The organism is Candidatus Tisiphia endosymbiont of Nedyus quadrimaculatus (assembly GCF_964059235.1).
In the GTDB taxonomy this organism is placed as follows: Bacteria; Pseudomonadota; Alphaproteobacteria; order Rickettsiales; family Rickettsiaceae; genus Tisiphia.
Genome location: NZ_OZ060452.1, coordinates 749730 through 807400, shown reverse-complemented (window position 1 = coordinate 807400; position 57671 = coordinate 749730). Strand labels below are relative to the sequence as shown.

41 protein-coding genes, 1 tRNA gene, 2 rRNA genes and 2 pseudogenes (2 of these 46 cut by a window edge) are annotated in these 57671 nt (G+C 34.2%); 29 read left to right on the top strand and 17 right to left on the bottom strand.

The genetic code is table 11. The annotated features are described in order from the left end of the window. The 5 genes from AB3211_RS03835 to AB3211_RS03815 all read left to right on the top strand — a co-directional run. Window positions 1-1048 carry the 3' portion of an ABC transporter permease gene (locus AB3211_RS03835; protein ID WP_367364761.1) on the top strand. It extends 683 nt beyond the left edge of the window, so 1048 of the gene's 1731 nt are visible here — the last part of the coding sequence; its start codon lies beyond the left edge, outside the window; it ends in the stop codon at window positions 1046-1048. Between the two features lie 356 nt (window positions 1049-1404). Next, window positions 1405-2502, top strand: a complete 1098-nt coding sequence (mnmA, locus tag AB3211_RS03830) for a tRNA 2-thiouridine(34) synthase MnmA (RefSeq protein ID WP_367364760.1) — start codon at window positions 1405-1407, stop codon at window positions 2500-2502. Window positions 2503-3053: 551 nt separating this feature from the next. Next, window positions 3054-4448, top strand: a complete 1395-nt coding sequence (locus AB3211_RS03825) for an amino acid permease (protein WP_367364759.1) — start codon at window positions 3054-3056, stop codon at window positions 4446-4448. Between the two features lie 5 nt (window positions 4449-4453). After that, window positions 4454-5707 carry a histidine--tRNA ligase gene (hisS, locus tag AB3211_RS03820; RefSeq protein ID WP_367364758.1) on the top strand — a complete coding sequence of 418 codons (1254 nt, stop codon included), beginning with the start codon at window positions 4454-4456 and terminating at the stop codon, window positions 5705-5707. A gap of 106 nt (window positions 5708-5813) precedes the next feature. Beyond that, window positions 5814-7037: an IS256 family transposase gene (locus AB3211_RS03815; protein ID WP_367364757.1), complete on the top strand. Its 1224-nt coding sequence runs from the start codon at window positions 5814-5816 to the stop codon at window positions 7035-7037. Between the two features lie 83 nt (window positions 7038-7120). Here AB3211_RS03815 and AB3211_RS03810 read toward each other — a convergent pair whose 3' ends face one another. From AB3211_RS03810 to AB3211_RS03800, 3 genes are all read right to left on the bottom strand, one after another. Further along, a complete protein-coding gene (locus AB3211_RS03810) occupies window positions 7121-7588 on the bottom strand; it encodes a carboxymuconolactone decarboxylase family protein (RefSeq protein ID WP_367364756.1) in 468 nt (155 codons plus the stop codon). A gap of 483 nt (window positions 7589-8071) precedes the next feature. Further along, a complete protein-coding gene (locus AB3211_RS03805) occupies window positions 8072-10315 on the bottom strand; it encodes a tetratricopeptide repeat protein (protein ID WP_367364755.1) in 2244 nt (747 codons plus the stop codon). A gap of 132 nt (window positions 10316-10447) precedes the next feature. After that, complete coding sequence (locus AB3211_RS03800; RefSeq protein ID WP_367364754.1) at window positions 10448-11497, bottom strand: hypothetical protein; 1050 nt, start codon at window positions 11495-11497, stop codon at window positions 10448-10450. 278 nt (window positions 11498-11775) lie between these two features. Here AB3211_RS03800 and recA point away from each other — a divergent pair, with 278 nt between their 5' ends. Next, window positions 11776-12816 (top strand): recombinase RecA, encoded by a 1041-nt coding sequence (gene recA / locus AB3211_RS03795; RefSeq protein WP_367364753.1) that lies wholly within the window; start codon window positions 11776-11778, stop codon window positions 12814-12816. A 2-nt stretch (window positions 12817-12818) separates the two neighbouring features. Further along, a complete protein-coding gene (gene fabG, locus AB3211_RS03790) occupies window positions 12819-13544 on the top strand; it encodes a 3-oxoacyl-ACP reductase FabG (protein ID WP_367364752.1) in 726 nt (241 codons plus the stop codon). Window positions 13545-13822: 278 nt separating this feature from the next. Here fabG and AB3211_RS03785 read toward each other — a convergent pair whose 3' ends face one another. Next, window positions 13823-14641 (bottom strand): YihY/virulence factor BrkB family protein, encoded by an 819-nt coding sequence (locus AB3211_RS03785; protein WP_341754441.1) that lies wholly within the window; start codon window positions 14639-14641, stop codon window positions 13823-13825. Window positions 14642-15093: 452 nt separating this feature from the next. Between AB3211_RS03785 and AB3211_RS03780 the strand changes: the two genes are divergently transcribed. The 14 genes from AB3211_RS03780 to rpoC all read left to right on the top strand — a co-directional run bounded on the left by AB3211_RS03780 (window position 15094) and on the right by rpoC (window position 33390). Continuing rightward, the gene (locus tag AB3211_RS03780; protein ID WP_341758592.1) at window positions 15094-15468 is read left to right on the top strand and encodes a helix-turn-helix domain-containing protein; all 375 of its coding nucleotides are present in this window, start codon (window positions 15094-15096) and stop codon (window positions 15466-15468) included. Between the two features lie 139 nt (window positions 15469-15607). Beyond that, on the top strand, window positions 15608-16297 hold the full coding sequence (locus AB3211_RS03775) for an RNA methyltransferase (protein WP_341758591.1): 690 nt from the start codon (window positions 15608-15610) through the stop codon (window positions 16295-16297). 167 nt (window positions 16298-16464) lie between these two features. Then, complete coding sequence (gene rpsL / locus AB3211_RS03770) at window positions 16465-16848, top strand: 30S ribosomal protein S12 (protein WP_341747241.1); 384 nt, start codon at window positions 16465-16467, stop codon at window positions 16846-16848. Window positions 16849-16867: 19 nt separating this feature from the next. Next, entirely contained in the window at window positions 16868-17356 is a 489-nt protein-coding gene (rpsG, locus tag AB3211_RS03765; protein WP_341747240.1) for a 30S ribosomal protein S7, read from the top strand. Window positions 17357-17365: 9 nt separating this feature from the next. Then, window positions 17366-19441, top strand: a complete 2076-nt coding sequence (gene fusA, locus AB3211_RS03760; protein WP_410521176.1) for an elongation factor G — start codon at window positions 17366-17368, stop codon at window positions 19439-19441. Between the two features lie 311 nt (window positions 19442-19752). Further along, window positions 19753-19828 (top strand) — tRNA-Trp (locus tag AB3211_RS03755). A gap of 21 nt (window positions 19829-19849) precedes the next feature. After that, window positions 19850-20050: a preprotein translocase subunit SecE gene (gene secE / locus AB3211_RS03750; RefSeq protein WP_341748453.1), complete on the top strand. Its 201-nt coding sequence runs from the start codon at window positions 19850-19852 to the stop codon at window positions 20048-20050. A 19-nt stretch (window positions 20051-20069) separates the two neighbouring features. Continuing rightward, window positions 20070-20603 carry a transcription termination/antitermination protein NusG gene (nusG, locus tag AB3211_RS03745; RefSeq protein WP_367364814.1) on the top strand — a complete coding sequence of 178 codons (534 nt, stop codon included), beginning with the start codon at window positions 20070-20072 and terminating at the stop codon, window positions 20601-20603. A gap of 301 nt (window positions 20604-20904) precedes the next feature. Further along, complete coding sequence (gene rplK, locus AB3211_RS03740) at window positions 20905-21339, top strand: 50S ribosomal protein L11 (RefSeq protein WP_367364751.1); 435 nt, start codon at window positions 20905-20907, stop codon at window positions 21337-21339. 3 nt (window positions 21340-21342) lie between these two features. Next, window positions 21343-22050 carry a 50S ribosomal protein L1 gene (gene rplA / locus AB3211_RS03735; RefSeq protein WP_367364750.1) on the top strand — a complete coding sequence of 236 codons (708 nt, stop codon included), beginning with the start codon at window positions 21343-21345 and terminating at the stop codon, window positions 22048-22050. Window positions 22051-22071: 21 nt separating this feature from the next. Beyond that, complete coding sequence (gene rplJ / locus AB3211_RS03730) at window positions 22072-22581, top strand: 50S ribosomal protein L10 (protein WP_341758588.1); 510 nt, start codon at window positions 22072-22074, stop codon at window positions 22579-22581. A 32-nt stretch (window positions 22582-22613) separates the two neighbouring features. Further along, on the top strand, window positions 22614-22982 hold the full coding sequence (gene rplL / locus AB3211_RS03725) for a 50S ribosomal protein L7/L12 (protein WP_367364749.1): 369 nt from the start codon (window positions 22614-22616) through the stop codon (window positions 22980-22982). A 2077-nt stretch (window positions 22983-25059) separates the two neighbouring features. Next, entirely contained in the window at window positions 25060-29166 is a 4107-nt protein-coding gene (gene rpoB / locus AB3211_RS03720; RefSeq protein WP_367364748.1) for a DNA-directed RNA polymerase subunit beta, read from the top strand. Window positions 29167-29247: 81 nt separating this feature from the next. Beyond that, entirely contained in the window at window positions 29248-33390 is a 4143-nt protein-coding gene (rpoC, locus tag AB3211_RS03715; RefSeq protein ID WP_410521609.1) for a DNA-directed RNA polymerase subunit beta', read from the top strand. A gap of 817 nt (window positions 33391-34207) precedes the next feature. On the opposite strand, the gene AB3211_RS03710 is transcribed toward rpoC, so the two are convergent. The 3 genes and pseudogenes from AB3211_RS03710 to AB3211_RS03700 form a co-directional block, all read right to left on the bottom strand. Beyond that, window positions 34208-35104, bottom strand: coding sequence for a hypothetical protein (locus tag AB3211_RS03710; protein ID WP_367364747.1), 897 nt, complete (start codon window positions 35102-35104; stop codon window positions 34208-34210). 14 nt (window positions 35105-35118) lie between these two features. Next, window positions 35119-36675: pseudogene (locus AB3211_RS03705) on the bottom strand (methyltransferase regulatory domain-containing protein); the annotation flags it as partial. Between the two features lie 145 nt (window positions 36676-36820). Further along, window positions 36821-37552 (bottom strand): outer membrane protein, encoded by a 732-nt coding sequence (locus AB3211_RS03700; protein WP_367364746.1) that lies wholly within the window; start codon window positions 37550-37552, stop codon window positions 36821-36823. Window positions 37553-37765: 213 nt separating this feature from the next. Here AB3211_RS03700 and AB3211_RS03695 point away from each other — a divergent pair, with 213 nt between their 5' ends. From AB3211_RS03695 to AB3211_RS03685, 3 genes are read left to right on the top strand one after another with little or no spacing between them, the layout of a single operon-like run. Further along, window positions 37766-38119 carry an HD domain-containing protein gene (locus AB3211_RS03695; protein ID WP_367364745.1) on the top strand — a complete coding sequence of 118 codons (354 nt, stop codon included), beginning with the start codon at window positions 37766-37768 and terminating at the stop codon, window positions 38117-38119. 27 nt (window positions 38120-38146) lie between these two features. Continuing rightward, on the top strand, window positions 38147-39187 hold the full coding sequence (locus AB3211_RS03690; protein ID WP_367364247.1) for an IS630 family transposase: 1041 nt from the start codon (window positions 38147-38149) through the stop codon (window positions 39185-39187). A 23-nt stretch (window positions 39188-39210) separates the two neighbouring features. Next, window positions 39211-39498 carry a hypothetical protein gene (locus tag AB3211_RS03685; RefSeq protein WP_367364744.1) on the top strand — a complete coding sequence of 96 codons (288 nt, stop codon included), beginning with the start codon at window positions 39211-39213 and terminating at the stop codon, window positions 39496-39498. On the opposite strand, the gene AB3211_RS03680 is transcribed toward AB3211_RS03685, so the two are convergent. Genes AB3211_RS03680 through AB3211_RS03660 form a run of 5 tightly spaced genes read right to left on the bottom strand, consistent with a single transcriptional unit; the run spans window position 39488 to window position 43894 of the window. Continuing rightward, the gene (locus tag AB3211_RS03680; RefSeq protein ID WP_367364743.1) at window positions 39488-40861 is read right to left on the bottom strand and encodes an MFS transporter; all 1374 of its coding nucleotides are present in this window, start codon (window positions 40859-40861) and stop codon (window positions 39488-39490) included. The two genes, AB3211_RS03685 and AB3211_RS03680, sit on opposite strands and share 11 nt — an antisense overlap. A 52-nt stretch (window positions 40862-40913) precedes the next feature. Continuing rightward, window positions 40914-41609, bottom strand: coding sequence for a DNA polymerase III subunit epsilon (gene dnaQ, locus AB3211_RS03675; RefSeq protein WP_341754448.1), 696 nt, complete (start codon window positions 41607-41609; stop codon window positions 40914-40916). Further along, window positions 41597-42172: a dephospho-CoA kinase gene (coaE, locus tag AB3211_RS03670; protein ID WP_367364742.1), complete on the bottom strand. Its 576-nt coding sequence runs from the start codon at window positions 42170-42172 to the stop codon at window positions 41597-41599. The genes dnaQ and coaE overlap by 13 nt, the downstream gene beginning before the upstream one ends. A gap of 58 nt (window positions 42173-42230) precedes the next feature. After that, window positions 42231-42953: a hypothetical protein gene (locus tag AB3211_RS03665; protein WP_367364741.1), complete on the bottom strand. Its 723-nt coding sequence runs from the start codon at window positions 42951-42953 to the stop codon at window positions 42231-42233. Between the two features lie 2 nt (window positions 42954-42955). Then, window positions 42956-43894 carry a DNA cytosine methyltransferase gene (locus AB3211_RS03660; RefSeq protein ID WP_367364740.1) on the bottom strand — a complete coding sequence of 313 codons (939 nt, stop codon included), beginning with the start codon at window positions 43892-43894 and terminating at the stop codon, window positions 42956-42958. Window positions 43895-44458: 564 nt separating this feature from the next. On the opposite strand from AB3211_RS03660, the pseudogene AB3211_RS03655 reads away from it, so the two are divergent. The 5 genes and pseudogenes from AB3211_RS03655 to AB3211_RS03635 form a co-directional block, all read left to right on the top strand. Then, window positions 44459-45502, top strand: a pseudogene (locus tag AB3211_RS03655) (IS4 family transposase); the annotation flags it as partial. Between the two features lie 84 nt (window positions 45503-45586). Further along, on the top strand, window positions 45587-45940 hold the full coding sequence (locus tag AB3211_RS03650; protein WP_367364667.1) for a transposase: 354 nt from the start codon (window positions 45587-45589) through the stop codon (window positions 45938-45940). Then, the gene (gene tnpB / locus AB3211_RS03645; protein WP_367364668.1) at window positions 45934-46284 is read left to right on the top strand and encodes an IS66 family insertion sequence element accessory protein TnpB; all 351 of its coding nucleotides are present in this window, start codon (window positions 45934-45936) and stop codon (window positions 46282-46284) included. The genes AB3211_RS03650 and tnpB overlap by 7 nt, the downstream gene beginning before the upstream one ends. Before the next feature lie 37 nt (window positions 46285-46321). Then, window positions 46322-47917, top strand: a complete 1596-nt coding sequence (gene tnpC / locus AB3211_RS03640) for an IS66 family transposase (RefSeq protein ID WP_367364739.1) — start codon at window positions 46322-46324, stop codon at window positions 47915-47917. Next, window positions 47896-48108: an IS4 family transposase gene (locus AB3211_RS03635; protein ID WP_410521608.1), complete on the top strand. Its 213-nt coding sequence runs from the start codon at window positions 47896-47898 to the stop codon at window positions 48106-48108. Before tnpC ends, AB3211_RS03635 begins: the two co-directional genes overlap by 22 nt. Before the next feature lie 216 nt (window positions 48109-48324). Here AB3211_RS03635 and AB3211_RS03630 read toward each other — a convergent pair whose 3' ends face one another. The 5 genes from AB3211_RS03630 to odhB form a co-directional block, all read right to left on the bottom strand. Beyond that, entirely contained in the window at window positions 48325-48897 is a 573-nt protein-coding gene (locus AB3211_RS03630; protein WP_367364738.1) for a VUT family protein, read from the bottom strand. Between the two features lie 303 nt (window positions 48898-49200). Continuing rightward, window positions 49201-49315 (bottom strand): 5S ribosomal RNA (gene rrf / locus AB3211_RS03625). A gap of 152 nt (window positions 49316-49467) precedes the next feature. Next, window positions 49468-52245, bottom strand: a 23S ribosomal RNA gene (locus AB3211_RS03620). Between the two features lie 198 nt (window positions 52246-52443). Beyond that, window positions 52444-56880: a pentapeptide repeat-containing protein gene (locus tag AB3211_RS03615; RefSeq protein ID WP_367364737.1), complete on the bottom strand. Its 4437-nt coding sequence runs from the start codon at window positions 56878-56880 to the stop codon at window positions 52444-52446. 158 nt (window positions 56881-57038) lie between these two features. Then, a protein-coding gene (gene odhB, locus AB3211_RS03610; RefSeq protein ID WP_367364736.1) for a 2-oxoglutarate dehydrogenase complex dihydrolipoyllysine-residue succinyltransferase crosses the window boundary here: on the bottom strand, window positions 57039-57671 show its 3' portion. 555 nt of this gene lie beyond the right edge of the window; the window shows 633 of its 1188 coding nt (coding positions 556-1188); its start codon lies beyond the right edge, outside the window; its stop codon occupies window positions 57039-57041.

The following is a 57671-nucleotide window of genomic DNA, read 5'->3' as shown; positions in this document are numbered from 1 at the left end:
AGCAATTATGCAGAAAAATCTTTATGCAATTAGCTTAGCAATTATGTCAATGTCACTGGTGATTATATCATATGATCAATTGCTACTTAGACCTCTAGTGGCATGGTCTGATAGATTTCGTTATGAAATGAATGCAGGTAACAATGCACCACATTCTTGGGCATTAAATTTATTTCAAAGAAGTTTGATTATTCAAAAATTATTCTCCCCTATTGCTTATATTGCAAAACTTATACTTTATCTCCCCATACTTAATCGTTATAACGAAATAAATTCAAGTTCGTCAAATAATTTTTCCAATAATCCTTCGTGGAGCGATTATTTATGGTATACTATGCTGGGCGGCATAGCATGTTTTTCAGCCTATTACATATATCATTTTTTGCATTACGATATTGGTTGGTCTGAGCTATTGAATGTATTTGTTTTAGCATCAATTACTATGTTACGTGTGGTAGTACTTATTATTCTTGCAGCAATTATATGGGTACCGATTGGTATATATGTTGGACTAAATCCTAGAGTAACAGCTATTGTACAACCACTAGCACAATTTTTTGCAGCTTTTCCAGCAAACTTATTATTTCCAATTGTCTTTATAATTATTACTCGTTACGATTTAAACCCTAATATTTGGCTTAGTCCTCTGATGATTATGGGAGCTCAATGGTATATATTATTTAATGTTATAGTAGGAGCATCTACTATTCCCAATGATCTTAAAGATGCCACAAAAATTTTTAGAGTCAGTGGTTGGAATTGGTGGTTCAAAGTAATGTTACCGGCAATTACCCCATATTTTATAACAGGAGCAATAACTGCATCAGGTGGGTCATGGAATGCTAGTATCGTGGCAGAAATTATTAATTTTGGTGATCAGAAAATAGCAGCAAGCGGTATTGGAAGTTATATAGCTGAAATGACAATAAAGGCTGACTTTAATAAAATAGTCTTAGGTATGGGCATTATGGCTCTATTTGTAGTATTGCTTAATCGTTTATTTTGGCAACCGTTAAATGAGTATTCTATTAAAAGATTTCAGCTATAATTCTATGAATCTAGAATATCCGAAAATTCTCAAAAAAGCCTATTGCATTTAACTGTAAAGTTATTATAATATAATGTTTCGTTTAGCTAACCTCAATTCGATATAAGAATTGTTAATTCTTATATCGAATTGGCTTGTTATAAGGAAAAATGCATTCTTGAAGCGGTTCTACGAATGCATTTTAATCTATTACCGCTAATAATCTTATTTTTATATTGTATAAAAATAAGATTATTAGCAAATTAATATTTAACAATCAGGTGAAGAACCGCTTCAAACCTGATTGTTTCTATATGTATCCCTGAATTCGATGTAACAAGTTACATCGAATTCAGGTTAGCTAGGCTAGCAATACAATGAATAATAGAATAAACAATCCATCTACGATAGTAGTTGCAATGTCTGGTGGGGTTGATAGCTCAGTAGTGGCTGCTATGCTCCATGAACAAGGTCATAAAGTCATTGGTATAACTTTACAATTATATGATCACGGTATAGCTACCAAGAAAAAAAATGCCTGTTGTGCTGGACAGGACATTTACGATGCAAGAATGGTAGCAGATAAATTGAACATTCCGCATTATATCTTAGACTATGAGTCTAAATTTAAAGAATCAGTAATTGATGACTTTGCTGATAGTTATATTAAAGGCGAAACGCCCCTGCCCTGCATAAAATGCAATCAGTCAGTTAAATTTAAAGATCTGCTAAAAGTAGCAAAAGATTTAGGGGCTGACTGTCTTGCTACTGGTCATTACGTTCGAAAAATCGAAGGTATAGGTGGGGCAGAATTACATACTGGTATTGATGCTGGAAAAGACCAAAGTTATTTTTTGTTTGCAACTACTTTGGAACAACTAAATTATCTATCTTTTCCTTTGGGCGGATTGAGCAAAGAGCAAACAAGAGATTTTGCTAGTAAATTTAATCTAAGCGTTGCCGATAAACCTGATAGTCAAGATATTTGTTTTGTACCGGATGGTGACTATAGGAAAGTAATTAGTGGTATACGAAACAATGCTAATGAGCAAGGTAAAATAATTCATGTAGATGGCTTTGAACTTGGCACACATAATGGTATAATAAATTATACTGTAGGTCAACGTCGTGGGCTTGGCATAGCCTTTCAAACACCACTTTATGTAGTAAGAATTGATCCTACTACAAAAATTATATATGTTGGTCCAGATTCAGCATTAGATTCAACCGAATTTACTATTAAAGATGTTAATTGGCTTGGTAAAAAAATGACCGAGCAAGAAGAAATTGATGTAAAAGTTAAGATTCGTTCGACTCGACCTGCTACCTTTGCCAAGATTAGTAAAATAAGTCATACAGAAATTAGAGTAAAGTTAATGTCTGCAGAAAAATCTGTAACTCCTGGTCAAGCTTGTGTCATATATGATAATGATCGAGTCCTTGGGGGGGGATGGATTACTAGAGAGATTGTATAAATCCAATTTCAAAAAAGTCTATTTTTATAAAATAAGTAATCTTAGCACTATAGTTGTAGTTATTCACAATGTTGTCATCCCTATGAGGCATTGCCCGCGTGAATCACTAGTATGTCATTCTCAGCAATGGCGGGAATCTATAATATCTAATAGCCTTTGCAGGTTATTTTTAGACCCCTGCCTACGCAGGGGTGACATCGTTTCTACTACTGATAGTCTAGTGATACGAACAATGTTGTCATCCCTGCGAAGGTAGCGGGATATAAGAAAGTGTCCTTTTAAGCTATTTATACTTTTTTAGACCGCTGCCTACGCAGGGGTAACATCGTTTTTACTACTGATAGTCTAGTGATACAAACAATGTTGTCATCCCTGCGAAGGCAGGGATCTAAGAAAGTGTCCTTTTAAGCTATTTAGACTTTCTTAGACCCCTGTCTACGCAGGGATGACATAGTTTTCACTACTGATAGTCTAGTGATACGATACTACAACTGTAGTATTAGATTGATACACCCTTCTAGGGTTTTCTACTATTAAAATCGGAGGAATTAATGAGCTTTTTAACAAAAAAAAGTTTTGAATCAATAAAAGAGCTAGGTAATACTAGTGGCCTTAGTAAAACTTTAGGAGCATTTGATCTAATATTATTAGGACTTGGTGCTATAATAGGCACAGGTGTATTTGTAATAACCGGTATAGTCGCTGCCACATATTCCGGTCCTGCCGTCATGCTATCATATGCTATTGCCGGTGTAACATGCATCTTCGTTGCCCTTGCATATACAGAGCTTGCCACAATGTTACCTACTTCTGGTAGTGTGTATACTTACTCTTATGTAGCTTTTGGGGAAATATTTGCTTGGTTAATTGGTAGCGTCATTGTATTAGAACTTGGTTTTGCTGCTGGTGTTGTTGCAGCCGGTTGGTCCGGATATGTTCAGGCAATATTGTCAGCAGGCGGAATATATTTACCTAAGGCTTTAACTGCTGTACCCGCGAATGGTGGGATGATAAATTTACCAGCTTTTCTTATTGTAGTATTTATCTCTTTTATTTTATATTTAGGAACAAAAGATAGTAAAAGACTAAATGCTATATTGGTATTTATAAAAATGGCAGCTATCTTTGCTTTTATTGTATCAGCTGCTCCACATTTTAATGCTACAAATTGGCAGAATTTTTTACCTTTCGGCTTTAATAATATGCTAGTTGGTGCATCTATCCTATTTATTGCTATGACAGGTTTTGGTACGATAGCCGCTACAGCTGAAGAATGTAAAAACCCCAACCGTGATTTAATGATTGGCATTATTGGGTCATTAGTAATTTCAACAATAGTATATGTTATAATAGCTGGTTTGGCCACTGGTATAGCACCTTTTGATCAACTTAATAATGATCAACCACTTGCTTATGCACTTAGTCTGAATAGCAGTAATGTTGGTTCGGCAATTGTTGCTACTGGTGCTGTCGCTGGTATGACTACAGTACTAATGATGAATATTTATGGTACGTCTCGTATCTTTTATGCAATTGCCCGAGACGGGTTACTGCCAAAAAGTTTTGCAAAACTTCATCCTAAATATGATAGTCCGTATATTACTATTTTAATATTCTCTGCACTTGCTGCATTATTAGGGGGATTTTGTCCAACTGCAATTCTTATTCAGCTATCATCTATGGGAGCTCTAGTAGATTACATGGCAGTTGCTATAATAGTTATGTTGTTTAGAATAAAAATGCCGGGTGCAACAAGACCGTTTAAATGTCCTGCTGCATTTATCATTATCCCATTTGTTTTAGTAGCTTGTCTATACTTACTAGTTATACAAATAGTTGATGGTGAGTTTAATTTAATGACTGCGGGGAAAGCACTAATATACTGGTTTGTAGCAATGTTTATTCTGTATGTCATTAGATCATTTTTTATAAAACGAGAGGTTTAATTTGTATGAGTGATAAATTACAATCTTTACGTGGTACGAAAGACCTACTACCTGAGGATTATCTAATTCACGATTACATAATAAACACAGCCAAACATATAGGTGAGCTTTATGGTTATCAAGCCATAAGTACACCTATCATTGAATATACTAAAGTCTTTGATCGTACACTTGGAGAAACTTCTGATGTAATAAGTAAGGAAATATATAGTTTTCTTGATAAAAGCGGTAATCATATCTCTCTTAGACCGGAATTTACGGCTGGCATTATCAGGGCTTTTATATCTAATAATCTGCAACAAACATTACCTATTAAATTTTTCTCAAGCGGCCCAGTGTTTCGTTATGACCGACCACAAGCTGGAAGACAAAGGCAGTTCCATCAAATAAATTTTGAGTATATTGGTGGAGAAGGACCTAGCACCGATGCTGAAACAATCAAGCTTGCATTAGATATTCTTCGGACTTTAGAAATAGATCAAGATACAACTTTAGAAATAAACTCACTGGGTTGTACTGCAACTCGTGCTGTTTACCAACAAAAGTTGGTAGAATATTTCAATGATTATAAGTCAGAATTATCAGAAGATAGCCAAAAGCGGCTTATCAAGAATCCAATGCGTATATTAGATTCAAAAGATGAGAACGATAAAAAAATAGTTGTCAATAGCCCCCTCATGTCCCAATATTATAGCAGTGATGCTGCAAAATATTTTGACAATTTACTAAAATACTTAGATTTACTCAATGTAAAATATATCATTAATCCAAGATTAGTAAGGGGACTTGACTATTATTGTCATACAGCTTTTGAGTTTACTACTAGCAAACTTGGTAGTCAATCGACAGTTCTTGCTGGTGGCCGCTATGATGGGCTGAGCAAACTTATGGGAGGTCCTGAAGTAAAAGCCATTGGCTTTGCTGCTGGAATTGAACGCCTTAGCCTAATGAGAGAGTACCACATATCTAAACCAAGACCAGTATTTGTCTTTCCCATCAGCGACAATAATTTAGAATATTGCTTAATTTTAACAAATCAATTGCGTCAAAAAAATATTCCTGTTACCTTAGATACTAACGGCAAAATAGCTAAAAGAATGGTACGAGCTAACCTACAAAAGGCTAAATATGCTATTTTTGTTGGCGATAATGAACAAATGAGCAATAATTTAAAATTAAAAGATCTTGATAAACAACAAGAATATCTATTGCAATTTGAACAAATTATGGAATTATTAGTTAATGTAAACAAATTATAATTATATATGAGCAAATTTGTACGAGCAGATGGTAGGGCTCTGTCCAAAAAACTGTGTAAATTTCGAAATAGGTTATATATAAAAGTATAACAAAAAAGGAAATTACATGAATAAAAAAACTAATGAATCAATAAAGCAAGCAGTAGATTTATTAATAGATAATGATACAGATGTAAGTACAATACTGAAAGAAGGAGGTTTATTAAAAGAATTGACCAAACGTTTAATAGAGAAGGCACTGCAGTCAGAAATGAATAATCATCTAGGCTATGATAAATACAGTCGTGCAGATAATGATAATGCTCGTAATGGTATAACTAGCAAAAAACTGATCTCCGAACATGGAGCTGTAGAAATAGAAGTACCAAGGGATAGGCATAATACCTTTGAACCCGCAATACTACCAAAACGCCAGAAACGTTTTGATGGTTTTGACGATAAAGTACTATCATTATATGCTAAAGACATGAGTATATCTGATATTAAGATTCAGTTACAGGAGTTATACAGTGTTGAAATAAGTGAAGGCTTAATCAGCCAAATTACTGATGATGTAATGGATGAGGTTAAAGCTTGGCAGAGTCGACCATTAGAAGAGATATATCCGATAGTATTTTTTGATTGTTTAGTAGTAAAAGTCAGGCAAGATAAAAGGATAATCAATAAGGCAGTATATGTTGCATTAGGAATTGATTTATCTGGTAAAAAAGATATATTGGGATTATGGATCAGTGAAAATGAAGGGGCAAAATTTTGGCTCGGTAATTTTACCGAAATGAAAAATAGAGGGCTAAAAGATATACTGATTGCCTGTAGCGATAATCTTACTGGTATGTCTGAGGCAATAGAAGCAGTTTATCCAAAAACAGAACATCAATTGTGTATTGTACATCAGATTAGAAATAGTTTAAAATATGTGTCGTATAAAGATAGGAAGCAACTGTCTAGCGATTTAAAGCCGATATATACTGCAGTAACGGAAGAACAAGCCCATTTAGCTTTAGTATCTTTTGAAGAAAAATGGAATAAACAATATCCACAAATTGCCAAATCATGGTATAATAATTGGGACAATCTAATGATTTTTCTAGGGTATCCTGAGTCAATTAGAAAGGTAATTTATACAACTAATTCAGTTGAATCTGTCAATAGTCAATTGCGTAAAGTAACAAATAATAAGCGGGTTTTTCCTAATGATAATGCTGTTTTTAAAAGTTTATATTTGACAATTGACTATATGACCAAAAAATGGACTATGCCCATTCCAAACTGGAATGAAGCTATGGCTCATTTGATGATTAAATTTGAGGATAGGCTTAACAAAATTTAATGACCTATTTTTTCGAATTTACACAGTTTTTTGGACAGAGCCGAAAATTCTATCTGAATTTTAACCAAAATTAACTAATTTTTTTATGTGGTTAGGGGGGGCAATAGTTTATTACAATAGGGGGGCAATAGCTGATTACAATTTACAGTTATAGCTATTCTATTTAAGGCGTTCATAATTGAAATACAGCTCGTAATATCCACAATTTCCCTCTCAGAAAAACGCTGTAATAGTTCATCTTTCATTTCGTCAACCTTTTCGAAAGAGCCACGCGTTATGGCTTCACACCACCTGAGAGCTATAACTTCTTTTTCACTAAAAGCCTCTTTACTAGAAAACCAAATTGGTAATAAATCTAGTTTCTCTTGGGAAACATTATTCTTTCTAGCATCGATAAGATGTAAATTGCAACAATAAAAGCAGCCATTTATTTGCGATACTCTTAGTTCAATTAAGGCTCTGAGTCCTTTGTCAATTGGAGACTCATTAAGACTTTCATAAGCTTTATATATGCATAAAATTGTGTGTTTAGAGATTTCGGCATAATTCATTTTTTTTCCTTTAAATTAGTTATTTAGAAAATTATTATCGCTGCATTGAGCAATGGGAATCTCTGAACCATGTCGTCTATTAAGTAAATATCTAACAAATTTACTAGGGCTTAAATCTTTAAATTTATCAACATTTTTAAACCATAACATCGAGTTATGAGCCACATTACACAAACCGTTAATTTCTCTTTTCCGTATATTTTGGTAAGCAACTAGAGCAGTGTAGTATGAGTATTTATATTTTTAACGCGAGTTGCCAATTAATTATACAGGTAAACCATTATTTAAAGCGGTTTACAAGTAGGAGTCGTAGTTAAAATGTTCGTTATAATTAGCTATATTTTAAAATATAGCTAAATTTGAGCCTTTTAATGCTATAAGTTACCTTCAAAGGCTTGATGAAATTCAGCTTTGTGCTTAGCAATTAATTGGCAACTTGCGTTGATAAGAAATTTATTAAATGGATACTGAAACAAAAATAACTCATCGTTGAGATTCAGGATAACATATCGAATCCATCTTTAGTATCTCAACACTTCTAGGATGATCTGCACCAAATTTGCTAATATGCTGATCATGAAATTTAATATACCAAGCTTTTTCTGCTAAATGACAAGTAGCTTTTGCTGCTGCTAAGTACATCAGACTTACTTCATCGACATTTTTCATATTATCTTTATAATTATTCCAATATAACATCTCTGCTGTTAAATAAGACTGAACTGCTTTCTCGTTTTGACCAAGAGCTGCTAATGTATCCCCTTCAGCAACAAACGCCTTAGCTAAATCTATATCTGGTGAGGTGGTAAGGTTTTTATTAGGTCTGCTTGGATCATTAATGAATATGGTTGTAGCTTTTTGAGCACGTTCTAGAGCTTTGTTAGCATTTCCTAACCCAAGTTCAGCTCTTGACATTTGGGTAAAGATTCGACCAAATACTTCATGATCTTCTTTCTTTACTGACTTATGCATATCATATAATTGCTGTGATTGTTCATAGGCTTCATTATATTTACCTAAGGAGTTTAGTATTTCAGATCTTGACATATAAGGTCCTACAAGATATATATCATTAGCTTGTACTCCACCTTCAATATGTTTTTTTATAGTATTATTAACTTGCTCTAGTGCTTCTTTATATTTTCCTTGCATAAAAAATAAACTTGTTTTGGCATAATACAAATTTACTATATCTGGACTATTTACCAACTCCTTATTAAACATATTTTCTACTACTTGAATATTTTCCTCTGCTTTTTGAGTTCTTCCTAGTGAAATATAGGCTTTAGCTAAGAAATATACTACATTACATTTATAAGCTTCATAACCTTTTACTTTGTCAAAGATTTCTTTTGCTTTGGTGTAATATTCAATCGCAGTATTATAATTAACCTTACCTCTGTAATAGATACCTATTAATTCTAGATAAGCTGCATACATGGCTTTCTCATCATTATTCATTAACCATAATTTAAAATTTCCTTGTTGATCATTTTTATTAAACCAGTCAATTTTTTTTTCTACATTATAGTAATCATAAGAGTTCATATATTGAATTATTAATTGGGTATTTAACTCCATCAATTTATATATAGCAATATTATAATTGATGGAATTTTTTTCAATTATTTCAAAATTGTCTTGGATAGTCCTAGAATTCCTAAAAACACGTCCTTTTATTACATCCTTTGGAATATAATTAACCAATTTAGTAATAACATCTTCTAAAAAAGCTCTATTATTCTTATTTCCATTTAGTTCCATTATTTTATTAGCAACAACATCATGCATTTCAAAAATAGGATTAGTTTCATTTGGGTCAATGTTAGCTATCAAAGCAAATTTAGATAATTGATAAATATCATCATCAATGGTATTTTTATTATCAGTAATAATCCTTAGTAAGTCCTTGGAAAAGCCTTGGTTATTAATCAAGGCTATCTTATTCAGTAGTCTTTTAGTATTTGGTTTTAATTCATTAATTGCTAGAGTAATGTTTAGTTTAATTTTATCGGTAGAATTCTGTATCTTCTTTTTATACTCTTCTTGATTTAAACCTAGTGCTTGGTTTAATAATTGTGCACCTTGTGCTATAAGTATAGGATAACCAACAAATTCTTGAACTAAAAACCCTACTAGTTTAGGATCGTCTTTTTCTAAAATATTATTAGCAAGTATTATAGCATCATTTTTTTCAAATGCCGTCATTTTGATTGTATTATGTAATAACTCACTATCTTGGGAAGCAAAGATAACATGACCATTATGCTCCCAATTAATGAACTCTTGAACTTTTTGATTTTCTTTGATCTTTAAATTATCAAATACTAACAACCATTTATCTTTACTAGATAAGTAAGACAATACTTCTCTCTTTGCTGATTCTACATCTTCTGATATTAAGTTAGTCTTAGCCTCTTCATTAATTGACTTTGCTAGCTTTAAAAACTCTTCATTAATATTTAAGTTACAATCAATAAACCAAATAAGCTCATAATTATTTTTATTCTCATAAGCATACATTCTTGCAAGTTGAGTCTTGCCCATGCCACTAATGCCAACGAGACTTGTCTGCCTATATTTAATTAAATTGTTTTTAACTAAAGTTAATTGTTTAACATGGTCAACAAAATAACTAACTGGTATAACAAGATTAGATATTGCCGCTTGAACAACTGATATATAAGACATAATTAATACCATAATTATTAATAGAGATTTTTTCATCTTTTCCTCCAAGTGTAAACAATTTACTATTTTATATGTTTATATTTTTTCAAACTTATTACCTTAGCTTTTTCTTTGTTAGCAGTTATAGTTTTGCGTAACTCAATCTCTATTATATTTCTTTTGTTTTCATTATATTATTGCGTAGTTTAACCCATGTTCCTTTAAAGATTGAAATATTTTACTACAATTCAGTAAAAACGGATCAATAGTTTCTACAATCATACTATTTGATAAATTTACCATTATTTGTTCTGTTAATAAAAATCCATCATAGAAAATAGTTAATTTATGGGTAGTAAATGTTATACATAAGGACTTAGGTATTTTACTTTGATCCTTCATAAAATTTATTAAATTGTAAAGTAGACTGAAAATTATCTGATAGAAAACATGTTGTCCACAATCTACTATTAATTTATCTATATTACACTCATATTTTATTGCTGTATATAAAAAATATTCAGCGAAATATTTTTTTAAATAATTAATTAGTGCTTTTGTATCAATCTCTGCTTGGGCATGCTTAGTAAAGCAGATTGGAAATAAATAATTACTGGGATATATCTTATCTAATTCTATTTCTTGCTCAGGATCATATTTTAATTGTTGTTTTATATATTCCTCAGTTGCTTTTTTTATAAAAAAAGTGTTTAAGTTTTTACTAGCTTCTTTATATAAAAGTAAGGCATTGTTCATCTTATTTGTATCATTATTTGTATCAAATAAATTATCATCTAATTGTTCTATCCTTGTAATATTATGCTTCACTTGCAAATTTATGTATAAAATTACACTACACGTAACAAAAGCAGCTATTACATTTACTAATAAACATTTGTATAGTTTCTTAATATTGCTAAAATAATAATCAGAGAGAGGATTAATCCCTAATTTTACTATAATACTTACTTGATTATTGATCTTATAATGGTTGGATACTAAATAGTTATAATTATTAATATTATTAGCATTAAGATACATCTTATAAAGAAGGTAACTTGGAAATATTTTCGTAATTATTTCGTTGAAAGCTTGCAAATCAAAAATCAACGTGTTGTAAGAATTATTAATATATATAGAATATCTATCAGATAAAATAAGATTCAACGAAACATTTGGGTGTAATATTTCGTTGTTATTGATAATATTATTTTTTAAGCAAGAAAAAGGTTTTGTCAAATAAGTTTGAATTTAGAGCTATCTCTATATCCCTAGATAATAAAGTAATTATACTCTGTTGACAGATCATAGAGGGGAGGTCCTCTGAAAAGAGAACCTCCTACTCGAGCTATTAAACCGATGGCTTACATCGAACCTAGGTTAAAGAATAGATTTGTTTTAATTTTTAGTTGCAATTTTTAAATCATTATGATATTAATATTTGTAATTATTTTACTGGATTTTCCTCGTATGTTACTTTATAAATTTAATTTGATTTTATTAAGCTGATTCTAGAAATGAACGTTATAGACAAAGAAAGAGCATTGCTTGCCGCACTTAGCCAGATTGAAAAAAGTTACGGCAAAGGTTCTGTCATGAAACTCGGTCAACGCCCTGCTGTAGACGTTGAGGCAATACCAACAGGATCGCTAGGGCTTGACTTGGCACTCGGTATAGGTGGGTTACCTAAGGGAAGAATTATTGAAATTTTTGGACCGGAAAGTTCAGGAAAGACCACTTTAACTCTACATATAATTGCTGAAGCACAGAAGAAAGGTGGTACTTGTGCTTTTATTGATGCAGAACATGCTTTAGACCCAGCATATGCCAAAAAACTTGGCATAAATATTGACGAGCTTATTATTTCTCAACCAGATACTGGAGAGCAGGCACTTGAAATAACTGATACTCTAGTACGTTCTGGAGCTATTGATATGGTCGTTATAGATAGTGTTGCTGCTCTTGTGCCTAAAGCAGAGATTGAAGGGGAAATGGGTGACTCTCATATGGGGCTACAAGCTAGATTAATGAGCCAAGCACTTAGAAAACTCACTGCATCAATTTCAAGAACTAATTGTATAATTATTTTTATTAACCAAATTAGAATGAAAATAGGTGTCATGTTTGGTAGTCCAGAAACTACCACGGGTGGTAATGCTTTAAAATTTTATGCTTCAGTAAGGCTAGATATTAGAAGAGTTTCAACAATCAAGGATAAAGAAGAGCTAGTAGGGAGTCAAACTAAGATCAAAGTTGTTAAAAATAAAGTCTCTCCACCGTTTAAAACAGCGGAATTTGATATAATGTATGGTAGTGGTATTTCTAGAGAAAGCGAGATAATTGATCTTGGTGTTAAATTTGAAATAATAGAAAAATCGGGTTCTTGGTTTTCATATAATGACACTCGTATAGGTCAAGGTAGAGAAAATGTCAAACATTACCTAAGAGAACACCCTGCTATTTGCTTTGAAATAGAACAACTAATTCGTCAAAAGTCTTCTCATAATACTAGTGTTACTTTTGATAGTGAAACGATAACTATAGAAGAGGAAGAATAAAAATGATAGATTTAACTGCTAAAAAATCTCTAATTACTGGAGCATCTGGGACAATTGGTGGTAGTATTGCTAAGCTATTCCACTCTCTTGGTAGTCATGTGATAATTAGTGGTAGTAACCAAGAAAAACTACAAGAACTTGCAAATAGCTTAAAAGATAATTATACGATAGTACCATGTAATCTAGCAAATATTGATGAATGTACTAACTTGGTGGCTAGTCTTGAACAAATCGACATTTTAGTTTGTAATGCCGGAATCACTAAAGATATGCTGGCAATAAAAATGTCCAATGAAATGTTTGATCAAGTTATAGATATAAACTTAAAAGCTAGTTTTATTCTAAATCGTGAAGCGATAAAGGAAATGATGAAAACTCGTTATGGTAGAATAATTAACATAGCGTCTGTGGTTGCAGTTTCCGGCAATCCAGGACAGGCAAATTATTGTGCTTCCAAAGCTGGCTTGATCGGTATGACAAAGTCTCTAGCAATTGAGGTAGCAAGTAGGGGTATCACAATTAATGCAGTTGCTCCTGGTTTTATTAAATCAAACATGACTGATAAATTAAAGGAAGCTCAAAAAGAGGCTATAATGCAAAAAATTCCTCTTAGAACTTTCGGAGAAGCCGAAGATGTTGCAAACGTAGTAGCTTTCCTAGCAAGCGACAAAGCTTCCTACATCACCGGTCAAACTATCCATGTTAATGGTGGAATGTTGATGGTATAATTGAATTAGGTGAATAAAATGAAAAACATAGCTTTTCTTGAAAGCAGAAGATCATAGTACCCTACATTTTTCTATAATCGTCATCGCGAGGCATCTTTAGATGCCGTGGCGATCTAGGTAAACAGCGAAGCTGTTTTTTAAAGTAACGCTTCGCGTATCCTGGATTGGCCGCGTCGCCGCTTTCAGCGACTCCTCGCTAATAGACGATCAGCAGCCATTTTAATAGTGGTGATATAAAAAATGTAGGGTACTATGGCAGAAGATATACTCTTCTGCTTTCAAGGATATTCTCTTAGTAGGTAATTAAATTCTGCACCATATATAAAAATCATGTTAATAATATAAAAAAATATTAAAGTCACTATTATACTACCAAGTGAACCATATATTATACTTAATTGGTTATAATATATTATGTAGGTAGATAATAAATATCCACTTATTACCCATAAAATTACCGTTAATAAAGCTCCAGGCACTACGTCTGTAAAATTTAATGTTGCATTAGGGATTATATAATATAGTGATGAGGAGGTAATAAATAATGAGCAGAAAATTATAACATATCGAAAAAGGGTTAAAGTGTGCTTATGTTCTTCTATCATTTGTAAAATTATCGGTAGTTTTGTTAATATTATTGGTACTATAATTAGAATAAGCATGGCAAAGGTAATGAATATACTGATTACTAAAAACTGTGCTATGCTAAGTAATCTTCGCCTTATGTAGGTAGGAGGAGATTTTATCTCATATACCCTATTTAAAATTGTTCTTAAACATTCAACAAAAGATGAAGCAGTCCAAATACTTCCCATTATCGCTAAGGTCATTAGGCTCTGAGGCGGAGTTTTTCCAAGTTCATTTATCCTAGTTTTTATTGAGTCAGTAGCCAATTCTGGCATACTTTCAAGAAGAATGGTGATGAAATTCTTTCCAAGTTCTGATGCTCCAACAAAACTTGTTAGTGCTAACAAAAAAACTAAAAAAGGAAAGATCGTTAGGAGTACCATAAATGACATATACCCTGAATGTTCAACACCATCATGTTCAATTGTTCTAAAGGCTGCCTGATATAGGCATTTTATAATTCTTTTCATCAAGTAACTTTCTTTTATTTTATATAATCATTCAAGTATATATATAAAATTCAACATTATCACTTTTTATATTAAGTATATTTTTTAACATTCTGCAATAATTCTTTAAATATTCTAGTTAATTCTATGATTTTAATTTTTTTAGTCTTATTCTATCTAGAATAGTAAAAAAAGGTTAAAAAAATACGATAAAAATGAAATTATAATTTACAAGGTTGCTAAGTATCTATACGATCAGTATAATTATATAATAGTTAAAAAATATTAAGCACTACTTGTACATAAACAAAAAATATAATCAATATTTACTGATAGTAGACAGTTTGCATGTGGGTGTTCCTATGTGAATTGTTGGCTTTCTAGGTTATATAATATATGACAGTAATATTTTTATTTGTTAATAATCTATTATATTCTTAAAATTTAATAGTTCATGCATAAAGGAGTTAATTATGGCACGAAGAAATGACTACATACAAAAAGTTGATCAATTTATAGGTGGAAAAATCTATTCTCTAAGGCTTGCCAAGGGGTTGTCACGTCAACAACTTGCAGAGGTAATAGAGGTAACACATCAGCAGTTACAAAAATATGAGAAGGGTATTAATAGAATATCAATAGGTAGGTTGGTTCTTATTGCTAAAGCATTAGATAAAAATATCGATTATTTCTATCAAGGTTTAGAAGATGCTGACAATGTCGAGCCTGTGCTTACTCAACATCAGCGTATGTGTATAGAAGTGTCAAGGAATTTTATGAAAATTCGTAACTCAGAACATCAGCAAGCAGTGAATGCATTGATACGTTCTTTGATTAAAGAAGATTAGGTAAAATAAAAAAATCATTGACCCGTTATGAAACTAAGAGTTGACACAGATAAAAGAGTATAGTAATTAGATACGAGTAGTTAGTAGGAATTAAGTAGCTATTTAGAAGAAAATAATTACATATTAATCAAAGATATTTATGCCAATTATTATTTTAGTAGCACCTCAAATGGGTGAGAATATTGGTGCTACTGCTAGAGCAATGAAAAATTTTGATGTTTCAGAGTTGAGAATCGTTTCACCTAGAGATGGTTGGCCGAATGAACAGGCACGTAGTATGGCGGTATCAGCGGTAAATATCATAGATAATGCTAAGATTTATGATAGTTTGGAAGCAAGTATCGAGGATATTGATTATTTATATGCAACAAGTTCAGCAACACGTAATATCAATAAAAACTATGTTCTATCAGAGAATTTAAGTCAGGATTATCCTACAGGTCTTAAAGTCGCCATCATGTTTGGTCGTGAAAATTGTGGTCTGCAAAATAGAGAAATTACTTATGCCCATAAAATTATTAACATTAATACAGGGGGTTTTAGTTCTCTTAATATTGCACAGTCAGTAATTATTATATGTTATGAGCTATTTCGTAATAAACAGCTGAGAATGAATGTTAGTAATGAACAGGAAGTAGCATCAAAAGGAGAATTAGGATATTTCTTTGAACATTTGTTTACTGAATTAAACAAAAAGAATTTCTTTAAAGTGCCTGAGAAAAAATTACACATGACTCAAAATATTATGAATATTTTTACTCGTATAGATAAATTATCTAGTACAGAATTACAAGCTTTAAGGGGAATAATTACAACCCTAAGTTCATAAAAATAGCTAATCTAGTCAATGTTGTTAAAAACTCGTTGCTTTTATAAAAAAAATAGCTATAGTTCCACTTGTTGTCGCTTAATAATGAAAGTGGTACAGTATATAGTTTTCCCTATAGCTTTAAGGGTTGATAGATAAATATCAAAAGGAAAAATTTGGAGTATTGCATGCCAACAAACAATCAGTTAGTACGTTTTGGAAGACAGTCGAAGATTCGTAGGACAAAATCCCCAGCTTTGGAATCTAATCCATTTTTGAAAGGTGTTTGTGTAATAGTGAAAACTGTTACTCCTAAGAAACCTAATTCTGCTCTTCGTAAAATGGCACGTGTTCGCTTAAGTAATGGGCAGTACGTGAATGCTTATATACCTGGTGAAGGGCATAATTTACAAGAACACTCTACGGTGTTGGTAAGGGGCGGAAGAGTTCCTGATCTCCCAGGTGTTAAGTACCATATAGTACGCGGTGCTTATGATACTCAGGGTGTAAAAAATCGTAAGCAAGGACGCTCACGTTATGGTACATCAGCGAAGCAAGCTGTAAAAAAATAATTTGAAATAGAGAGATAAGATGTCACGTCGTCATGCCGCAGAGAAAAGGGTTATCTTGCCTGATATGAAATATAATAGCCCTCTGCTTGCTAGATTTATTAATAATATCATGAAGGAAGGGAAAAAAGCTTTAGCCGAAAAGATAGTATATTCTGCTTTTAGTAAAATAGAAAAAAAACATAGGGTCGATCCTTATGAAACTTTCAATAATGCTATGAATAATGTAAAGCCATATCTTGAGGTTACCTCAGTGCGTGTGGGAGGTGCAAACTATCAGGTTCCTTCCCCTGTTGATGAAAGAAGAGGGTATGCACTTGCGTCACGTTGGATTATCAATGCAGCAAATAAACGTTCTGAAAAAATGATGATTGATAAGTTGGCAGAGGAATTATTTGAAGCATCAAATAATAGAGGGGTTGCTATTAAAAAAAGAGAGGACACTCATAAAATGGCTGAAGCTAACAAAGCTTTCGCTCATTTTAGTCCCAAAAAATCGCAACCAAGGTAATTAAATCATATGGCGATTACAGAATTTTCTCTTGCTAATACTCGTAATATAGGTATTTGTGCTCATATTGACGCTGGTAAAACTACCACAACCGAGCGTATTCTCTTTTATACAGGAAAATCACATAAAATTGGTGAAGTTCATGAAGGTGGTGCCACTATGGATTGGATGGCACAAGAACAAGAACGTGGTATCACTATTACTTCTGCTGCTACTACCTGTTACTGGAAAAATATAAGGATTAACATTATTGATACTCCAGGTCACGTAGATTTTACTATAGAAGTAGAAAGATCTTTACGTGTTTTAGATGGAGCGGTGGCGGTATTTGATGGTGTGGCAGGTGTTGAGCCTCAGTCAGAAATAGTTTGGAGACAAGCTGATAAATATAGAGTACCTAGAATGTGCTTTGTCAATAAAATGGACAGAATGGGTGCTAATTTCTACAAATGTGTAGAAATGATTAAAGATCGTCTTGGTGCAAAACCTTTAGTAATTCAGTTGCCAGTTGGTATTGAAGAAAATTTTAAAGGAGTTATTGATTTAGTCAAGATGCAGGCCATAATTTGGAAGGATGAATCTCTTGGAGCTGAATATTCGTACCAAGAAATCCCTGCTGATATGTTAGAAAAGGCTGAAGAATACCGTGCTTTACTAATTGAAATGGTTGCTGAGACTGATGATCATTTGATGGAGAAATATTTATCAGGTGAAGAATTTACTGAAGAAGAAATTCAAGTAGTAATAAGGAAAGGAACAATCTCACGAGTCTTTTTTCCTGTGTTATGTGGTAGTGCCTTTAAAAATAAAGGTGTACAACCTTTGCTAGATGCGGTTGTTGACTACTTACCTTCACCAATCGATATTGGAATAGTCAAGGGAATAGATATTAATTCTGGAGAAGAAAAAGATTTTAAAATATCAGCATCTGAACCTTTCTCTGCTTTAGCTTTTAAGGTAATGACCGATCCATTTGTGGGATCGCTTACATTTATCAGGATTTACTCTGGTAAGATTAGTTCAGGTGCTACTGTCATTAATACGGTAAAAGACCAAAAAGAACGAGTAGGTAGGATGCTTCTGATGCATGCTAATGAAAGAGAAGATATTAAAGAAGCTTTTGCAGGAGATATTGTTGCTCTAGCTGGTCTTAAAAATACCACGACTGGTGATACTTTGTGTGATCCGGATAAGCAGGTTATTTTGGAGAGAATGGAATTTCCTGAACCGGTTATTGAATTAGCTGTAGAGCCAAAATCAACTGCCGATCAAGAAAAAATGGGAATGGCATTGTCTAGGTTAGCTGCTGAGGATCCATCTTTTAGAGTATCAACTGATCAGGAAAGCGGTCAAACTGTTATTAAAGGTATGGGTGAACTGCACCTAGAGATTATGGTTGATCGTATGAAACGTGAGTTTAAAGTTGAGGCTAACATTGGAGCACCACAAGTAGCTTATCGAGAGACAATTACCAAGCATTGTGAAATTGATTATACTCATAAAAAGCAATCTGGTGGAGCTGGACAATTTGCACGGGTTAAAATAATATTTGAACCTCAAGAAGCTGGAACAGGATTTGCTTTTGAAAGCAAAATTGTTGGAGGATCTATACCCAAAGAATTTATTCCTGGTGTTGAAAAGGGTCTAAATAATATTAAAGATACAGGTGTAGTTGCCGGCTATCCAATGATTGATTTTAAAGCAACTTTGATAGATGGAGCATTCCACGATGTAGATTCAAGTGTACTTGCATTTGAGATTGCTGCAAAAGCTGCTTTTAGAGAAGGTATGCCAAAAGGTAATCCAAAATTACTTGAGCCAATTATGAAAGTTGAAGTAATTACTCCTAATGAGTATATGGGGGATATTATTGGTGATCTAAATAGTCGTAGAGGGCAAATGCAAAGTATGGATCCAAGAGGTAATGCACAAGTTATAACTGCAAATGTGCCTCTAGCTGAAATGTTTGGGTATGTTAGTACTTTGAGATCTTTATCGCAAGGTAGATCTCAATATAGTATGGTTTTTTCTCATTATGAGCAAGTGCCGTTGCAGGTGGCTGAAACTATTAAAGCTAAAAAATAAAAAAAATTATTAAGATAGCTATTAGTGTATTACATATAATATGCTATGATGTTATTTTTTGTGAATAATATATAATAAGGAGTGAAAAATGGATCTTTTAGGCAACGATGAAGGATATTATACAAATGAAGAATAGGTTATGGGATGATAGTCAAAAGCAGTTATCAATTAGTGTATCATATATAATATGATATTATATATGACATCAAAAATGAGAAGTGACTTTTAAATTGCCTTGGCTAATGGCATCATTTGAATAAGTAAGAATTTTATTGAAATTAAAACACTTGACTTTTTAGTAAAAATATGATAGGAGTGTAGCTCAATTGGTAGAGCGTCGGTCTCCAAAACCGAAGGTTGCGGGTTCGATTCCTGTCGCTCCTGCCAACTATAATGAGTTCATATAATATGTTAAAGGAAAATAGAGTCTACAAATTTTACGAGCAAGTAAAGCAAGAAGTTTATAAAATTGTTTGGCTTGGTAAGAAAGAGTTGATAACTTCAACTCTTATAGTAGTGGTGGCTGTATTTATTTTTAGTATAATTTGTTTGGTGTTAGACTACGGTATACATAGCATAATGCAGGTTTTACTTAATATTGGGAAGTAAAGAATAGGTTTAGGGAAAAATTGTGGTGCAGTGGTACGTTATTCATACATTATCAGGCTCAGAAAAGCGTGTAAAGCAAATGATTCTCGATCAAATTGCTAAGCAGGGTATGTCGGAGTCTTTTGAGGATATCGTTGTTCCGGTTATTGAAGTACCTGAGGTTAAACGTGGTAAAAACGTTAAGACAGAGAAGAAATTTATGCCTGGTTATATTCTGATTAAAATGAATATGACAGATGATTCTTGGCATTTGGTAAAAAGTGTAACTAAGGTTACAGGTTTTTTAGGTAGTAAAAGTACTCCACAAGCCCTTAGCGAAAAAGAAATACAAAATATTTTTAGTAAACTGGAAGCTGAAACCAAAGATGCTAGGATTTCGAAATTATATGAAATTGGCGAGGCAGTAATTGTTACTGATGGTCCGTTTGAGACTTTTACAGGGGTTATAGAAGAAATTGATTATGACAAAAATAGATTGCGTGTGTCTATATCTATTTTTGGTAAAGCAACTCCTATAGAACTAAATTTTACGCAGGTTAAGAAAAATAATTAGGGCTTGTTTAGGGCAGGGTCAGGGTAATTTAAAAGTCGGGTTGTAAGCCTAATAGATAAAAGAAAAAGTGCTTAATATGTACTCGATGTCATTCCCGCTTCGGTGCGGGATCTAAAAAAGTTTATATATTCTTCTTGGTTACTTTTTTAGCTCCCTGCCTTCGCAGGGATGACATAGATGCAGGAGTGATTGCATGGACTGGTCCATACCAATCAATGGACTCCATATATGACATTGAGAGTGTATTGACAAGGCTCACGTGAATAAGGCTATTAATTAAATAAGTAAGGATAAGATTATAATGGCAAAAAAAATAACCGCTTATATTAAGTTAACTGTGCCAGCAGGTAAGGCTAATCCATCCCCACCTATTGGTCCTGCACTTGGTCAGAAGAAACTTAATATTATGGAGTTTTGTAAGGCGTTTAACGCAGCGACTAGTGCTATTGAACCAGGGACTCCTATCCCAGTCGTGGTTACTGCTTATGAAGATAATAGTTTTACTTTTGTGACTAAGACTTCTCCAGCATCGTATTACTTAAAACAATTTGCTAAAATTCCTAAAGGTTCTAGTGCTACTAAAAAAGAAGCATTTGTTGGTAAGGTTAGCATGTCAGATTGCATTGAAATTGCAAAAATTAAAATGGTAGATCTTAATACTGATAATTTAATAGCTGCCGCTAAAATTATTCGTGGTACTGCTGAATCTATGGGTCTTGAAGTGGTAGGAGATTAATATATGTTAGTTGATAAAAAATTAGTTGGTGGCAAAAAGATTAGGGAAGCAAGAAAAAAAGTAGCTCTAGTTGCCAATCGTACTTTAGCAGAAGGAATAGAGCTACTCAAGTCTGTGTCTTATACTAAATTTGACTCTACTTTGGAAGTGGTGATGAAATTAGGGGTAGATCCTAAGCACTCGGATCAAATGGTGCGTGGTGTTGTTGCATTACCAGCTGGTACGGGTAAAGTTAGTAGAGTTGCAGTGATTTGTAAGGATGAAAAGATAGAAGAAGCTAAAGAAGCTGGAGCAGATATTGCTGGTTCTACAGAAATTATCGATGATATTAAAGCAGGAAAAATTAATTTTGATGTTTGTATTGCAACACCAAATATGATGCCAGCAATAGGTGCAGTGGCAAGAATTTTAGGCCCAAAGGGCTTAATGCCAAATCCAAAACTTGGGACTGTAACTACCGATATCGTAACGGCAATTAAAAATGCCAAAAGTGGTCAAGTAGAATATAGAATTGAAAAGGCAGGTATTATTCATGCTGGAATTGGTAAATTATCATTTTCCCAACAAGATTTGCTAGATAATGCATCAACTTTGATATCTGCTGTAGTTAAAGCAAAGCCTTCTGGTGCTAAAGGAAATTATTTAAAAGCAATATATCTATCTTCTACTATGAGTCCATCAGTAAAAATAGATTTAGCAAGTATATCGTAAAATACGACAAGGAGAGTTAAGGTGTTAAGATCAGAGAAACATGAATTTGTCGTAGAACTTGAAGAGGTGTATAAACGGTCAAATTCCGTGATAATTACTCATTATCATGGGCTTACTGTTAGTCAAGTAACTCTACTGCGTAGGTCTCTTAAAGCAAAAAATGCGGGGTTCAAAGTAGTTAAGAATACTTTGTCGAAAATAGCAGCAAATAAGGCTGGTATTGGTGATATTGTACATTTGCTTGTTGGTCCGACAGCCTTTGCATATTCTGAAGACCCTGTTGAAGCTGCGAAAGTTGTCGTAGAATTTGCTAAAACTAATGAATGTTTGAAAATAGTTGGTGGTTTAGTAAATAATCAAGTATTAGATGCGAATTCTGTACAACAACTTGCAAAATTGCCTTCATTAAATGAGCTTAGAGGCAAAATTATTGGGCTGGTACAAGCTCCTGCAACTAAAATTGCTGGTGTGGTGCAAGCTCCTGCAGCCAAGTTTGCTAGAATTTTTCAAGCTTATCTAAATAAAGAATAATTTAATAAAAAAGTTTTAAAAGGAAGAAAATTATGACAGACATAGCAAAAATCGTAGATCAATTGTCAACACTTACAGTAATTCAAGCAGCAGAGCTTGCAAAAATGCTAGAAGAAAAATGGGGTGTAACAGCCGCAGCTCCTGTAGCACAGGTGGCGAGTCCTGTAGCATCAGAAGCAGTAGTTGAAAAAACAGCTTTTGAAGTTGTTTTAGTCAGTAGTGGTGATAAAAAAATAGAAGTAATTAAGGTAACTAGAGAACTTACTGGTCTTGGCTTAAAAGAGGCTAAAGAATTAGTAGATGCTGCCCCAAAAACTATTAAATCCGGTGTAAATAAAGAAGATGCTGAAAGTTTTAAAGCAAAATTAGAAGCAGCTGGAGCAAAAATTGAATTAAAATAATTGAGTATATTATCGGGTGGAAAAAGCCTAGAGTTTACTTTGGGGGTGTATTAAGTAACTCGTTTGTCAGTCCGTATTAATTAGGTTCTGTGCAGGTTGTTAGGATAAGTCTCTAAGTTAAAAGAATAGGGGCAAAGGGGTAAAGGACATAACTGTCGAAAGTTAGTAAATACAGCTTCCCTATACGTCATTGCGAGGAGGCGTAAGGTCGACGAAGCAATCCAGTAACATCATTTATCTATAGATTGTTTCCTAGATTGCTTCGCTTACGCTCGCAATGACGCTGTGGTATAGGTGTTTGTAAACTTTCGACAGTTGTGGGGTAAAGGATTAAGCGTACATTTGTAAGTACGCGAATCCCCAGCAGTTTGCATGGATATTAACTTAAGTACAGGGTTATTATTGTTGAGCAGTGTTTCAACAATAAGATGTCATTCCCGTGCAGGTAGAGGAATCCATAATATCTAATAGCCTTTGCAGGTTATTTTTTGAATTCCCGCTTTTAGCTAGGAATGACATTAACCATCACGGGGGTGGTATTTAGGCTGCTTAAGTTGATACCCATGTAGTAGTTTTGTGATAGCCTTTCTTTATAAAGCAAAATAATAATAAATATATGTATACTCGAATGTGACTCCGAATTAGATTTGAAAATATCAGGGACTCGCGTACTCACGTACGTTTAGTCCGCTCGCCCCTCATTTTCAAATCCAATTCGGAGTCACATTCGAGTATACCGCAAGATTTAGAATCTACATAGATTGGTAGAAACATTTTGGGACTAAATCTAGGTTTGTATTGTTGATAATGGAAATGAACTTGTTGTGTGATATTCTATTTGGCTTACGAGTTATGTTGCTAAATATGTTATCATACCTGTGTAAACTATTACATTTTGTACAAAAATTTATAAAACTTTTAAGACAAAGTTCTTTTGGTTTAAGAGGTCTTTGTACTTGTTTATCCAAAATTCTGAATCAGATGAAGATAAGAAACAGATTTGTGCATTTTAGTATATTTTTCTACTTTAAAGAATTGGTGTGGCAAAATTTCGGGTATTTGTGTATTCACGTACTAGATGTATACTCAAATGATTTGGAGAATGGGAACAACAAACAAGGGGTGAGCGGACTAGGTGTACATGAAGTACGTGAGTACGCGAATACCCCGCAAGTATTTGCAAAAACCAATTATTCAAAGCAGAAGAGTATATGCATAGTCTGCTCACCCCTTGTTTGTTGTCCCCATTCTTCAAATCATTTGAGTACACCCTTATTATATTTGAATAATTTAAAGAATTGGCTTCGCAAAATTACAGAGTATTCGCATGTTTTTGTTCCTAATGCACATACGCTATGCTCCTCTCTTGTTTTATGCTCTAATTCTTTAAATCATTCAAGTATATTTTTAAATCGAGTTTTTTTAGAGTTTTATCTTTATTTGGAGTTTATATAGAATGCTAAAAAAGAAATCTAAGGTATACTCGAATGCTTTGAAGAATTGCTTTCGCAAATACTTGCGGGGATTTCGCGTACGAACAACGGTTTACTACGCTGCGTTTGCTCGCCCTTTGTTTGTTGTCCCCATTCTTCAGACTATTTGAGTATAACAATTAGTTTATGTTAAAGTAAAGAAATTGGTAATTAAAGTTTAATTTTGAATTAAATAACCTGAATTCGATGTAACAAGTTAATAGAAGATTTAATGTTATCTTTGTTAGGGTTGATGTCATCCGAGCTACGGCATCTTACTATTACCCACATTTTTGGATTTGTGGGACGTCATCCTGAAACAAGCTCAGGATGACGTCGATAGTTTCAAATTTTATGGCTTTTAAAAGATGTTGGTAATAGTAAGCTATGACACACGGATAAGCAAACTCTATATCATCCCAGCTTCGGTGTGGGATCTAAAAAAGTAGCCTTCTAGGCTTTTTCTAGACCTCGCTACTTTCGTAGGGGTGACATTGAAGGGAACGACATGGAGACTATTGTAATATGTGAAACTCCAAGTTTGAAGTAGCTTTTTACTTGGTTTCAAAATAAAAAATTATTAAAAGCATTAATCGGGAGATTATATGACAACGCAGTCCTTATCAATTGGCAAACGCGTAAGAAAAAATTTTGGTCACATAAATTTGGTAGCGTCTATACCAAATTTGATAGAGGTTCAGAAGAATTCTTATGAAAAAGGTTTTTTACAATTCGGAGTTAAAGATTCCGAGCGAGAAAACAGAGGATTACAATCAGTATTAAGTTCAATTTTTCCGATTCACGACCCCTCTAATATTGCATATTTAGAATTTGCTAAATATGAATTTGATAACCCTAAATATGATGTCGAAGAATGTACTCAAAGAGGTCTTAGTTATGCTGCTCCTCTTAAAGTCACATTGCGATTAAGTATTTGGGATATTGATGAAGACACTGGAGCAAAAGAAATCAAAGGTATTAAAGAACAAGAAGTTTATATGGGGGATATTCCCCTAATGACAAAGAATGGTACTTTTATTATTAATGGTACAGAAAGGGTGGTGGTATCACAGATGCATAGGTCACCTGGCGTATTTTTCTATCATGATGATGGAAAAATTCATTCTTCAGGGAAGTTTCTATATTCTGCTAGAGTTATACCTTATAGAGGATCATGGCTAGATTTTGAATTTGATGCTAAAGATATTGTTTACTTTAGAATAGATAGGAAAAGAAAGCTTTATGCTACTACTCTTCTTAGGGCCATTGGAATGTCTACCAATGAAATTATAAAATTCTATTATGATACGGTAACATGTTTTACCAAAAATGCAAGTTGGGCAACAAAGTTTATACCTGAGTCTATAACTGCTCATAGGCTAGTTAATGACTTAGTGGATGCGGATACCGGCAATGTGATACTTGCATCTGGTCAGAAGATTACTCCTCGTTTGGCTAAAAAATTTGCTAAAGATGGAGTGAAAAATATTTTGGTAGAACGTGAATATTTAGTAGGCAAATATTTATCACAAGATCTCGTTAATCCCAATAATGCTGAGGTACTAGCCGAAATTGGTGAAATGATCACAATGGATATGCTGGATTCTATTATGACTCTTGAAATTTCGTCTGTCGATGTACTTGCTATAAATCCACAATCAGGTCCTTACATAAGGAACACCTTATTTGCTGATAAAAATCAAAATTATGAATCAGCATTGATAGACATATTTAGGGTATTAAGACCAGGAGAACCAGCTAATATTGAAGCTGCTAAAACATTATTTAACAACTTGTTCTTTGACCATGAAAGATATGATCTTTCAGAAGTTGGTCGTATTAAAATGAATGCAAGATTGGAACTTAATGTACCAGAATCTACAGCTATTTTAACTATTGAAGATATAAAAAATATTCTTAAAGTTTTAGTAGAGCTAAAAGATGGTAAAGGTTCGATAGATGATATTGATCACCTTGGTAACAGAAGAGTTAGGTCAGTTGGTGAACTAATTGAGAATCAGTTCCGAATTGGTCTTGTTCGTATGGAGAAATCAGTACTTGAAAGAATGTCGGTGGTTGATCTTGATGCCGTTATGCCTCATGATTTAGTAAATTCAAAAGTTTTAGTTTCTGTAGTAAAAGAATTTTTTAGTACTTCACAACTTTCTCAATTTATGGATCAAACTAATCCATTATCAGAAATAACTCATAAAAGAAGATTATCAGCTTTAGGACCTGGTGGAATTAACAGGGAAAGAGCAGGGTTTGAAGTGAGGGACGTCCACCCTACTCATTACGGGAGGATTTGTCCAATTGAAACACCAGAAGGACAGAACATAGGTTTGATTAATTCCATGGCTACTTATGCTAGAGTTAATAAGCATGGCTTCATTGAAACACCTTATCGAAAAGTCGTGGATTGTCATGTAACTGACGAAGTTGTTTACTTGTCAGCTATTGAAGAAGGAAAATATAAAATTGCTCAAGCTAATGCAGTTGTCGATCAAAAAGGTTTGTTACAAGAAGAATTAATTAACTGTCGAACTGAAGGTGGTAATTTTGTTATGGTTACCCCTCTAGAAGTAGATTACATTGACGTTACCCCGATGCAGGTTGTTTCCGTTGCTGCATCACTTATTCCATTTTTAGAAAATGACGATGCTAATAGAGCCTTGATGGGGTCAAACATGCAACGTCAGGCTGTACCGCTTATTAGAAGTGATGCCCCTCTAGTTGGGACTGGTATTGAAGGAATTGTTGCACAAGATTCTGGGGTTTCAGTTGTAGCCTTGCATGATGGGATAGTAGAGCAAGTTGATTCAACTAGAATAGTGGTAAGGACTAAGGAGCAGAAAACAGATGGATCACCTAGTGTGGACATTTATAATTTATTAAAATTTCAAAGATCTAACCATAATACTTGTATTAATCAAAAACCGTTGATTAACGTTGGTGATTATGTAAAAAAAGGTGAAGTAATTGCTGATGGACCAAGTACAGATAATGGTGAAATAGCTCTTGGTAGAAATGTGCTGGTAGCTTTTTTACCATGGAATGGTTATAATTTTGAAGATTCGATTTTAATATCAGAACGTATTGTAAAAGATGATATTTATACCTCAATTCATATTGAAGAATTTGAAATAATTGCTAGAGATACAAGACTTGGTCCCGAAGAAATTACTCGCGATATTCCAAATGTTAGTGATGAAAGTTTACGCCATCTTGACGAAGTCGGTATAGTATATGTTGGTGCAGAAATAAAACCAGGCGATATCTTGGTGGGTAAGGTTACCCCTAAAAGTGAGTCACCTATGACTCCAGAAGAGAAATTACTCAGAGCTATTTTTGGAGAAAAAGCTTCAGATGTTCGGGATTCATCTTTACGTGTTCCTACTGGGATCACTGGTACAGTGGTAGAAGTACGAGTGTTTTCTCGTAGAGGAATAGAAAAAGATGAGCGTGCTATAGCTATTGAAAAGCAACAAATTGAAAAATTATCAAAAGATAGGGATGATGAACTTCGAATCATAGAGCATTTTGTTTTTATGCGTTTAGAGAAGATTTTAACAGGACAAATAATTGTTAGCGGTCCTAAATCCGTAAAATCCGGTCAATTAATTAGTGATCAAACCCTTAAGTCATTATCAAAAGGACAATTCTGGCAACTGATTGTTGAAGATGCTAATGTAATGAATGAAATTGAGCAAATTAAACGTCATTATGATGAAAAGCAAGACAAGCTTAATAAGCGTTTTACTAGCAAAGTAGAGAAATTACAAAGTGGTGATGACTTACCACAAGGGGCTCTTAAAGTTGTAAAAGTATTCATTGCTACTAAACATAAGTTGCAACCTGGAGATAAAATGGCCGGAAGACACGGAAATAAGGGTGTTATCTCTCGTATTATGCCAGAAGAAGATATGCCATTTTTAGAAGATGGCACAGTAGTTGATATCGTTCTTAACCCACTTGGCTTACCTTCACGTATGAATGTCGGGCAGATTTTAGAGACTCATCTTGGTTGGGCGGCAGTAAATCTTGGTAAAAAAATATCTTCTATGTTGGATCAAGTTCATAACAACAAAATTGATGTAGAAGAGCTTAAATCTTTTGTTTCCGAGGTATATGGACATAACTCAACGACAAAAAATATAAAGAAAATGTCCAATCAAGAGATTATTGCGTTTTGTAATAATATCGATAAGGGGGTATATTTTTCAACCCCAGTTTTTGATGGTGCAAAGGTTGAGAATGTAAAAGAAATGCTAGTCCTTGCAGATCAAGACCCATCAGGTCAAATTAGGTTGATTGATGGTAGAACAGGAGAGTATTTTGATCGTGCTGTTACAGTTGGCTATAAATATTTCCTAAAATTACATCATTTGGCCGATGATAAAATCCATGCTCGTTCTATCGGTCCTTATAGTTTGGTAACTCAGCAACCATTAGGTGGTAAGTCGCATTTTGGAGGTCAAAGATTTGGTGAGATGGAGTGTTGGGCACTGCAAGCTTATGGTGCTGCTTATACGTTACAAGAAATGTTAACTGTAAAATCAGACGATGTGGTTGGTAGAATTAAAATTTATGAATCTATTGTCCGAGGTGATAACAATTTTGAATCGGGTATTCCTGAGTCGTTTAACGTGATGATCAAAGAATTCAGGTCCTTGTGCTTAAATGTAAAGCTTGAGGATACTACCACAGATTAAAGCTATTTTTTGCAATTACAGAAGGTCCAAGAGGCTTTTTACTAAACTAGATCTGATAAAATTTTTTAAGGAAGAATCTTTATGACAACAGGGATGACAAATTTTTACGGACAATTAAGCAGTACTCAGCAATTTGATCAAATAAGAATTAATATTGCTAGTCCTGATCAAGTGCGTTCATGGTCTTTTGGTGAGGTAATGAAACCTGAGACAATAAATTACCGTACTTTCAAGCCAGAGAAAGAAGGGTTATTTTGTGCTAGAATTTTTGGACCCGTGAAGGACTATGAATGTCTTTGTGGTAAATATAAACGTATGAAATATCGTGGCATCACTTGTGAGAAATGTGGTGTTGAAGTTACTACATCTAGAGTCCGAAGAGAAAGAATGGGGCATATTGAGCTAGCAGCACCAGTTGCCCATATATGGTTCTTGAAATCTTTACCATCAAGGATTAGTACATTGCTAGATATGACTATGAAGGATCTAGAAAAAGTTCTATATTTTGAAAGTTATGTTGTTGTTGATCCTGGGTTATCTGCTTTGCAAAAAGGTGATCTTTTATCGGAAGATGGTTTGCAAAAGGCACAAGATGAGTACGGAGAAGATAGTTTTACTGCTTCTATTGGGGCTGAAGTGATTCAGCAGATGCTTACAGAACTTGATTTACCTGAATTAAAGAAGAGTTTGCAAGAAGATTTATTAAATACATCTTCAGAAGTTAAAAAGAAGAAGATTGTTAAAAGACTTAAGTTAGTTGAAGATTTTCTTGAATCTGAGAATAAGCCAGAATGGATGATTATGACTGTTCTGCCAATTATCCCACCTGAAATTAGACCATTAGTTATGCTTGATGGTGGAAGGTTTGCAACTTCTGATCTTAACGAACTTTATAGAAGGGTTATTAATAGAAATAATAGATTAAAAAGACTACTTGAACTAAAAGCACCGGATATTATCATCAGAAATGAAAAAAGGATGTTACAAGAATCGGTCGATGCATTATTTGATAATGGTCGTCGTGGTAAAGTAGTGAAAAATACTAATAAACGTCCATTTAAGTCACTTAGTGATATGCTAAAAGGTAAACAAGGTCGTTTTCGTCAGAATTTGCTTGGTAAACGAGTGGATTATTCTGGTCGTTCTGTTATCGTTGTGGGACCAGAACTTAAGTTACACCAATGTGGTTTACCAAAGACGATGGCGTTGGAATTATTCAAGCCATTTATTTATTCAAAGCTTGAATTATATGGAATTGCTACCACTATAAAAGCTGCTAAGAAAATGGTTGAAGCTGAGAAATCAGAAGTATGGGATATTTTAGAAGAAGTCATACGTGAACACCCAGTGTTGCTGAATAGAGCACCAACTTTGCACCGTTTAGGTATCCAAGCTTTTGAACCTTTACTGATAGAAGGGAAAGCTATCCAGCTACATCCTTTAGTCTGTGCTGCATTCAATGCTGATTTTGATGGTGATCAGATGGCAGTGCATATCCCTCTTTCAATTGAAGCTCAGCTTGAGGCAAGAGTACTTATGATGTCAACAAACAACATATTGAGTCCGGCAAATGGTCGTCCGATTATTGTCCCTGATAAGGACATAGTACTAGGTCTTTATTATTTAACAATGGTTTTTGACAATGAACTTGGTGAAGGAATGAGTTTTGCTAGCATGTCGGAGATTGAACATGCTTTGTATAATAAGGTAATAACTATTCACTCAAAGATAAAATTTCGTCGCGATGTGCTTAATGTTGAAGGGGATGTTGTATCAACTATGGTGGATACTACCCTTGGTAGGTTAATTATAGGAGAATTATTACCACGTAATCATAATGTTGGATTTAAGTTCGTAAATAAACCCATGACTAAAAAAGATATATCTGCGGTTATTGATTTGGTGTATCGCCATTGTGGACAAAAGGCTACAGTGATCTTTGCTGATCAACTAATGAAACTTGGATTTAAATATGCTTGTTCCTCAGGCATTTCTTTTGGTATGGACGACATGGTTGTACCAAAATCAAAAGATAGTCATATTAATTCAACATTGACTGAGGTAAAAGAATTTGAACAACAATATTCTGATGGTCTAATTACTTACGGTGAAAGATACAATAAAGTGATTGATGCTTGGTCTAAATGTACGGATAAAGTAGCAAATGATATGATGAAAGAAATTGCTATGACACCTGTTAATAATAAGCCTAATCATCAGAAAGTAAATTCGATATATATGATGGCTACTTCGGGAGCAAGGGGATCAGCAGCACAGATTAAGCAATTAGCTGGTATGCGTGGTTTGATGGCTAAACCATCAAGTGAGATTATTGAAACCCCGATTATTTCTAATTTCAGAGAAGGTCTTACTGTTCTTGAATATTTTAATTCTACACATGGTACACGTAAAGGTCTTGCAGATACAGCGTTGAAAACAGCTAATTCTGGGTATTTAACCCGTAGATTAGTTGATGTTTCTCAAGATTGTATAATTACTGATGAAGATTGTAAAACTACAAAAGGCATAGAAGTCAGAAGTATTATCGATGGTGGTGAAGTTATTGTATCGCTCGCAGAGCAAATTTTAGGCAGAACAGTTGCGATTAACGTGTATCACCCAGTTACTAATGAACTATTACTATCAGCTGCTGAATTAATTAACGAAGCAAAATTAGAAGAAATCGAATCTTCTGGTTTGGATGTGGTAATGGTAAGATCTGTTCTAACATGTGAGGTTGCTGATGGAATATGTGTAAGATGTTATGGTAGAGATCTAGCCACTGGTTCTTTAGTATCAGTTGGAGAAGCAGTTGGAGTGATTGCTGCCCAGTCAATTGGTGAGCCAGGTACCCAGCTGACCATGAGAACTTTCCATATTGGGGGAGCTGCAACGAAAGGTGTTGAAATATCTTCAATAGAAGCCTCTCATGATGCAAAAGTGAAGCTTTTAGGTCGTAATGTGGTTATTGATTCTGAGGGACGTAGGATCGTAATGGGTCGTTCATGTGAGTTATTATTATTGGATGCTAATAATAACGAGAAGGCAAGACATAAAGTACCGTATGGTGCAAGATTAATAGCCGATGATTCAGATAAGGTGAAAAAAGGACAAAAATTAGTAGAGAGGGATCCGTACACTATTCCGATTATTACCGAGAAATCTGGAAAAGTTATATTCAAGGATATGGTAGAAGGAGTGTCAATTCGTGATATCACTGATGAAGCAACTGGTATTTCTAGCAAAGTTATAATTGAATCAAAACAATATTCACGTGGAGCAGAGTTACGTCCTCGTATTCAATTAGTTGATGAGAATGGAGAAACTATTATGCTATCCAATGGTTTGGAGGCTAGATATTACATACCAGTGAATGCTATTTTAAATGTTGAAGATGGTGCTAAGGTGTCAGTAGGTGATATTTTATCACGTATTCCAAGGGAGTCAACCAAAACAAAAGATATTACCGGTGGTCTTCCACGAGTAGCTGAACTTGTTGAGGCTAGACGTCCAAAAGATCATGCTGTTATTGCAGAAGTAGATGGTAGAGTTGAATTTGGCAAAGACTATAAGTCAAAAAGGCGTATTATTATTCAGCCAAGTGATAACACTACACCAATTGAGTATATGGTACCAAAAGGCAAACATGTTGTTGTTAATGAAGGTGATTTTGTTAAAAAAGGCGATATGTTAATTGATGGCAATCCAGTTCTACAGGATATTTTAAAGGTAATGGGAGTGGAAGCTCTTACAAGCTACATGGTGGGAGAAATCCAAGCAGTTTACCGTTTACAGGGCGTAAAAATTGACGATAAGCATATTGAGGTAATAATTCGTCAAATGTTACAAAAAGTAGAGGTAACCCATTCTGGGGATACGACATTAATGGTTGATGAGAAGATAGATCATCGTGAATTTGCTGAAATTAATAAAAAAGCTATCGATAATGGTTTAAGACCGGCTGAAGCCCAACCAATCCTGCAAGGTATTACTAAGGCATCGTTGCAAACTAGATCATTTATTTCTGCTGCTTCTTTCCAAGAAACAACAAGAGTTCTAACGGAGTCTGCTATAGCTGGAAAAGTTGATAAATTGCGTGGGTTGAAAGAAAATGTCATAGTTGGTAGATTAGTACCAGCAGGAACAGGCTTTTACATGAATAGGATGCGTAAACTTGCAGCTAAACTGGATCAGGAAGAGGTCAATTATCAGAAAACTTTATGATAGATTCTTTTAATACTCGATAATCAAGTTTTTATTGAGTTATATAATCAGGGTAATTTAAAAGTCACAGTCATTAGTTGTTATAGATATAAGTTTAACCACTACCGATGTCATCCCTGCTTCGGTGCGGGATCTATATTACTTAATAGTCTTTCAGGCTTATTTTTTTAGATTCCGCACCGAAGCGGGAATGATTGCATGGACTGCGTCCATACCAATCAATGGACTTTGTCCATATATGACATCGAGTGCATATTAAGCACTTTTTCCCTTATCTATTAGGCTTACAACCCGACTTTTAAATTACCCTGTATATAATACAGGGCATTTTAAAAGTCATGAAAAGAAGCTGAGAAGATGTCACCCCTGCGAAAGCAGGAGTCTAAAAAAATAGCATAGAAGGTATACTCGATGAAAATCAACAATTGTGTTGTCGTTTTTCAAGTGGGGCAGTTTAAAAGTCGCATTTTAAGGTTGAAAATCATGTAAGCACAACTGCGAACGTCATGAGCTACGGAACCTGAATTCGATGTAACTTGTTACATCGAACTTTCGTGTTATATAGAAACAATCAGGTTTGAAGCGGCTGCCCACCTGATTGTTAAAATATAACACTCCATTCAATATGTGATTTTAATAATTAAAATCACATATTGAATGATGAAAAAAGTTAAAATGCACTCACAGAACCGTTTCAAGAGTGCATTTTTCCTTATAACAAAGCCAGTTCGATATAAGAATTATTTGAGTCTTTTGCAATTTTAGGATGCGACTTTTAAACTGCCCTGTTCTAGGTGAACTAAACTAGAAGAGATAATCATTCATTGTTATTACCACCGTATGGAGTCGTAAGTTTATTTGCCTCCTCTGTTTTTAGATAATCCAAGATTTCTTGTTTTGTTTTCACAGGAAGCTTAGTAGGTTTAAATTGTATACCTTGTGAATTTATATAATCTACTACATCTTGCTCATATACTCTTTTAGCAACAGCATTTAAGTATTCTACCACAGGATTATCAATAATCATATAGAATGGCTTAGGATTCTTCTTTGTTCTATTATTACCTATTATTTCAAAGTCCCACGCTGACTCTTTAGTATCTATAAGTTTTTTTAATTCTTCTGTATTCCAAATACAGGCTTGTAAACTATTTCTGTAAGAAGAGTTTTTACTGCGATAAATTACTCCTTCAATTCCAGGTACAAGTTTTTTATGTTTTTCCATACCATATACAAACATACCTTCATCCTTGGCTACCTCTATATATGCCCCGTTAGTTTTTTCAAGTAAGGTAAGTAACTCTATAAAACGACTTTCATTAACAGGAGAATTAATTATATAATCATCCAACAATAAGAATACGTATTTAGTTTTTACTGAACTAAGTGCTTTAAGTAAGTTATTTGACCAAGTTGTATCCTCCCCAATCTTAAGGCTAACAACTCTAGGATTATTATAAGTCAATTCATTACTAATAAGCATTATAGGTATAAAACTATTAGCCTTATTTAGCTCAGGCCAATTTTTGAATAATAGCTTATAATGTGACTCCCATAACTCAGAATAGCCATCATAAGATGAAGTAAGTATTGTAACTTCTTTAAGCAAATTTCTATTTGGTATTATAGACTCCTGCTTTGAAGAATATTGAAAATAACCATAAACTACAGCTACACACAATAACAATAATACGGGTAAAAGTTTAAATTTCATAAGATATCTTATCTTTAAATCAGCAGAGCGTTAGTCACAAATCTAGTTAGTGTAGGTTGCAAAAATGTTTCTAATTCTTTATTGACTTCATCAATATTCTCTATTTTTTTACCATCACGGCTTAATGTCATCTCACCAGAATTAACATGCTGCATGACAGATTCAATTATTTGCTTATTATCATGCTTACCGTCCATATATTGTAGAACAAATTTTTCAAAAAGGTTAATAGCTACCACCTCATGTCTTTGATTTGTCACCCACATATTGGGTGTATGAGCTACCTGATATGCAATAAGCTTTGATGTTTTAGGTTTATTAAGATCTACTTCTTTTCGAGTTACCTGTAACGTTATATTAATATATCCTTGCAATACTAATTTCATGGCATTAGCTAAGAATTCAGCCTTTATTTCATTCAATTTTGTTCCATGTAATTTTTTATTGCTACTCACGGCAATTTTATCAAAACTCATTGGGTTATTGATATTCTCAGAGAAAGTATAGAGTATTGCTTTCATATAAGGAGAAGATGTTGATAAACTATTATCCTTATTACCATTATAAAAAAACTTCTCTGTTTCAAGTGAATTAAGATCTATATCAACAAGAGGCTTTTCTGGCACTATATTAAATGTCATATTAAATTTATTAATATCCTCATTATTGATAGATCTATTTAATTTAACACTATTATGGCAAAGTAAGGTTGATCTAAATCGACGATTGGTAATGAAATCCATATATTGTTCGGTTCTAACAATATCATTTATCGCTTGTAATTTCTCCACCACTTTTGCCGGCATATTTCCTAAATACATGCTAGCTATACTACAATCAGACAAATATTGTAGATTATTTTTTCTAGCCTCATCCATAAATTCATGAAAATAATATTGTACATTATCTTCTTCTAGATGATCATGACGCAAATAATGGTCATTTTGTTTGGCAAGCAAACTGGCTTCAGATTTTAACACTTGAGCATAAGGAGAGTCGGAAGTTTCCAAGCTATCCTTAACAAATTCAAGTAACAATCTAGATTGAGCAATTTTATCTTTAATGTTATTAAACGTATTTGAGTGATAAAGCATCATATCTCTTATGGTACGAACCATATTCCAACCAGGTAGTGTATTATAACTAATATACGCGATGCCATTCTCTGATAAATTTTTACTACTTACTTCAAAAATCTTATCCTGAACAAATTTTGGTACCCAAGAGATTACTCCATGAGCAATTATGTAATCAAATTTACCAAATGATTCATCAATATCTGTAATAGAACAATGTCGAAATTCTATATTTTTAAGAGCTAATCCTTCTTTATGTTTATTAGCCTCATCTATTTGCACTTTAGATAGATCAACTCCAACAAAATGTGCTTTAGGATAATTAACAGCATGAGGTATTAAATTCCCGCCTGCAGCACATCCTAGCTCTAGAACTCGTGCGGTCTCAATTGCTGTTGGTTTCATCCCAAATAAAACAGCAAGCGTCCGTAGGTGATATGGGTTGGTTAAGGCATACGGATAACTCTCGTAAGGCACTTCATCGTATGTATTATGAGGTACTGAGGTAAGTTCTAAATTAGTAGTCATATATTCTCCATAACGTAAAACAAAATAAGGATGACACCGTATTTTGCTATCAATTTTTCAAATTTTTACTAGTATACACTAAAAAATTCAATACACTAATAGTCTTATTGCATTAAATTGGTAACCTATAAGTAAACCCTATACCAAATTCTCCAACCCCTATGGTCTTTTTAATAGGAGTGGCTGGTATAAATTGCTGGGTTTTCATATCCAAAGTAGCATACTTAATCTTTATTGAATGAGCAGCTTGTAATTTTACTGCTGCATCAATGCTAAAATTGCTAGATAATTCCTTAGAAAATCCAAGACCCACTTGCCAAGCAAAACAATTACTACGAGTTGTTTTAATTCTAAAATACTCTACATTCATTAAATCCCAACGAGAAGAAGCAGAGCTAACTTTTACCCGTGCCACCCCAGCACCTAATATGACAAAAGGGGTTATTTCCTTCACTTTATCGAAATCATATACTAGATTAATCATATATAAGTTAGAAATTACCTTAGTGATCCCTGGAGTTTGTGGTATAATTAGAGAGGGAGCTAGTTCTTTTTGTGGTAAAACATAATGTAGTCGATATTTTGGTTGATGTGTTACCGAAAACTCAATTGCCATTTGCGGATAGAAGCTGTAACCAATCTTACCGCTATACATCTTAGACCTTTTTAAAGTAAAATCACTACCTGAACTATGACGAAACTTTCTCACCACTGGCTCTACTATGCCAGCTTCAGTGCCAATATAAAAAAATCTTTGATCAGCTGTAATCTCATCTGCCTGAGCATTCACAAAAACTAAGAAACATATATAAGTTGTAAATAATATTTTTTGTAATTTAATCATTATAATTTCATGCTTATCAAAATCGTGAATTATATAAGCATCTATAGGCAGGTCAATACAAAAATTTTTATTAGTAATTTTGGGAATTGGTATAAATATTTATACAACAAAATGCAATAATATTTATCTTTTTCAAAAAAATATAATAAATTCTTAGGAATATTCTAATTTTTAGTTTAACTTGTATAGTGATTTAAAATATTATGGTTTTTTATGGCAGAAGAAGATATTAATTATTGGGACAACTCACAGTATGCATCTTGTCAATATGCTACTAGGTTACTGGACAAACTCTGTAAGATGAATGAGGAAGTAAACCGGTCAATAGATATTGATGAGGTTAGAAAGGCTATTTATTACGCCAAGAAATATCATGGTAGCCAAATGCGGCAGTCAGGTGAGCCTTATTACTCCCATCCAATAGAGGTGGCATATATGATTTCTGATTATCTTTACCGCACTGACATTATTGTTACCAGCATACTACATGACACCATTGAGGATACAAAACTTACCGAAAAGATGATTGCTTATATACTACTCATAAATGAAGGGTTGCAAAGATAGGAGAAATATTATAGAGTTTAGGATATTATGAGTAAGAATATATTGACAGAAGAACAAAGAGAAAAGTTGAAGGAACGTCATAAGACAGAACGAGACGGACGCATACGTGATCGTATTAAGGCAGTGTTGATGTATGACGATGGGTATAGTAATGTAGAGATTGCTAAGGTACTACTCCTGAGCCACGAAGCGATAAGAAAACATATTGTTGATTATCAAAAAGCCAATAAGCTTGCTACCAACAATGGAGGTAGCGCAAGCAAATTAAGTGATGGTGAGAGGGAAGAATTAGTGACTCACCTAGAAGTAAATAATTATGTTTATGCTAAAGATATCATGCATCACATTGAGAACAAATATGGGGTGACATATACGATAACGGGAGTAACAAAATTACTATATAAACAGGGTTTTGTTTACAAGAAGCCGAAAGTAGTACCGGCTAAGCTGGATTTTGACAAGCAAGAATTATTTAAGTTAAACTACAGTTTACTAAAAGGGAATCTTAGAGATAAGGAAGCCATATATTTTATGGATGGTGTTCATCCTCAGTATCAAGCAAGGGCAAGGTGCGGTTGGATAAGAAAGAACCAAAATAAGACCCTACCAACATTCAGTGGCTGGAGAAGAAAGCACATGATTGGTGCTATTAACCTAGCTGATTTACAGTTAGTAAGCACAGAGAACCCCAAAATAAATGGGGAGCAGATAGTTAATTTTCTACAAAGGTTGGAAGAGGAGAATAGTGACAAGGAAAGAATATATTTAATCTGTGACAATGCTAGTTACCACAAATCCAAGAAAGTTAAGGAATACCTAGTAAATACTAAAATAGAGCTAGTATTTTTGCCACCATATAGTCCAAATCTTAACCCAATTGAGAGATTATGGAAGTTTATGCACAGTATTACAACTAATAATAAATTTTATCATAATTTTGAACAATTTTCGGAAGCAATAAACAAATTTTTCAGCAACATCGCCGATTATAAAGATAGGTTACGTGCCTTAATAAACGATAATTTCCAAACTATTACCGTTAACCATTTCTGCAACTCTTCAGGTTAATTGAGTATATCTTTGGGGAGCAGGTGGCGAGTCAAGTAGAAGACTTGAGCAGGAACAAACCTCACGGTAAGATTAGCTCAGCGGAAATTATGGAAATCTTATATAGACAAAAAAAATATGATGTGGCATTGATTAAATTATTTGATAGAAAGCATAACTTACAGACTCTAGGAGCTAAATCGCCGGAGAAAGTGAAGAAAATCATCAAGGAAACTATGGAAGACTTTATAATTGTTGCTATGCATTTAAAAATACCAGCAATACCACAAAATTTAGTTACATTATGTTATGAAAATTTATCTATACCATAGTGCGTCCAACATAATCTATATCAGATTTTTGTGGATAATTCCCAGCTTCTTTCTCCAATTTTTCAAAATGATATAGACCCACTATAAACCCTATGATTGTTGGCAATATTATTAGTAATAACCCCCAGTTTCCCAAATATTCTGTCAAATAAACAATCCCAAAAGAAGTAATAACATACATTAAGGCTCGTGATAAAGCAAATATGAAACTAACGGAAGTAAAGCGTTTAAAGACAGGAAAATGCCTATAAACAATTGATACTGCTGGAACAGGACCAATAATAAAAAACATAATAAATGATTGGATTAAAAGTAAATCAAAAGGAGTTTTAATATTATCCAATAAATATGGACAAAATAATACGAAAATAAACAATATGGAGGCTATTACTTTAAGAATTTTTAAAGGATAGATAATATAACTTAAATATGTTAGTAGGCATATACCCAACAATTGTATTATAGATACGATAAAATTTTGATGAATAACTTGCTCAGCACTATAACCAAAAGAAACTTTAAGGATACTAGCACAATGAACATAAGCAAAATAAAAGCAGAATGGCCATGTACAATCCATTAAAAACAAAGCAAGTAATGTATTAGGGTTAACTTTTTCTTTATAAATTGGATTATTTTGCACATTTGTTTTATCTATGTTTATCTTATCTGAAGTCATATCTAAAATTTTTTTTAAATGACGTTTAGCATCAACAAATTCTGGAGTCTCTCTAAGAGTTGTCCTAGCTATAGACCCAACTAAGGCAATGCCAGCCCCAATCCAAAAGGCAATACGCCAATTAAACCCATTTTCAGTAACCAAACAGCCAATAGCTAAAGCCGCCATCCCCCCTAAACTACAAGAAAGTGTAACTAATGAAACAGCTGGATATTGTATAGGAGGTTTTGTTATTTCAGTAATATAGAGTTCTGCTCCTATTGTTTCCCCTAGGGAAGACATGCTTTGAACAATACGACATATAGTAACGAACCAAGAAGCAGTAACACCTATTTGAGCATAAGTTGGTAAATTAGCCATGGTAATACAAGAAATAGCCATCATAGAAGTTGTGATGATAACAGTGGATTTACGTCCTATATTATCACCTAACCAACCAAAAATTAATGCACCGATGGGACGAAAAATATAGATAGAACAAAAGGCAGATGCTGTGATAAGGGAAGTAGTAAAAGGATCATATTTCGGAAAAAAAAGCTCATTAAGAAGTACAGCCATATGAACATAAAGCATCAGGTCAAAATACTCAAGGAACGTGCCGATTGAAAGTAATCCAATAGCTTCTTTTTGTTGTTTAGTTAGACTGGTCTGAGTATATATAACCCTACCATCGGCTCTGTCCAAAAAACTGTGTAAATTCGAAAAAATAGGTCATTCTCACTTTCACACACTGGTTCTACAACCAAATTGGAGAAAGAATTTTTGACAAAAACTCTTTATGTTTTTGTAACTCTTCCTTAGTTGGTTTGATAACTATAGTATTCTTTTTATTTGCCATAGTAGTTTGAACCACTAACTCGTCTATATTTTGTGCCTTTTGGCTATTAATATTGAAACTTATCTGCCTACCTCCAGTAAGTTCAACATAAACTTCTGCCAGTAATGCTGCATCTTTAAGTGCCCCATGCAACTTACGTGCAGAATTGTCAATTTTATATCTTTTACATAATGCGTCAAGATTAGCTTTCATTCCAGGAAACATCTTCCGAGCTAAAGCAAGAGTATCGATAATATTGGAAAGTTCTAAATACTCTGTAGAAGGTCTTTTGAGCAGAGATAACTCATAATTAATAAACTTAACATCGAATGCTGCATTATGGATAATAAGCCTGCTATTGTTAATAAACCCTAGGAACTCGTCAACAATTTCTTCAAAAGGTGGTTTGTCTTTTAAAAATTCCCCAGATATGCCATGTATGCGATAAGCTTCCGTCGGCATATCTCGCTTTGGATTAATATAAAAATGAAAATGTTTGCCGGTTAGAACTTTATTAACCATCTCAATAGCACCAATCTCAACAATTCGGTGACCACTTTTGGGATCTAAACCAGTTGTCTCAGTATCTAAAATTACTTCTCTTAATTGCTGCATTTTAATTCTTCTATTAGTTGAGTTATTTGTTTATCTAAATCTACTAGATTAACATCCGTATTAATAATAAAATCTGCTTTTTCTATTTTAATCTGTTGTGGCAATTGAATTTGTGCTATTTTATTATAAGCTATTAAATTAAAAGCCTCTCTAGACATTGCACGTTTTAATCTAGATTCTTCTGAGCAGAATATTGTAACATAAAAATCAAAATATTGATTAAATCCAGCTTCAAAAAGTAATGGTATCTCAGCAAATGTAATCTCTGATTTACTATTTTGCTGTTTAAAAAGAAACAAACTCTCCTCTACAAATGGATGAATAAAATTTTGCAGTTTGTTTCTTGCTGAATCATTAGCATAGATTAGCTCTGCAATTTTTCTTTTATCAAAGCTTTTTAGATCAGGTAGTAAGTTAAGAACCATATTTTGTATTTCTGACTCTTCGTATAGGTTCTTAACATATTCGTCAGCAGAAAAAGTTATAAATCCTAAATTAGCTAAATAATTTAAGACAAAAGTTTTGCCTGAAGCATAACTACCGGTGATTCCTACCGCGATCATTGTAATAAATATTTTATTTTTTCTAAGTAAATTTCACTTTAAGGGATTTAATTTAAATTTAGATAACGTAATTACCTAACTCATAATTTTTCATTTCTTTTATAAATTCATACATTCTCAATTGCAATTGAATGTTATTACCTGGGTGAGTTGGGTCGGTTTTTGTTTTATGCGAACATAACTTACCATTCCCACCTTTTCTCTTAAAAATTATCAAATTCCCAATAAGCAAATTACCACCTTTAGGTGTAAAAGATATGTCATATTTTAAATGTTTTAAAATATTTCTCATTGAATAAATATGCATAACACTTTCTTTTCTATCGTATAGTACTAGTATTTCTCGAGCTTTTTTATAAGACATAGACCATTCCACTATATCTTTTAAAATAGGTTTAAATATTAATACTGCTTTCTCTTTTTCACTTTCTGGGAAAAAATCATACTTTGTAGCTCCTCTTTTGGCTTTTTCAACAAGTAGATTTTGCAACCACTTTAAGCAATCTAAATTAAATTTTTCGCAGAATTTTTCAGGTGTGGTTCTTGTTAGTTGATTTAAACCAGTCTTAAAAGCCTTTATATTGGCATCAATATTTCTCCCACAAGAAAATTCCATTTTTACATCTACTTTTTCATTATGTACTCCGCTACAAATCGCAGTTATGAAGTTTCCTTGTATTTTAAAGTTTTCTTGAATTTTTTGTATGATTTTTTGATGATCTCCTATGCTATTTTTAAACAGAACCTCAACATTTTTTCCTATATAAGCATTTCTATTCATAATTATGATATTCCAATTGAATCATAAATATTACTGATCATCTTTGGTATAACAGCATTGCCAAGCTGTTGATAACCTTTTATCCCTTCTATAACATGGTGATTTTTTGGGAATCCCATTAAGCTTTTACATTCATTAATTGATAATCGTCTAATTCTATTATTAATTAAATATAAGCCTGTTCTTGCACCTACTCCTCCACCAAAAGCGGAAAGAGTTACTGCATGTCCCAAGGGGCTATAGATTCTTTCTCCTTGACCACCTTTATTAACATAACCAATTCTTAGAGGTCTTAAATTTCTTTCAATTTCTTTATTGCCATCTATTACTATGTCATCTCTTTTAATATATAAACTATCATCAACTTTTTCTTCTAAAATATCATCTAAATAAACTCTTGCAAAAGTTTCTTTTGGCGGTAAATATTTAAATTTTAGATCATTATCGTAATCTTTACGTAAACAAACAAAATAAACCCTTTCTCTTGATTGAGGTATGCCAAAAAAAGAAGAATTTAGAATATGCCTATAAACTTTATAACCAATTTCATCCAATTTTATATCTATTGTTTTAATTACCGATCCATTATCAATATTAATTATGTTTTTGACGTTCTCAAGCAATAAAATATATGGTTTATGATATTGGGCGATTCTAATTATTTCATAAAATAATCTTCCGTTACTGCCTTTTAATCCCAATTGCTTACCAGAAATACTAAAGGGTTGACAAGGAAAACCTGCACATAAAATATCGTGTTTTGGTATTTTTTTTTCTGAGATTTCGTTTAAATCGCCATAAGGTCTTTCCCCGAAATTTTTTGCATAAGTTTCTTGAACGTCCTTATCTATATCTGAAGAAAAAACACACTCCATTCCTTTTCCTTCTAAAGCAATCCTAAATCCACCGATACCGCAAAACAAGTCTATAAATTTATACACATTATTCCTGTTTAAATAAGTTATGATATAGTTAATTCAGTTAGATTTGATCAGGGCAATTTAAGAATCGCAACTAATAGTTGGTATAAATATAATCTTAACTACTGCCAATGTCATTCCTGCGAAAGCGGGAATGACATCGCTTTTAGCTAAGAGATAACATTAACATATAGCTAAGACCTTCTTGGGTTAGCTATATAGGGTGTTGGCAAAGTCATATAAATGCTATATAAAGCAAATTTTTAAGTAATTTTCTAGTTAAATTGTCAACAAAATAAGTAAAATTATATAATATATTCTCAAAATATAACGATAATTTTACTTTATTACTACTTTGCCAACACCCTCTAGTATCATTTGAGTATATATACTCTAGAATAGAAAATCAAGAATTACGTCGTCATTATCCAAGATTCTAGCGGTATACCTGATGAATTTCAAGAGTTGGCTAGGCGTACGAGTGGCGAGCGAACCTTACTATTACCCACAAAATAACAATGGTGAAAAAGAAGTAAAAATAATATACTGATTTGCAATTAAAATATTACATTGTAGAGGTATAGTATGAGTCAAGAAATAATAAATAATTATTTGACCGAGGAATTTAGTGGAGCTATTTTGGGTGATAAAAGGCTGACAGATAGGTTAATAAAGATAGCTGATAATTTTGCGAATATACCTGAAAGCTCAATTAATCAAGCATGTGGAAATTGGGCAGAAACAAAAGCAGCATATCGTTTTTTTAAAAACGATAATGTTAAGGAATCAAAAATATTAGAATCCCATATTGCTAAAACAGTAGAAAGAATCAAAGAGCATGATAAAGTTCTTGTTATACAAGATACTAGTTATATCACATATACTAGTCATAAAAAAACTACTGGATTGGGTGTGTTATCAAGAAAAGAGGGAAAGAATGTTAAAAATATTGAATGTAAAGGTCTGATAATGCATACTGCCTTTGCGGTTGCTAGCAATGGATTAGCACTTGGGTTGTTGGATCAAAAGATTCACAATAGACCAGCAGTGCCTGAAGAAATACAACAGTTAAAAAAAACTAGTCATGGTAATGCGGTACATATTAAAGATAAAGAAAGTATAAAGTGGCTTAATGCATTACAGAACACTATTAATGCAACGAATAATGGTAATACCCACATTATAACTGTTTGTGATAGAGAAGCTGATATATATGATTTTTTTGAATTGGCACAAGCTCAGAAATCTAAAGTTTTAGTTAGAGCTGCACAGGATAGAGAAATAAATAAAAAGTCAAAATATTCCAAAAAAGATAGACAATATTTGTGGAAGGTAGTATCGGGTTTCCAGTGTGCTGGAGAAATAGCAGTTAAAGATACTAGTCAAGAAAATAAAGCTAATAGGATTAGACATTTGGAAGTTAGATTTGGAAAATTTATAATGAATCCTCCTGTAAACAATGTAAGACATAAAACAGAAACATTGCCAAATTTACCAGTATATGCCATCAATGTTATTGAGCGTCGCCCCCCTAGTGGAACAACACCATTAGAATGGATGTTACTAACCAATATAGTTATCAATAATTTTGAAGAAGCTATAGAGAAAGTAAGATGGTATTGTTTAAGATGTAACCGTCTAGTAAAGGTGGTCTTATAAAAGAAGAAAGATGTAAGTATTATTCTGTAGTAGAAAGAACAAAGGAATAATAGTATGAATAAAAGTAGGATGTCTATTACAGCTGAACAAAAGAGACAAATAATTTCAGAGTCATATGTGTCCGGGTGTGTTATATCACAAGTTGCTCAGTCTTATGGAATTTCGAAGAAGACATTATACGGATGGCGTAGTAAGGAAAGGAGAATAAGAGGGGAAGAGGCAGCAGTAAATAATTCAGGCAACAAATTTGTAGAATTATCAATACAGAAAACAACAGTACAGGAAACAAAATGTGCAATATTAAAGAAAGCTGAATTGACATTTAGTGATTTTTCTTTATCAATTGAAGGTAATGTTAGTAGTAGCAAATTATTAGAGATAGTTAAAATATTGGATAGAGCATGCTAGATATAGGGCATGATAGCAAGATCTATCTTTGTACCGGTTGTACTGACATGCGTAAGGGCATTAACGGTTTATCAATACTGGCACAATCAATATTGTCAGAGCAATTTCACAAGAGTGCCTTATTTGTATTTAGGGGTAAAAAGGCTGACCGGATAAAAATATTGTGGTGGGACGGACAAGGTTTTTGTTTATATTACAAATGTCTTGATAGCGGTAAATTTATATGGCCTAAGGTTGACGAGAAGCAATCTGTTGGAATTACCAAAGCCCAGCTATCAATGTTGATAGAAGCTATTGACTGGCGGAATCCAAAATGGTTTAATAGACCTCAATATGCTGGATAAAAATTTGATGTAAAAGTATATATTATTGATAACAGTTATGGTTTATGATTTAAACAATTCACCTAGTGATATACCAGTGTTGCATAAGATGCTTGCGGCATTAAATAATAATATACAGTCACTAATTACAGAGAATCAATTGCTGACTACAGAAAACCAGTCATTAACCACTGAGAATCAATCATTAAGAGAACAGCTGGCATTACTAAAAGCAAAGCGTTATGGGAAATCATCAGAAAAGCTAGATAAACAAATAGAGGAGATTGAGCTTAAAATAGAAGAAAATGAGCTTATTTTAGGATTTAAAACTGAGCAAGATAATATTAATTCCGATAAGAGTATCGCTACTGTCGATAATAGTAAGCAGAAGCCAAAACGACAAAAATTACCTAAGCATTTACCAAGAGAAGATGTGGTATTAAAACCTGTTGATCAGTGTCCTGCATGTGGTGGGGTGGAATTCCGTAAGATAAGTGATGATATCTCAGAAACATTAGAATATGTTCCATCATCATTTAAGGTGATACGGCATGTAAGACCACGCTGTGCCTGCACCCACTGTGAGAAGATAGTACAAGCCTACGCACCATCAAAAGCCATTGATAAAGGTAAGCCGGGGTCTGGGTTACTGGCACATATATTAATTCAGAAATATTGCAATCATCTGCCATTATATCGTCAATCGCAAATTTATGAGAGAGAAGGCGTAGAAATTTCGAGGACAACAATGGCAAGCTGGGCGGGACAATGTGCTAGATTGCTAGAGCCAATAGCCAAAGCAATTCAACAATTTGTCTTTGCGAGTAAACAGATACATGGTGATGATACGCCAGTAAGAGTGTTAGCTCCTGGGATTGGTAAAACCAAAATTGGGAGAATATGGACCTATGTATCAGATGGTAGACCTCATGGGGATAAGTCTCCAGTTGCAGTTTGCTATTTTTATAGCCCTGATCGGAAAGGAATAAGACCGATTGAGCATCTAAAAGATTTTACAGGGGTGCTACATGCAGATGCTTATGATGGTTATGACCAATTATATGTCAATGATGAAAAATCAGCTGCTAAGATAGAGGAAGCAGCATGTTGGGCTCATGTACGCCGTAAGTTTTACGAAGTAACAATAGCAAATGATAAAGCCAATATAGCTATTGCCATATTGGAGCAGATTGGTGAAATTTATGGCATCGAAGCTAACATAAGAGGATTAGAACCTGATAAGAGGCTAGAGGCACGCTCGAAACAATCTAAAGTGCTGGTGGAAAAATTGTTTGCAGCTTTCAGGAAAGCCTATGACCAACTGCCTAAAAAAAGCAGTACAGCAAAAGCTATTGCTTATGCTTTGAATAATCAAAAAGCACTGATGAAATTCTTGGATAATGGAAAAATAGAAATCGACAACAACGCCGCAGAGCGTGCAATGAGATCAATTGCCATAGGGCGAAAGAATTGGCTTTTTGCTGGATCAGACAGTGGTGGTCATACTGCCGCTATTATCTATTCCATTATCGAAACTGCTAAATTAAATAACATCAATCCTTGGAAATACATGCAAAAAGTGCTTGCAACAATTCAGGATTATAAAGCCCATAAAATTGCAGACCTCCTCCCTTGGAATATTATACTAGAATAAATAATAATTCTAGACCACCTTTACTAGACGGTTACATAAAAAATGCTATAATATGGGTTGCTAAATTGGGTGGGTATTTAGCAAGAAAAAATGATCCAGAGCCTGGTCCTATTGTATTGTGGAGAGGATGGCAACGGTTATTTGATCTAGTTCAAGGTTATCAATTAGCTAACTATAATATTTGTGGGTAATAGTAAGGCGAGCGAACGGAACGTAGTCAAACCTACATGAATACGCGAAGTCCCATCGTGCCACAACACCAACACTTGAAAGGCGAAGGGTATACTCACGTACTAACTGTACGACCCTAGTCCCTCGACTTGGTAATTCCCGCTACTATCATGATTTTGATTCTATCGTCTACCAACTCTTGAAATGATAGCAGTATACTCAGCTATATTTTTTATTCAAGAATTCCTCAGTTCACGGGTACTCCTATTATTGCAATATACTTTTTGGACTAAAAATGATCCCAAAAATATACATATATAAACTGTTAATGAATATGCACATTTAAATAATACTTCTTTTAAAAATACCGACAAAACTCTACTTGTAGAGAATATATTTACAAAGAATCCTGACATCACAATACCATCTACAACCGCACCCATCATTAAACCAGCAAAATTTCTTGTATTCAAAGAACATGTTGACTTGAGCTGTAAAAATACACTTGTACTACAATATGTTGATAACAATATAGATACCAAAGATACAATAATAATTCCATTAATAACACGACCATGAATATAATAATTGAAGTCCCATAACAAGCCAAAGCTTACTATTATACACAACGTCACAGCAGTCAAAGCTTTTTTCCTGCCATATAGTTCAGATATGATATTTGCAGTTAAAGCTAAAAACACAAATATTAAAGAACACTGAGATATTTTATTAAAAAAATTTAATGAATAAGTGAATATACCAAGTAGTATTACTAGTGGTATGTAAAACTTAGTGTTAATATTGTTCATATTCCCTCCTTCTTTTTGCTCTAATTTTATCAAATAATATGGATTATTGTTAGTAGATAATTTAATTGATTTTTAAAAACTTACTTTTTAAAAGGCTTGCTTGCAAGGGTAGTTAAATGATTTGGGGAATTGGAACACAAAACAAAGGTCTAATGACAATCTGTACACTCTTATGCTTTTAAGAATTGTTTTTTTGAAAAACATCAGGAGCTCGCGTACTACTTTAGTTCACCCCTCATTTTCAAATCCAATTCGTAGGATCATTCGAGTGTACATGACCTTCATAAAAAATTTGCATTGCAAGCTTGGCAGCAACTTACTCTCCCATGCCTCAGGGCATAGTACCATCAGCACTACGAGGTTTCACGTTCGAGTTCGGTATGGGATCGGGTGTTTCACTCGTGCTATAACCACCAAGCTAGCAATACAAATTTATATATATAGACTTCTTTAGACATTTATTCATAGAACCATAACTTCAAAAGAGGTCTAAAATTTGAGTTGTTGATAAAACTGAAAACCTTTTTATGTTTCTTGCAGAATTAATGCTGTACACAAGTACAACCTCAGCAAAGTAAAACAATCGAGCTATTAGTACCAGTTAGCTACACACGTTACCGTGCTTCCACACCTGGCCTATCAACGTGGTGGTCTTCCACGGCTCTGATAGGGAAGTCTAGTTTTGAGGTGGGTTTCCCGCTTAGATGCATTCAGCGGTTATCCCTTCCGTACTTAGCTACCCAGCTATGCCGCTGGCGCGACAACTGGTCCACCAGAGGTACGTCCACCTCGGTCCTCTCGTACTAAAGGCAGATCCTCTCAAACTTCCTACACCCACGGCAGATAGGGACCAAACTGTCTCACGACGTTCTAAACCCAGCTCACGTACCACTTTAATCGGCGAACAGCCGAACCCTTGGGACCTTCTCCAGCCCCAGGATGTGATGAGCCGACATCGAGGTGCCAAACGATTTCGTCGCTATGGACGCTTGGAAATCATCAGCCTGTTATCCCCGGAGTACCTTTTATTCGTTGAGTGATGGCCCTTCCACTCGGGACCACCAGATCACTATGACCGACTTTCGTCTCTGCTCGTCTTGTCAGACTCGCAGTCAGGCTAGCTTATGCCATTGCACTCTAATAGTTGATTTCCGACCAACCTGAGCTAACCATCGCGCGCCTCCGTTACTCTTTGGGAGGCGACCGCCCCAGTCAAACTACCCACCATGCATTGTCTCGGATCCTGATTCAAGGATCGCGGTTAGATATCAAGAATCAAAAGGGTGGTATCTCAAGGGTGACTCCACAGTGGCTTGTGCCACCGCTTCATAGTCTCCCACCTATCCTGCACATCTAATTCCTAATACCAGTGCAAAGCTATAGTAAAGGTTCACGGGGTCTTTCCGTCTAACCGCGGGAACTCCGCATCTTCACGGAGAATTCAATTTCGCTGAGTCGATACTGGAGACAGCGGGGAAATCGTTACGCCATTCGTGCGGGTCGGAACTTACCCGACAAGGAATTTCGCTACCTTAGGACCGTCATAGTTACGGCCGCCGTTCACTGGGACTTCAATTCAGAGCTTGCACCCCTCCTCTTAATCTTCCAGCACTGGGCAGGCGTCAGACCCTATACTTCGTCTATTGACTTTGCAGAGCCCTGTGTTTTTAATAAACAGTCGCTACCCCCTAGTTTGTGCCACCTATAAATGGTTGCCCATTTACAGGTCATCCTTCTCCCGAAGTTACAGATGCAATTTGCCTAGTTCCTTCAGCATCGTTCTCTCAAGCGCCTTGGTATACTCTACCTGTCCACCTGTGTCGGTTTAGGGTACGGTCTTTAATGAGGTGTTATTTCCTGGAAAACATTCACTGCACACGCAATCCAATAAGCGTATACAATTTACTATTTCCGTCACATTCCTCAGGTTCAGGAATATTAACCTGATTCCCATCGATTACGCCTTTCAGCCTCACCTTAGGGGCCGACTAAGCCTGCGCAGATTAACTTTACGCAGAAACCCTTGGACTTTCGGCGAGAATGTTTCTCACATTCTTTATCGCTACTTATGTCAGCATTCTCACTTCCGATACCTCCAGCAAACTTCACAGTTCACCTTCACAGGCCTACGGAACGCTCCGCTACCATTTGCACTATTAAAGTGCAAATCCGCATCTTCGGTACATGACTTGAGCCCCGTTACATTGTTGGCGCAAGAAAACTTATTTAGACTAGTGAGCTATTACGCTTTCTTTAAATGATGGCTGCTTCTAAGCCAACATCCTAGTTGTTTTGGTTTTCTCACATCCTTTAACACTTAGTCATGATTTAGGGACCTTAGATGGCGGTCTGGGCTTTTTCCCTCTCGACTATGGACCTTAGCACCCACAGTCTGTCTGCTATGCTGTACTCGTCGACATTCGGAGTTTGGTTGAGTTTGGTAAGTCTGTAGGACCCCCTAGCTCATCCAGTGCTCTACCTTCGACGGTAATCGCTATAACGCTCTACCTAAATAGATTTCGCGGAGAACCAGCTATATCCGAGTTTGATTGGCCTTTCACCCCTAGCCACAACTCATCCCCTACTTTTTCAACAGTAGTGGGTTCGGTCCTTCAGCGGATATTACTCCACCTTCAACCTGGCCATGGCTAGATCACTCGGTTTCGGGTCTAATTCATCTAACTAAAGTCGCCCTATTCAGACTCGCTTTCGCTACGCCTACACCTAACGGCTTAAGCTTGCTAGATAAACTAAGTCGCTGACCCATTATACAAAAGGTACGCCGTCACAGAACATATAAACGAGCTTTAAAACTCAATGTCTGCTCCGACTGCTTGTAAGCATTCGGTTTCAGGTCTATTTCACTCCCCTTATCGGGGTTCTTTTCACCTTTCCCTCACGGTACTTGTTCACTATCGGTCACTAGAGAGTACTTAGGCTTAGAGGGTGGTCCCCCTATGTTCAAACAGGATTTCACGTGTCCCGCCTTACTCAAGGACTCCAAAACTTTTTACCTATAAGGGGCTATCACCCTCTATGGCCAACCTTTCCATGTTGTTCTAGTTTTTATTCTGAAGCCACTGGCCTAGTCCGCGTTCGCTCGTCACTACTAACGGAGTCTCGGTTGATGTCCTTTCCTCCAGCTACTGAGATATTTCAGTTCACTGGGTTTGCTTCGCATAGCTATGTATTCACTATACGATACCTGCTAAGCAGGTGGGTTTCCCCATTCGGAAATCTTCGGATCAAAGCTTATTCGCAGCTCCCCGAAGCTTATCGCAGCGTATTACGTCCTTCATCGCCTTCTAGTGCCAAGGCATCCACCAAATGCTCTTATTTTATTTACTTTGATTCTTTTAAAGCTTGAGATTGTACGATGTGTACAGAACTAATTCTGCTACTTTACAGTATCCACTCACGATCATAAATTTTTATTATCGCAGTGTGTATTTAGTTTTCAGTTTTATCAACTTTTCAAACAGCTACAGGATTGTTGCCCTGTGTGAAGTTTTATACCGATTATTCAGAACAATGTCAAACATTATTTTATCTGATTAACAGATTTGTTTGTCTTTCTTTGTTAGCATTTCTATCATATCTTCTTCTATGTTCATTTGGCGACATTGTTTGACTTGCCTTAGGTACTGGTGGAACAACTTTTATTTTTTTTATAGTAGCTTTATTCAAATCTACATTTTTTAGCAAAGGATTTGATTTAACTTCCTCGCTTATATTCCCAACAACTCTTATATTATCTAAATTCATTGTTTTTTCTGGATGTTTTTTATTATATTTTTTAATTTCCGGAAGCAGTGTAGTTAAAGTATTACCATCAATGGTAGCTCCTTCAAAGTCTATATGTTCTTTAAAAGTAACTCTCTTAAAAGAACATTCTTTCAATTCAGCATTTTTCAGAGAACATTTTCCTAATGTCACTTCATTAAAATTAAATCCTTTAATTTCAAAATTATCTAATTTCATATCTACTTTTTCAAAAGATAATCCTCTTAAATCTTTATTACTTAAGGAATAATCAAGTATTGGTGAATACTCATATGAATTACTTCGACTATATTTTTCAGCCTGCTCCTGAAAAATGGAAGATAAATATCTTTTCTCTCCTGGCAATGATACTAAAAGAGGACTTGGCAAAATATCTCCAATAATTTGACCCATTTTTTCACCAATTACTTTTTCACGTGTTGAATTAGACACAAAATGTTTTTGAAAATTATACTTCCAAAGGTTAATAGTAGCTCCTACAGCTAAACTTAGAACTTTTGCATCAGATAACAAATTAATCAATGGACGAACCATTGCACTATATTCTCCCTTCTTATAGGAAGCCGTTATTGTTCCTACTTCCTTAGCATGATCCCCTAGTACTTTAACAACTGCCTCACCTTTTAGTTTTAGTTTTTTACCCATCTCGGTTTCATTTAAAAATTTCTCAACCACAGGACCAAGGTCTTTAGCATGTTTTATTAAAAGCTCAGGTATTTTTTCTTGTAAAACTTCTTTAACCTTAGGATTATCCTTATTAAACTTAATAAGAGAGTTTACTAATTCACCAACTTTTTCTGCTTGTTGAGATTCAGGTACGTTCATAACATCTTTAGTTTGTTCAATAATTCGCTCTAACCCATCTTTGTCTGCTAAACAACTTTCAGTAAGTTCTGCTATTATCGGTAAAACATCAACAATAAATGGAATAGTTGCTGCTGTTGCATCACGTACAAATTTAGGATTCAGACCAAGAGATTTAATATTTTGCTGAACTTCTGGTTTATCCAAGAAACCTAAAATATTATCTTTATTATCAGCAAAATATCGTGGTAGAGTCAATTTTAAGGCAGGAGCTAGATCTTGAACGACCTTACCAGCATTATCTAAAATAGAAGCTACCATGGCTTTTTGTATTTCCACTATTTCTTCTTTTCGAGTCGAAGATAAATTTTTATCAGTCAATAATTCCAAGCCAAGATCTTGATGTTTCATATAAAGCTCATAAATCATAACCATTTCAGGAGTATGATCTAATATCGTGCTACTTGCATTAGTTGCCAGTAACATAGTATTTTTAAAAAATTCTTTTGATACGAATCTAGTAAATGTATCGTCTAGAACATTCTCAGCAATTTTGGTAATTTCTTTTTGATTAGCTGGATCGCGTAAAAACTCAACTAAATCTTTCTTGACTAGTTCTGCTACTTTAGGGCTGGTGAAGATTTCCAAAGCATTTTTAATGATATCACGCCCTGAATTCTCGTTAGAAATTATTAGATTTTTATAAATTTCTTGTACTTTTTTATTTGATTCTCCTTCTAATATGCCACCTCCTAATTTTAGCACCAACGGCACTATCCTTCTAATAAAATTTTTATCTACTCCATCAAATATATCAGGATTAACTCTACTAGCTTCTGTAGGTGAAATCATTGGAGCGGGATTTAACACAATGCTTAAAACTGGCAACAAAACACGCTGAGCGATCTGATCTTTCAATAGATCAGACCGTGCTTCATTCAGAGCAGGAATATATATATCAGCCACTGCACCAGCTCCCTTGATTAGATTAGATGCATGTTCTACTTGTTCTTTTTGTAATTTTTGCCTTTCTTCAATTAGCAACTTATCACTTAATAATTTTTCACTCACTTCTTGAAATTTCAGGAAATCAGCATATAGCTCATCATATAATAGCTTCTTTGTATCCAGCGGATTCCTAATAGCTGAAGGTACTATAGTAGCAATATCAAGAAGAAATGCCCCTGTCTCTTTTAATAGACCTACAGCGATGTGAGGTAAATTCTCTAGTGTTAATTCTAATTGCTCCGCTTTTTTTACTTGTTCCAATTGTTTTTGCTCTTCTTGAAGCTTCTGCGGGATAATTTCTTGACCATTCTGAATGAATGTGCCTTTTAAACCCATCAAATTTACGTCCACAATATCAGTATCAATATCGACCGTAGCTTTAGACAAATCAGCCTCAGCTAACTTTGCCGCACGTAAATTAACCCCTTCTAACTTAACCTTTTCTGCTTGTACTTTTTCCAATATCGCTTGCTGCAATTTTGATTTTGTAAGATCACCATTCATGAATATTACTTCGGTAAAATCACCTTCCTGAGCGTCAATACTCCTCATTATACTATTCGAAAAATCAGCCTTTTGTGCATGAACTTTTTTTAGTATACTATAACTTGTATTGATTCCTTTAGCATTCGCTCCTTCCAAAACCGCCTCTGTTAAGTTAGCAAATTTGACCTCTACTCCTTCTAAAATTGCATTTCTGAAATTTGCCTTTTGTGCTTCCACCATATTTAGATTGGCATTAATAAAATTCACTCCTTCAGCATTAATCCTTCTTAGAATAGCTGCTTCTAAATTCGCTCCATCCAGCTTAGTCAAACCACTTAACTCAGCATCCGACAAATCTAATCCTTTTGCTTCTATGTTCTGCAATATAGTATCTTTAAATTTTGCTTTATGTGCTTCAGCCTTTTCCATCAAAGCATTAGATAAATCACTCTCTATAACCTGACACTCTATTAAAATAGCTTTATCTAATATTGCATGCTGCATTTGTACTCTTCGTAAATCTGCTGAGATTAAAGCAATACCTTGCAAATCTGCCTGATTAAATGTTGAATCAGTCAATTTTGCGTGATCCCATTTACCATTTTTTATATTTGCATAATCAAAGTTGGAGTTATTTATCACAACCTCTTGACCATTAGAACGAGCCATAAAAGCATGTGTGAACTGACTATTATCAACGACTGCCTGACTTAAATTACTATTAAAAAGATTCGCGTTATCTGCTTTAGACCCTAAAAAATTAGCTCCATCAAGTTCTGCACTCTCGAAATTCGCTTCACTAATATTAGTGCCATTAAATTTGCATCCGGATAAAACGGACCCTGCGAACACAGCACCCCGTAAATCTGCTCCTGAGAAATCTAAACCAGATAAATCAACTCTATCATACCATTCATTATTAGTAGAAGTATCAACTCTACTAGAACAATCTGCAATAATTCTTGCTCCTGATCTTATCTGTGATTTCTCTAATTTAGATTTAGCAAAATCATTTAAGCTTAAATTTTCATTACTCTTTCTTGCCTGCAAATATTGCTCTATATCTTTCCGAGCTAAGGGTACATATTGCGTTTCTTGATTTCGCTGTTCTTTAGTTGATCCTCGTACATAAGCTGGATCAAAAGTACAACTGCTACTGCCATAAATATTTTGAAAAGTTTCATGCATTGGATTATCTTCTCTAGGAAATATTTTTTGCTCAACCATTAGCTTCAGCTCTTCTTCCAGCCTATCATATTCTGAATCCCCGGTTTTATAACCTCCAATACGCCAAGCCTGAGCTTTCAAGCTTAACTTCTTCTCCGCCTCCTCTAATTCTTTTTGTTTACTACTTATAAGATATTGCTGCTCTTTTTTGCGAACTAAGTCACTTTTTATGTCAGCATATTTTCTGCCTAAAGAAGAAGTGGTGCTGAATTTTATCCCCTCAATATCACGTTCTTTCCCTATTTGAGAGTATCCTTTATAGCTATCAGAAAACCTACAATTAGCAAGGTCAGCTCCTCTAAAATCTATGTTTTGTAGAATAGTATCTTCGAAATAAGCCTTGTCAAAATCAACATCACAAAACACTGCATCAGCTAAATTACATTCTTTAAAAGTAGTATTTTTAAATATACAACCAGTAAAATCTCCTCCGCTTAGGTCTGTTACATTACCAGATCTACTAAAAGTCCTATCGGATAAATCTGCAACTACTACTACATTACTATCTTCAAAATATTTTCCCTTTAAATACTGGTTAAGGCTTAAACTTTCCTTAGGATCACTTGCTAAAGTTGCATGCTGAGCTGTAATATAATCCTTTATATCCTTGCTAGTAGGACGAAACTTTTTAATTTTAACATCTGGATCATCGAAAGCATATTTTTTCTTCACCATAACTTACTCCTCAATTATATTCCTTTTCCGTATACTCTTCTGCTCCTACGAATTGTTTTTTGAAAATATCAGGAACTCGCGTACTCATGTACTAAATGTACATTCCGCTTACTCGCCCCTCATTTTCAAATCCAAATTCTCCAAATCATTCGAGTATATTAAAGATTTAATAACAATTTCTCAGGATTCTCAATCAATTCTTTTATTTTTACAAGAAAAGTAACTGCTTCTTTACCATCAATAATACGATGATCATAAGATAAAGCAACGTACATCATGGGACGTATTTCTATCTTACCATTAACCACTACTGCTCTTTCTTCGGTCTTGTGAAGACCTAAAATACCTGATTGAGGAGGGTTAATAATCGGAGTTGATAATAGTGATCCATAAACACCACCATTTGAAATGGTAAATGTTCCACCTGACAAATCAGACATAGATAATTTTCCTTCTCTAGCCTTTTTACCCAAACCAGCAATTTCTTTCTCAACCTTAGCAAAACTCAATTTGTCAGCCTGCCTAACTATTGGCACTACTAGACCCTGCTCTGTCCCTACTGCAACACCAATATCATAATAATTCTTATACAGAATCTCATCCCCTTCTATCTCGGCGTTTACCGATGGAACTGCTTTAAGAGCTTCAATAGTAGCTTTTACAAAAAATGACATAAATCCCAGCTTAACCTTATGCTTCTTCTCAAACTCTTCACGATACTGCATACGCAAATTAATAACTTTCAACATATCAATTTCATTAAAAGTAGTTAGAATAGCTGCAGTATTTTG

Excerpts from the sequence above, each read along its gene's own strand:
- mnmA (WP_367364760.1), top strand. The coding sequence starts at position 1,405 with ATGAATAATAGAATAAACAATCCATCTACGATAGTAGTTGCAATGTCT.
- AB3211_RS03825 (WP_367364759.1), top strand. The coding sequence starts at position 3,054 with ATGAGCTTTTTAACAAAAAAAAGTTTTGAATCAATAAAAGAGCTAGGT.
- hisS (WP_367364758.1), top strand. The coding sequence starts at position 4,454 with ATGAGTGATAAATTACAATCTTTACGTGGTACGAAAGACCTACTACCT.
- AB3211_RS03815 (WP_367364757.1), top strand. The coding sequence starts at position 5,814 with ATGAATAAAAAAACTAATGAATCAATAAAGCAAGCAGTAGATTTATTA.
- AB3211_RS03810 (WP_367364756.1), bottom strand. The coding sequence starts at position 7,588 with ATGAATTATGCCGAAATCTCTAAACACACAATTTTATGCATATATAAA.
- AB3211_RS03805 (WP_367364755.1), bottom strand. The coding sequence starts at position 10,315 with ATGAAAAAATCTCTATTAATAATTATGGTATTAATTATGTCTTATATA.
- recA (WP_367364753.1), top strand. The coding sequence starts at position 11,776 with ATGAACGTTATAGACAAAGAAAGAGCATTGCTTGCCGCACTTAGCCAG.
- fabG (WP_367364752.1), top strand. The coding sequence starts at position 12,819 with ATGATAGATTTAACTGCTAAAAAATCTCTAATTACTGGAGCATCTGGG.
- AB3211_RS03785 (WP_341754441.1), bottom strand. The coding sequence starts at position 14,641 with ATGAAAAGAATTATAAAATGCCTATATCAGGCAGCCTTTAGAACAATT.
- AB3211_RS03780 (WP_341758592.1), top strand. The coding sequence starts at position 15,094 with ATGGCACGAAGAAATGACTACATACAAAAAGTTGATCAATTTATAGGT.
- AB3211_RS03775 (WP_341758591.1), top strand. The coding sequence starts at position 15,608 with ATGCCAATTATTATTTTAGTAGCACCTCAAATGGGTGAGAATATTGGT.
- rpsL (WP_341747241.1), top strand. The coding sequence starts at position 16,465 with ATGCCAACAAACAATCAGTTAGTACGTTTTGGAAGACAGTCGAAGATT.
- rpsG (WP_341747240.1), top strand. The coding sequence starts at position 16,868 with ATGTCACGTCGTCATGCCGCAGAGAAAAGGGTTATCTTGCCTGATATG.
- fusA (WP_410521176.1), top strand. The coding sequence starts at position 17,366 with ATGGCGATTACAGAATTTTCTCTTGCTAATACTCGTAATATAGGTATT.
- secE (WP_341748453.1), top strand. The coding sequence starts at position 19,850 with ATGTTAAAGGAAAATAGAGTCTACAAATTTTACGAGCAAGTAAAGCAA.
- rplK (WP_367364751.1), top strand. The coding sequence starts at position 20,905 with ATGGCAAAAAAAATAACCGCTTATATTAAGTTAACTGTGCCAGCAGGT.
- rplA (WP_367364750.1), top strand. The coding sequence starts at position 21,343 with ATGTTAGTTGATAAAAAATTAGTTGGTGGCAAAAAGATTAGGGAAGCA.
- rplL (WP_367364749.1), top strand. The coding sequence starts at position 22,614 with ATGACAGACATAGCAAAAATCGTAGATCAATTGTCAACACTTACAGTA.
- rpoB (WP_367364748.1), top strand. The coding sequence starts at position 25,060 with ATGACAACGCAGTCCTTATCAATTGGCAAACGCGTAAGAAAAAATTTT.
- rpoC (WP_410521609.1), top strand. The coding sequence starts at position 29,248 with ATGACAACAGGGATGACAAATTTTTACGGACAATTAAGCAGTACTCAG.
- AB3211_RS03710 (WP_367364747.1), bottom strand. The coding sequence starts at position 35,104 with ATGAAATTTAAACTTTTACCCGTATTATTGTTATTGTGTGTAGCTGTA.
- AB3211_RS03700 (WP_367364746.1), bottom strand. The coding sequence starts at position 37,552 with ATGATTAAATTACAAAAAATATTATTTACAACTTATATATGTTTCTTA.
- AB3211_RS03695 (WP_367364745.1), top strand. The coding sequence starts at position 37,766 with ATGGCAGAAGAAGATATTAATTATTGGGACAACTCACAGTATGCATCT.
- AB3211_RS03690 (WP_367364247.1), top strand. The coding sequence starts at position 38,147 with ATGAGTAAGAATATATTGACAGAAGAACAAAGAGAAAAGTTGAAGGAA.
- dnaQ (WP_341754448.1), bottom strand. The coding sequence starts at position 41,609 with ATGCAGCAATTAAGAGAAGTAATTTTAGATACTGAGACAACTGGTTTA.
- coaE (WP_367364742.1), bottom strand. The coding sequence starts at position 42,172 with ATGATCGCGGTAGGAATCACCGGTAGTTATGCTTCAGGCAAAACTTTT.
- AB3211_RS03665 (WP_367364741.1), bottom strand. The coding sequence starts at position 42,953 with ATGAATAGAAATGCTTATATAGGAAAAAATGTTGAGGTTCTGTTTAAA.
- AB3211_RS03650 (WP_367364667.1), top strand. The coding sequence starts at position 45,587 with ATGAATAAAAGTAGGATGTCTATTACAGCTGAACAAAAGAGACAAATA.
- tnpB (WP_367364668.1), top strand. The coding sequence starts at position 45,934 with ATGCTAGATATAGGGCATGATAGCAAGATCTATCTTTGTACCGGTTGT.
- tnpC (WP_367364739.1), top strand. The coding sequence starts at position 46,322 with ATGGTTTATGATTTAAACAATTCACCTAGTGATATACCAGTGTTGCAT.
- AB3211_RS03630 (WP_367364738.1), bottom strand. The coding sequence starts at position 48,897 with ATGAACAATATTAACACTAAGTTTTACATACCACTAGTAATACTACTT.
- AB3211_RS03615 (WP_367364737.1), bottom strand. The coding sequence starts at position 56,880 with ATGGTGAAGAAAAAATATGCTTTCGATGATCCAGATGTTAAAATTAAA.